Genomic DNA, 56,741 nt, shown 5'->3' with positions numbered 1-56,741 from the left:
TGCCGAGCTGCCACCGTTCGTGACCACGGTCGGGCTGTTCGTCAACGCCTCCCGCTGCGAGCTGAACGAGATCCTCGAAGTGGTTCCACTGGACCTGCTACAGTTCCACGGCGACGAAACCCCGCTGGACTGCGAGGGCTACCACCGCCCCTGGATCAAGGCCCTGCGTGTGCGCCCGGGCGATGACCTGGAGGCGGCCTGCCAGCTGTATGCAGGTGCCCGCGGCATACTGCTGGATACCTACGTGGCGGGCGTGCCTGGGGGAACCGGTGAGGCGTTCGACTGGTCACTGGTGCCGGCACACCTGAGCAAACCGATCATTCTGGCGGGTGGGCTTTCGGCCGATAACGTCGGCCAGGCCATTGCCCAGGTACGGCCTTATGCGGTGGATGTGAGCGGTGGCGTCGAGCAGGCCAAGGGCATCAAGGATGCGGCGAAGATCGAAGCGTTCATGCGGGCGGTGAAACAGGCGTGATGGCAGATGTGACGGCTGGCTGCGCGCCATCGTCCATAGCTTTCGCAGCCCTGCGGGGTGGCCGCCTGCACCGGTGGCGGCAGTACAACACATTAGCGGTGGAGCGATGCGCTGGAAGCCCCGGCGGCCGGTCCATCATGGTTTTATAAAAGATTTTGAGCTCAAGGGCAGGGCAGGGCCGGCGACACCGGCCCCCGCCTGCCAATACTGGAGAAAGAAAGCATGAGCAACTGGTTAGTCGACAAACTGATCCCTTCGATCATGCGTTCCGAGGTGAAGAAGAGCTCGGTGCCTGAAGGCCTGTGGCACAAGTGCCCGGCTTGCGAGGCCGTGCTGTATCGTCCGGAGCTGGAAAAGACCCTGGATGTCTGCCCCAAGTGCAACCACCACATGCGCATCGGCGCACGTGCGCGTATCGACATCTTCCTTGACGCCGAAGGCCGTGCCGAACTGGGCGCCGAGCTGGAGCCGGTCGACCGCCTGAAGTTCCGCGACGGCAAGAAGTACAAGGACCGCCTGGTCGGCGCGCAGAAGCAGACCGGCGAAAAAGACGCCCTGATTTCCATGAGCGGCACCCTGATGGGCATGCCGATCGTGGTCAGCGCCTTCGAGTTCTCGTTCATGGGCGGCTCCATGGGCGCCATCGTCGGCGAGCGCTTCGTGCGCGCGGCCAACTACGCCCTGGAAAACCGCTGCCCGATGGTCTGCTTCTCCGCCTCGGGCGGTGCGCGCATGCAGGAAGCGCTGATCTCGCTGATGCAGATGGCCAAGACCTCGGCCGTGCTGGCGCGCCTGCGTGAAGAAGGCATTCCGTTCATCTCGGTGCTCACCGACCCTGTGTACGGTGGCGTTTCCGCCAGCCTGGCGATGCTCGGCGACGTGATCGTCGGTGAGCCGAAAGCCCTGATCGGCTTCGCCGGCCCACGCGTGATCGAGCAGACCGTCCGCGAGAAGCTGCCAGAAGGCTTCCAGCGCAGCGAGTTCCTGCTGGAGCACGGTGCTATCGACCTGATCATCTCCCGTGGCGATCTGCGCCCACGTCTGGCCCGCCTGCTGGCGCAGATGACCGGCCAGGAAACGCCGGAGCAAGCACGTGAGGCGGCAGCTGTCGCGTGATGAAACAACGATCCCTGGGCGAATGGCTCGCCTACCTCGAGCAGTTGCACCCCTCGGCCATCGACATGGGCCTGGAGCGGTCGCAGAAGGTGCTTGCCCGGCTGGCGCTGGGCAAGCTGGCGCCACGCGTGGTGACGGTAACCGGCACCAATGGCAAGGGGTCGACCTGCGCCTTCGTGGCCTCGCTGCTACGTGCCCAGGGGCTCAAGGTCGGCGTGTACAGCTCGCCGCACCTGTTGCGTTACAACGAGCGGGTGCTGATCGATGGCCAGGAGGCCAGCGATGAGCGCCTGTGCGAAGCCTTCACCGCCGTCGAGGCGGCGCGGGGCGAGATTTCCCTGACCTACTTCGAGATGGGTACGCTGGCCGCGTTCTGGTTGTTCTACCAGTCGCAGCTGGATGCCGTGGTGCTGGAAGTGGGCCTTGGTGGCCGTCTGGACACCGTGAACGTGGTGGATGCCGACCTGGCCCTGGTGACCAGCATCGGCGTCGACCATGTCGATTACCTGGGCGATACCCGTGAGTTGGTGGCGTTCGAGAAGGCCGGCATCTTCCGTCAGGGCAAGCCGGCCCTGTGCGGCGACCTGGATCCGCCACAGCCGTTGCTGGACAAGGCCGCCGAACTGGCTGCGCCGCTGTTCCTGCGTGGTCGTGATTTCGACCTGGCCATTACCGATGGCGCCTGGAGCTGGCGGGGTACTGCGGCAGATGGCGCGCAGGTAGCGCTGCGTGACTTGCCATTGCTCGACCTGCCCATGGAGAACGCCGCGCTGGCCCTGCAGGCTTACCTGCTGATGGGCCTGCCCTGGGATGCCGCGCAGGTGCGCCAGGCGCTGCTGGCTACCCGTATCACCGGCCGGCTCGATCGTCGTGTGTTGCACTGGCAGGGCAAGCCGGTAGAGCTGCTGCTGGACGTGGGGCACAACCCCCATGCAGCGGAGTATCTGGCCCGTCGCTTGGCGGCGCGCCCGCTCAAGGGGCGCCGTCTGGCAGTGTTTGGCCTGCTTGCCGACAAGGATCTGGACGGCGTTGTCGCGCCGCTGAAGGGCCTGGTCGATGACTGGGCCGTAACGCCGCTGGATACGCCACGTAGCCGCCCGGCTGCGGAGTTGGCAACGGCCTTGACGAACCTCGGCGCCGCGGTGAAGTCTTATGCCAGCGTCGGCGCAGCCCTTGAAGGGCAATGCGCGCAGGCGACGGCGGATGACCAGGTCCTGCTGTTCGGTTCGTTTTTCTGTGTTGCCCAGGCGCTGGAATGGCTGGAGCGGCACGCCCAGGAGGGTGGAATAGATGGCAGTGCTGGATAAAGGGATGAAACAGCGCATGGTCGGTGCGCTGGTGCTGGTGGCGCTGGCGGTGATTTTCCTGCCCATGCTGTTCACTCGCGAGGACGAGATGCGCCAGGTGCACGTCGAAGCCCCGCAGGCGCCGGCCATGCCCAGCCTGCCGGAAGTGAAAGTGGAGCCGGTTGCCGTACCGGAGCCGCAGGCCATTCCGGAAGAGCCGCAGCAAGCACCCGTGGTGGTTGACGAGTCCACGGCGCCGGCCAGTACCCCAAGCCAGCCGATCACCCCATCTCCGCAGACCCAGGCGCAGGTGCAGCCGGCCAAGCCGCAGGCGCCTGCACCCGCTCCAGCACCCAAGGTCGAGGCCAAGGTTGCTGCCACGCCAGCGCCGGCTGCGCCGTCGAAGATCGACGTCAATGGCCTGCCGGTCAGCTGGTCGATCCAGTTGGCCAGCCTGTCCAACCGGGCCGGTGCCGAGAAGCTGCAGCAAACCTTGCGTAGCCAGGGCTACAACGCCTATATCCGTTCGGCAGGCGGGATGAACCGGGTGTATGTAGGGCCATTGATCGAGCGGGCCGAGGCCGAGCGCGTGCGCGACGCGGTAAACCGCCAGAACAGCCTCAAGGGCTTTGTGGTGCGATTCCAGCCCGAGCGCAGCTAATTCAGGCTTGCGGCTTCTGCGCGATTGTGGGGGCGGGCGCGTCGAGGCGTCGAACCGCCGCGAAGAATCCAACGCGGTGCATGGCACCGGCTGCGCCGGTGTTCGCGGGCAAGCCCGCTCCCACAGGGATCGCGTCAGCTTTTAGATTTTGAGCAAGACAGTTGCCCTCACACCCAGATGGGGCTAATCGTCTGACATTCCGCTTACTCCCAGCCCGCCGCTCTGGTAAAATGCGCCGCCTCAAACGTCTGCAGGCAGCACCGTGGCATTTACCTTGGTTGATTGGGCGATCATCGCGATCATCGCCGTCTCCACACTGATCAGTCTCAAGCGCGGCTTCGTCAAGGAAGCCTTGTCCTTGCTCATCTGGATCATTGCCGGTGCGGTTGCCTGGATGTTCGGCGGTTCGCTCTCGGTGTATCTTGAAAGCTATATCCAGACGCCATCGATGCGCGTCATCGCGGGCTGCGCCATTCTTTTCGTCGCCACCTTGCTGGTGGGGGCCATGGTCAATTTCCTGGTCGGTGAGCTGATCCGGGTGACCGGGCTGTCCGGCACCGATCGTTTCCTGGGCATGGCCTTTGGTGCCGCGCGCGGGGCCTTGCTGGTAGTGGTGGCCATAGGCCTGATCAGCCTGGGGCCGGTTCAACAAGACACCTGGTGGCAGGAATCACGCCTGATACCACAATTTCTCCTGGTCGCCGACTGGTCGAAAAACCTGATTCTGGGTTTCACCGGCCAGTGGTCGCCCGGTGGGCTGATCAGCGCTCCGGCTGATCTGCCGTTCAAGGAACAGTTGCTCGGGCCGGCAAAGCCCTGAGCGCTATTCACTCAAGTTTCGTCAAAGTAGGGGTTGCGTCGCATGTGTGGCATCGTCGGTATCGTCGGTAAGTCGAACGTCAATCAGGCGCTGTATGACGCGCTTACGGTCCTCCAGCACCGCGGCCAGGACGCTGCCGGTATCGTGACCAGCCATGACGGCCGGTTGTTCCTGCGCAAGGATAATGGCCTGGTGCGCGACGTGTTCCAGCAGCGCCACATGCAGCGCCTGGTAGGCAGCATCGGCATCGGCCACGTGCGCTACCCGACTGCGGGCAGCTCGACCTCGGCCGAGGCCCAGCCGTTCTACGTCAACTCGCCATACGGCATCACCCTGGCGCACAACGGCAACCTGACCAACGTCGAGCAGCTGGCCAAAGAGATCTACGAGTCTGACCTGCGCCACGTCAACACCAACTCCGACTCGGAGGTGCTGCTGAACGTGTTCGCCCATGAGCTGGCGGTGCGTGGCAAGCTGCAGCCCACTGAAGAAGACGTGTTTGCTGCCGTTTCCCACGTACACAGCCGTTGTGTCGGCGGTTACGCCGTGGTGGCAATGATCACCGGCTACGGCATTGTCGGTTTCCGCGACCCCCATGGCATCCGCCCGGTGGTGTTCGGCCAGCGTCACACCGACGAAGGCGTGGAATACATGATCGCGTCGGAAAGCGTGGCGCTGGACGTACTCGGCTTCACCCTGATCCGCGACCTGGCACCGGGCGAAGCGGTGTACATCACCGAAGGCGGCCAGTTGTTCACCAAGCAGTGCGCCGAAGCGCCGAACCTGCAACCGTGCATCTTCGAGCACGTGTACCTGGCCCGCCCGGACTCCATCATCGACGGTATTTCGGTGTACAAGGCCCGTCTGCGCATGGGTGAGAAACTGGCCGACAAGATCATGCGTGAGCGCCCTGAGCATGATATCGACGTGGTCATCCCGATTCCGGACACCAGCCGCACGGCTGCGCTGGAGCTGGCCAACCGCCTGGGCGTCAAGTTCCGCGAAGGTTTCGTCAAGAACCGTTACATCGGCCGTACCTTCATCATGCCCGGCCAGGCTGCGCGCAAGAAGTCGGTACGCCAGAAACTCAACGCCATCGAGCTGGAGTTCCGCGGCAAGAACGTGATGCTGGTGGACGACTCGATCGTGCGCGGCACTACCTGCAAGCAGATCATCCAGATGGCCCGCGAAGCCGGTGCGAAGAATGTCTACTTCTGCTCCGCAGCCCCTGCGGTGCGCTACCCCAACGTCTACGGCATCGACATGCCGAGTGTTCACGAGCTGATCGCCCACAACCGTACCACCGAACAAGTGGCCGAGTTGATTGGCGCCGACTGGCTGGTCTACCAGGACCTGCCTGACCTGATCGATTCGGTCGGTGGCGGCAAGATCAAGATCGATCACTTCGATTGCGCGGTATTCAACGGTGAGTACGTCACCGGCGATATCGACGCGGCCTACCTCGATCGCATCGAGCAGGCCCGTAATGACCTGGCCAAGGTCAAGAACCAGGCCGTCAGCGCGATCATCGACCTCTACAACAACTGATTCAGGGAGCGACGGCATGACGGATCAATGGGATGCCGGGCGACTGGACAGCGACCTCGAGGGTGTCGGTTTCGACACCCTGGCGGTGCGCGCCGGTCAACACCGTACACCCGAGGGCGAGCACAGCGAAGCGCTGTTCCTGACCTCCAGCTACGTGTTCCGCACGGCGGCCGATGCCGCTGCGCGCTTTGCCGGTGAAACGCCGGGCAACGTCTACTCGCGCTACACCAACCCGTCGGTACGTGCCTTCGAGGAGCGCCTGGCGGCAATGGAAGGCGCCGAGCAGGCCGTGGGTACGTCCACCGGCATGGCGGCGATCCTGGCCGTGGTGATGTCGCTGTGCAGCGCCGGTGACCATGTGCTGGTGTCGCAGAGCGTATTCGGCTCAACCATCAGCCTGTTCGAGAAGTATTTCAAGCGCTTTGGCGTGCAGGTGGACTACGTGCCACTGGTCGACCTCGGCGGCTGGGAAAAGGCCATCAAGGCCAACACCAAGCTGCTGATCGTCGAATCGCCGTCCAACCCGCTGGCCGAGTTGGTCGACATCACCGCGCTCAGCGAAATCGCCCATGCCCATGGCGCCATGCTGGTGGTGGACAACTGCTTCAGCACCCCGGCGCTGCAGCAGCCGCTGAAGCTGGGCGCCGACATCGTGTTCCACTCGGCCACCAAGTTCATCGACGGCCAGGGCCGTTGCATGGGTGGTGTGGTTGCCGGCCGTGCCGAACAGATGAAAGAAGTGGTGGGCTTCCTGCGTACCGCAGGCCCGACGCTCAGCCCGTTCAACGCCTGGATCTTCACCAAGGGCTTGGAAACCTTGCGCCTGCGCATGCGTGCGCACTGCGAAAGCGCCCAAGCCCTGGCTGAATGGCTGGAGCAGCAGGACGGCGTGGAAAAGGTGCATTACGCAGGCCTCCCTAGCCACCCGCAGCACGAACTGGCCAAGCGCCAGATGAGTGGTTTTGGCGCGGTGGTCAGCTTTGAGGTCAAGGGCGGCAAAGCGGGTGCCTGGCGCTTCATCGACGCCACCCGGGTGATTTCCATTACCACCAACCTGGGTGACAGCAAAACCACCATCGCCCACCCGGCTACCACCTCCCACGGCCGTCTGTCGCCGCAGGAGCGTGAAGCCGCCGGCATCCGCGACAGCCTGATCCGCGTTGCCGTGGGCCTGGAAGACGTGGCTGACCTGCAGGCAGACCTGGCACGCGGGCTGGCTGCATTGTGATCGAGATCAGCCGCGGTACGCCCGGCCTCAATGGCCGGGTCGCCCTGGTAACCGGTGCTGCGCGCGGCATCGGCCTGGGGATTGCCGCCTGGCTGATCTGCGAAGGCTGGCAGGTGGTGCTGAGTGATCTTGATCGCCAGCGTGGTGCCAAGGTGGCCAAGGCCCTGGGTGACAATGCCTGGTTCATCACCATGGATGTTGCCGACGAGGCCCAGGTCAGTGCAGGGGTGTCTGAGGTGCTGGGGCAGTTTGGCCGGCTGGACGCGCTGGTGTGCAATGCGGCGATTGCCAACCCGCACAACCAGACGCTGGAAAGCCTGAGCCTGGCGCAATGGAACCGGGTACTGGCGGTCAACCTCAATGGCCCGATGTTGCTGGCCAAGCATTGTGCGCCGTACCTGCGTGCGCACAACGGGGCGATCGTCAACCTCACTTCGACCCGGGCGCGGCAGTCCGAGCCCGATACCGAGGCCTATGCGGCGAGCAAGGGTGGCCTGGTGGCCTTGACCCATGCCCTGGCCATGAGCCTGGGGCCGGAGATTCGCGTCAATGCGGTGAGCCCGGGCTGGATCGATGCCCGTGACCCGTCGCAACGCCGTGCCGAGCCGCTGACCGAGGCCGACCATGCCCAGCACCCGACGGGCAGGGTAGGGACGGTGGAGGATGTGGCGGCCATGGTGGCTTGGCTGCTGTCACGCCAGGCGGCGTTCGTTACCGGCCAGGAATTCGTGGTTGATGGCGGCATGACCCGCAAGATGATCTACACCTGAGCATTTTGTATTGCCTGTGCTGGCCCTTTCGCGGGCAAGCCCGCTCCCACAGGTACTGCATGGTTCTCAAGACTTGCAAAGTATCTGTGGGAGCGGGCTTGCCCGCGAAGAGGCCGGCACAGGCACCACAGAACTTTCGCCTTTTTTGAAAAAAATTCAATGGGGCTATTGACTTAGCTTCGCCACCTGCGTAAATTTCGCGGCCTCAGCGAAGCAAACGCAACAAGCAACATCGCGAGGGTGATTAGCTCAGCCGGGAGAGCATCTGCCTTACAAGCAGAGGGTCGGCGGTTCGATCCCGTCATCACCCACCACTTCCTGAGATGTTCCTGTAGCATCGGGTTTCGCAAGAAGCCGATAGCCAGAGAGGAACGCACTGCGCAGCGGTAGTTCAGTCGGTTAGAATACCGGCCTGTCACGCCGGGGGTCGCGGGTTCGAGTCCCGTCCGCTGCGCCATTTTTCAGTAACAGATGGGTGCCTTGCACCGGTCTGAGCCACAAGGTAAAGCACCTTGGGCTGATCCCAGTTTCAATCGGGCGCAAGCCTGAACGATACGCAGCGGTAGTTCAGTCGGTTAGAATACCGGCCTGTCACGCCGGGGGTCGCGGGTTCGAGTCCCGTCCGCTGCGCCATCTTCGCCTCAAGGCCCCTAGAACACCTTGAAGCAAACACAAGAGAAGCGATCACGTCATCGCTTTTTTTGTGCCTGCCCTCAGGCGAATTCGCCGGAAGGGTAGACCCAGGTTTCAATCGGGCGCAAGCCTGAATGATACGCAGCGGTAGTTCAGTCGGTTAGAATACCGGCCTGTCACGCCGGGGGTCGCGGGTTCGAGTCCCGTCCGCTGCGCCATCTTCGCCTCAAGGCCCCTTGAACGCCTTGAAGTACAAAAAAAGCGACCTTCGGGTCGCTTTTTTTGTTTCTACGGCTGAAGATTCCCGGCCTTTACCCAGATTTACACCAACCTGACAGGTTCTTCACCGACCAGTGGTTCCTGTGCCTGCCTGCTGTGTTGCACAATAGGCACCTTCTCGACTTACCCGGAATTCGCAATGACCAGATCTTCCGTCTTTGGTGCGCTCGGGCTGGCCCTGGTGCTGGCGGGCGTGACCGGTTGTTCTTCGAAAAAAACCGCCGTGTACGAACACGAGAACTTCGATGACTCGGGCACCTTCTCACGCAGCTTCCCGGTGAGCGATGCCGGCTCTTGCGAAGCGGCCCGGCGTGCCTTGCTCAGCCAGGGCTACATCATCACCAGCAGCGGTGCCAACCAGGTGGTGGGCAACAAGAGCTTCCAGCAGAACAGCGAGAACCACCTGCAGATCAGCTTCAACGTCACCTGCGCGCCGGATGTGAGCGACGAGCAGCGTTCGACCATGTTTGCCAACGCCCTGCAGGACCGGTATGCGCTGAAAAAGTCCAACACCTCCGCCAGCCTGGGCGTGGGGGTGCTGGGTTCGGTGTCCATGCCGATTGGTTCCAGTGACGACTCGATGGTCAAGGTAGCCAGTGAAACGGTAACAGCGGCGCAGTTCTATGACCGCTATTTCGCCCTTGTGGAAAGTTACCTGCCCAAGCCGAAAAAGGTGGCCAAGGCCAAGGTCGAGGCGCCCAAGGTGGAAAAACCGGCAGTTGACCTTGGGCTGCCGGAGCAGGCTGCGGCGAACCCGGTGGCGCCGGCGCCGGCGGTTGAAACTGCGCCTGCACCTGCGGCCGCTGCCCCGGTCAGTGAGGCGGCAGCGGCGCCGGTGGTGAATGACAGCCAGGGCTCGCAGCCGGTGGCGCCACCGGTGGAGGCCGCGCCGATCCAGGTGCAGCAGGATGCGCAGCCGGCCGAGGCTGCTTCCCCCGCTCTTTGATGATCGCCGGTACTGGCCTCTTCGCGGGCTTGCCCGCTCCCACAGGTAATGCTGCAGACCCTGTGGGAGCGGGCAAGCCCGCGAAGAGGCCGGCATCGGCTGAACACATCCCTTGTAACAGACGCCCGGCAATAACTTCCTGAACACCTGCTACGTTTACCACTCATAAGCTTGTCATCATTCCTTCATGCCACCTGCTTAGCTTGAAGGCGACACCTACGAAGACAAAATGAGAAAGAGGACACAGGGCATGGACGAATATCAGGAAGAACTACTCGAAACCCAGGCTTACGAGCTGGACACCCCGGAACCGGCTGACGACGCTACCGAGCTCTAACCCGCCCGCCGCTGGCTGCGGCGGAACTCCCCCGGCGTAAGGCCCGTCCAGCGCTTGAACGCGCGCTGGAAGGCCTCTGCCGATGCAAACCCCAATAGATAGGCAATCTCGCCAAAGGCCAGCTCCGTATCGCGGATATAGGTCTCGGCCAGGTCGCGCCGTGTTTCGTTGAGCAAGTCGCGAAAGCGCGTGCCTTCCTCGGCCAGCTTGCGGCGCAGTGTCCAGGTGGGCAATTGCAGGTGCAATGCCACTTCTTCCAGGTCCGGTTCCTGGCCGCCATTGAGCAGCGGGCCCAGCAGGTGAGTGATGCGCTCACCCAGGCTGCGCACCCGTGTACGTTGCAGCATCTCGGCTTCGCACAGTTGCAACAGATGCTGCCAGGTGCTCGGGCAATGCCTGGGGTTGGCCAGCTGCAGTGTTGCGCGGCCTAGCCTCAGCTGATTGCCCTCGGCCGAAAATTGTACAGGCGTGCTGCACAATGCTTGATACCGCGCAGCATAGGCAGGGGCGGAAAATTCGATGTCCAGGCGCTCGGCCTGTACCGCTGTACCCGCCAGATCAGCAAGCTGTGCCAACCATCCGGCGAGCAGTGAGTCGACCACGAAACGGTTGTAAGCGTTGTAGGGGCTGATCGAATAGAAGCGCAACCAGGCGCCCTGGGCATCTTCTTCAAAGCTGGATTGGCCACGGTAGTTGGCCGCGTACAGTGGCTCAAAACGCAGCAGGGTGCGCGCCGCCTCGCCCAAGGTCGGCGCCTGGGCCGCGGTGACCCCGGCCAGGCCGGCATGCGCCAGGCGGCTCAGGCGGCCCATATTCAGGCCCAGTGCGGCTTCACCGCTCAGCTCGATGGCTGCGTGGCCCAAGTGCATGTAGCGGGGAATCGACAAGCGTGCGCCAGCTTCGGCAAGGCGTGGCGCATCAAGGCCATAGCGGCTCAGCAGGGTCTCGGGGTCGTGCCCCAGTTCGCGCAGCGCCTCGGTCAGCGGCTGGACAAAACCAACCGAAAGGTCGCCAAGGCGTACGCGGGGGCGGGCCATGGGCCTACAGCCACAGGTTCAGCAGGCGGGCGCCATGGCTGGGAGTCCCCACCAGCAATTCGCCCGACTGACGGGCAAAGCCCTGGCCGTCGCCGGCCTGTTCCCAAAACTGGCCGCGCATGAAAACGCTCATGCTGCTGACGCTGGCCCCGGCCGCCTCGGTCAGGCGTTGCCATGCGCTCTGTTCGCTGACTTCGCCACGTTGCAGGGCAAGCCCGGCGCTGGCGTCTTGATGGCGATTACCACGCCAAGGTGCATCCCAACTGCCCTTGCCGCTGAGGAACACCGGGTTGGCAATCAGCTGTACGGCTTGTTGTGCCAATTGTTGGTGGTTTTCCGGGTACCAGCTGTCACTGCCCACCAACACGCCCAGGCGCCCGGCAGGGGTTTGTACCACTTGCAGCGGTTGCTGGCGGCCATCGTGGACATAGCGGCGGTTTTCACTGTCGGGGAATTGCTGGCGCTGGGGTTGGCCCAGCAGTGAGCCATCACCGGCAAACACCAGGCTACTGTTGAACAGCGGGCCACTGCCGACGTGCAGCACGCCCTGTTTCACGTAGGGCGCAGGCAGCACGATGGAGCCGGCTACCAGGGTTACGCCGAATTCCTTGGCCAGGCTGCCGAACAGCTGCTGATAGTCTGCGGCCATTTGCTCGGCCTTCATGCGCAGGTGAGCATCGGCGCGCCAGTCATCGCCGTCGGCGCCGAGCATGGCCAGGCCGTAGCGCAGCGGGTTGCTCAGCTCCAGCCATTGCAGGGCCTCGCGGCTTTGCGTCACCTGATACAGTTCGTTTTTCTCACCGCGCGCCCATAGCCAGGTACCGATGTGCTCTGGCAGCACCACCACCGTGCGCGGGCTTACCAGCCCTTGTGCGCGAGCCTGTTCGAGGTAAGCGGCGAGCTTGCGGTGCAGGCGTTGCAGGTTCTGGTAGTCACCCGGGTATAGCAGCGGCTCGACACCCAGCAGGTTGCCGTGTTCGCCTGGCACGCCATGGTTCAGTGCCAGTTCGATGCGCAGGTCGGACAGGTAGTGGCCTTCCGGGCGTTGTTGGGTCCAGAAGCCATAACCACTCAGGGCGGCAAGGAAGACCAGCGCCAGGGCGCCAGCAAGCAGTTTTCGCATTGGCCGTGTCTATTCAGTTGAAACTGTGACAAGGGTACGAGCAAACCGGCGCCCAGCGGAAGGTCAATTGTGCGATTTGGTTGTACCGGGGCCGCAACCGGCCCCGGCAGCGGCCTCAGAACTTGCCGCTCAGGCTGACCAGGAAGCTGCGCGGCTCACCATACAGGTTGCCATAGCCGGTCGAAGACACGGTGCTGTAGTAGGTTTTGTCGAACAGGTTGTTGGCGTTCAGGGCCAGCGTCCAGTGCTTGTCCAGATCGTACGCGGCACGCGCCGAGTAGATGGCGTAGCCGCTTTCCACGAAGGAGTAGTCCAGTGATTCGCTACCGCCCAACGGTACCACGGTGCCCGACTCGCTGTGCTCGCTCTGGGCAATCACCCCGGCGCCAAGGCTCAGTGCCGGCAGGCGCTGGAAGCGGTAGTCGGTCCACAGCTTGAACAGGTGGCGCGGGGTATGGGTGCTGAAGCGGGCATCGCCTTCACGTTTGTTCTCGTTGGCGTTGTAGGTATAGCCCAGCGCCACTTGCAGCCCCGGCAGCACCTCACCGTTGAGTTCAAGTTCGAAGCCCTGGCTCAACTGGTAACCATTACCGACGTAGCAGCAGGACGTTACCGCACCCCACTGGCGCGGGTAGTTCGGGTCGGTCTGGCCTTCGCCCTTCTTTTCTATACGGTACAGGGCGAAGCTGGCCAGCAGCCTGCCGTCAGCCAGCTCTTGCTTGATGCCCACCTCGTAGTTGGTACCCGTCAACGGCTCCAGGGCCTTGCTGCCTGGCGGCGGGCCTTGCAGCTTGGTGGCCTGCGACTTGTAGATTTCGGCGTGGCTGGCATACAGGCTGGTGGTTTCGCTGAGGTCGTAGACAATGCCGTAGTACGGCACGAACTGGCGGTCCTCATCGATGGAGTTGAGCTTCTGGCCATTGGCACCGACATACTCGGTGTCTTCCATGAGCGTGTAGCGGCCACCGATGATCAGCGACAGGTCGTCCACCGGGCGGATGCGCAGCGAGGTGTAAGCGCCTGCCTTGCGCACATCGGTGCTGGTGTCTGGGAAGTTCTGTGCCGTGGGGAAGCGGTCCGGCAGGGTTGGCGAGAAGATCAGGTCGTCGTAAAGGAAGTTCCAGTAGCTGCCGCCACGGCTCTTGAGCTTGCTGCCGTCCACCCCCACGGTCAGGTCGTGCATGTGGCCGAACGCGTCGAACGAGCCTTGCAGGTTCAGGTCCAGGGTGGTGTTGGTGGTTTTGAAATCATGCTGGTTGTTCCACCACGAGCCACCGGTGCCAGTGGCGGGGTCGATGGGGTTTTCCAGCTCCACCACATTCTGCGCGTTGCGGTTGATGTTGTGGCGCACGTTGGCCACGGCTTTCCAGTTGTCGCTCAGTTGCTGGTCCAGGCGAGCGAACACCGTGGTGTTCTCGATATCGTTCCAGCTCCAGGGCGTGGTCAGGTTGGTGCTGCGTGACAGGCCCAGATCGCTGCCATCGGAGAAGCGGCCCAGGGTGTTGCGCACGCCATTGAGGTCGTCACGCTGGTGGCTGGCACCGAAGAACAGCAGGGTATCGTCGCTGGCATCGAACTCGAACGACACATAATTGAGGTTGCGTTTCTTGTGGTCGTAGTCGACAAAGTTATGTTTGTCTTCCAGTACGCCTACATAGCGCCCGCGCAGGCGCCCGTCCATTGCCAAAGGGCCGGTTACATCGAATTCGCCGCGGTAGTTGTCCCAGCTGCCGGCCGAGGTCAGGGTTTTTACCTGCGGCTGCGCCAGCGGGCGCTTGTAGCTGAAGTTGATTACGCCGCCCGGTTCACCTGCGCCATACAAACCGTCGGCACCGCGCAACAAGCCGACGCTGTCGAACTGGGCAAGGTCTTCGTAGCGGCTGCTGTCGAGCATGCTCGATGTGGCGCCACCTTCGTAGCGCACATCGTTGATTTCGAAGCCACGGGACACATAGGTGTTCTTGGCCCATGCCTCCTTGCGGGTAACACCAGTCATCTGGTTCATCACCTGGTCCATGTTGCGCAGCTGCTGATCCTGCAAGCGCTGATCGGTGATGACGGTGACTGATTGCGGAATCTCGCGCAGTTTCTGCGGCCCCTTGCCGCCCATGGTGGTGGTGCCCGGCGCATAGCTGCCGGTGTTTTCCGTGCTGGCGCCCAGCCATTGGCTTTCGATATTGGTGGCGCTGAGTTCCAGCGTGGGTAAGGTTTTCTTGCCGCCTTCCTTGGCAGTCTCCTCTGTCGTGGGTTCCAGCGTTTCGGCGCGTACCACGCCGGTGGTCATTGCCGCGGCGACGCCGAGGCACAGGTGCAGCGACAGGGGGGACAGCCGGGTAAGGCGGGTTTTGAGCATGAAAGCAGCATCCAAATGGTATTTATTGTCGGATGCGAATTATTTACAAATAACTTACGTTTTCAATACTTGTCCTGACACATTTTGACGCTCCATTACAAAAAAGTCCGCTCTGCGTGTTTTTTATGATCATTAACTTGTCAGTTTTGATCATTGAGCCAATTCAAACGGCTGTTTAATGTCGCAGGTAGACAAACGACGGGGCCCGGTGAGGCACCCGCATCCCGTGACCACGCCAAATGGGGACCTTTCCATGGCCGCCGACCGCTACCCGCACCTGCTCGCCCCGCTGGACCTGGGCTTTACCACCTTGCGCAATCGTACCCTGATGGGCTCGATGCACACTGGCCTTGAGGAGCGCCCCGGTGGTTTCGAGCGCATGGCTGCCTACTTTGCCGAGCGCGCCCGAGGTGGCGTCGGCCTGATGGTCACCGGCGGCATTGCGCCCAACGATGAAGGCGGGGTGTATTCCGGTGCGGCCAAGCTCAGCACCGAGGAAGAGGCTGACAAGCATCGCATCGTCACCGAAGCGGTACATGCCGCAGGTGGCAAGATCTGCCTGCAGATCCTGCATGCCGGGCGCTATGCCTATAGCCCGCGCCAGGTGGCGCCAAGCGCGATCCAGGCGCCGATCAACCCGTTCAAGCCCAGGGAGCTGGACGAAGCGGGCATCGAGAAGCAGATCGCCGACTTCGTCAATTGCGCGGTGCTGGCCCAGCGTGCCGGTTATGACGGCGTCGAGATCATGGGTTCGGAAGGCTACTTCATCAACCAGTTCCTCGCCGCCCACACCAACCACCGCACCGACCGCTGGGGCGGCAGCTATGAAAACCGCATGCGCCTTGCGGTGGAAATCGTCAGCCGGGTGCGTGGCGCGGTAGGGCCGAACTTCATCATCATCTTCCGCTTGTCGATGCTCGACCTGGTGGAGGGGGGCAGCACCTGGGACGAAATCGAACTGCTGGCCAAGGCCATCGAGCAGGCCGGCGCGACCTTGATCAACACCGGTATTGGCTGGCACGAAGCGCGAATCCCGACCATCGCCACCAAGGTGCCGCGTGCGGCATTCAGCAAGGTGACTGCCAAGCTGCGTGGCGTGGTGAGCATCCCGTTGATCACCACCAACCGCATCAACACCCCGGAAGTGGCTGAGGCGGTGCTGGCGGAGGGTGATGCCGACATGGTCTCGATGGCCCGCCCGTTCCTGGCCGACCCGGACTTCGTCAACAAGGCGGCGGCCGGCCGTGCCGATGAGATCAACACGTGCATCGGTTGCAACCAGGCCTGCCTGGACCACACGTTTGGCGGCAAGCTGACCAGCTGCCTGGTCAACCCGCGTGCCTGCCACGAAACCGAACTCAACTACCTGCCCGTGCGGGCAGTGAAGCGCATTGCCGTGGTGGGTGCCGGCCCGGCTGGCCTGGCAGCGGCCACCGTGGCAGCCGAGCGCGGCCATTTGGTCACCCTGTTCGACGCTGCCAGCGAAATTGGCGGGCAGTTCAACGTCGCCAAGCGGGTGCCGGGCAAGGAAGAGTTCTACGAAACCCTGCGCTACTTCCGCAACAAGGTGAAAAATACCGGCGTGGACCTGCGCCTGAATACCCGTGTCGATGTGCAGGCGCTGGTGAGTGGCGGCTACGACGACATTATCCTGGCTACCGGCATCGCCCCACGTACCCCGGCCATTCCTGGTGTCGAACATGCCAAGGTGCTCAGCTACCTGGATGTGTTGCTCGAACGCAAACCCGTGGGCAAGGCGGTCGCGGTCATAGGTGCGGGGGGGATCGGCTTCGATGTGTCCGAGTACCTTGTGCACCATGGCGTGGCCACCAGCCAGGACCGTGAGGCGTTCTGGAAGGAGTGGGGCATCGATACCCGCCTGGAAGCCCGTGGTGGTGTAGCCGGGGTCAAGGCCGAGCCCCATGCACCGGCGCGGCAGGTGTACCTGTTGCAGCGCAAGGCGTCCAAAGTAGGTGATGGCCTGGGCAAGACCACCGGCTGGATTCACCGCACCGGGCTTAAGAACAAGCGGGTGCAGATGCTGAACAGTGTCGAGTACCTGGGGATCGACGATGCCGGCCTGCACATTCGTGTGGCGGATGGCGAGCCGCAGGTGTTGCCGGTGGACAATGTGGTGATCTGCGCAGGGCAGGACCCGCTGCGCGAATTGCAGGACGGGCTGGTGGCGGCAGGGCAGTCGGTGCACCTGATTGGTGGTGCGGATGTGGCGGCCGAGCTGGATGCCAAGCGGGCGATCAACCAGGGCTCAAGGTTGGCGGCTGAGCTCTGAGATTGCCGGGGCTGCTTTGCAGCCCTTCGCGGGCTTGCCCGCTCCCACAGGGATAGCGCACTCCTGAAGTCAGCGCCAAACCTGTGGGAGCGGGCAAGCCCGCGAAGGGCCGCACAGCGGCCCCAGGATTTCGCTGGTAAACTCGCACGATGTTTTTCGACCTCCCACAAGCCCCCCTGCAACCCCTGAACCTGCCCTGGCTGCAACAAGCCCAGGTCCAGGCCGCCATCCTGCGCCTGGACCTGATCGACCCCCTGATCAGCGGCAACAAATGGTTCAAGCTCCGCCACCACCTGCAACAAGCCAGCGCCAGCAACGCCCCGGGCCTGATCAGCCTGGGCGGTAACCATTCCAACCACCTGCACGCCCTGGCCGCCGCCGGCAAGCGCTTCGGTTTCGCCACTGCTGGCCTGCTGCGCGGCCACGCCCAGCACACACCCACTGTGCGTGACCTGCAGGCGCTGGGCATGGAACTGCACTGGCTGGGCTATGGCGGCTATCGCGCACGCAACGAAGCCGGCTTCTGGGAACCATGGCAGGTCCGCTACCCCGGCTGGCATTGCATCCCCGAAGGCGGCGGCGGGCTGGCCGGTGCACAGGGCTGTACCTTGATCATGGCGCAGGCGCGCTCACAAATCGCGGCGCTGGGCTGGCCTGGTTATGACGCCTGGTGGCTGGCTGCCGGAACGGGTACAACCCTGGCCGGCCTGGTACTGGCGGAGGCCGGCGCACATGCCGTGCATGGCGCACTGGCCGTGCCCAGGGATCATGGCGTACCTCAAACGGTGGCAGCACTGGCCGGCGCACACGGCTACCAGCTTCATGACGCCTGCCGCGGCGGTTTTGGCAAGTTCGACGATCAGCTGCTGGCCTTCATCGCCGAATGCGAGCAGCACAGCGGTGTGCCACTCGAAGCCCTCTACACCGGCAAGGCCCTGCTGGCCCTGCGCGACCAGGTCGAGGCCGGGCTGTTCGCGCCCGGCACCCGCCTGATCGTCGTGCATACCGGTGGCCTGCAGGGCCAACGCGGTTACTTGTAGGGCAGCATGCGTAGCAGCGTGTTGTCGCGCTGTACGTAATGGTGGTACAGCCCGGCCAGCGCGTGCAGGCCGATCAGCCAGTAGCCCCAGCTGCCGATACGCTCATGCCAGCCTTTGATGAACTTGGCCTGGTCCGGGTCCGGGCCGATCAGGTGTGGTAACTCCAGGCCGAAGAACGGTACCGGTTTGTCGGCGGCGCTGAGGATCAGCCAGCCGGCCAGCGGCATGCCGATCATCAGCAGGTACAGCGCCAGGTGCATCAGGTGCGCAAGGCCGGTCTGCCAGGCCGGTGGCTTGGGCACGATGGGCGGGGTCGGGCGGCTCAGGCGCATGGCCAGGCGCAACCAGACCAGCACGAACACGCTGAGCCCGAGCATGAAGTGCAGGTCTTTCATCAGGTTGCGTTCGACGCTGTCCTTGGGGAACAGGCCGCGCAGTTCGATAAGCGCATAGACAGCGGCCAGCAGCACCAGCATCAGCCAGTGCAGGGCGATGGACAGGCGCGCGTAATGGGTCGCGGGGGTGGATGAAACCATGATCGGTCCTCGTCATCAGGTCGGAATGGCGCTCTTGATGGCGCTCAGGTACCACTGTAGTGGTTACCAGGAACAGATCGTTGCGCTGGGTCTGTGAAAATTGTGTTGCCGGCACTGGCCTCTTCGCGGGCACGCCCGCTCCCACAGGTACTGCACAGTCTTTGAAATCTGTGCGGTAACTGTGGGAGCGGGCGTGCCCGCGAAGAGGCCAGAACAGGCGACATCAATTATCGGGCAGATACGGCCAGTCATCAGCCACCAGAAACACCCGCTCTACTTCCTGCCAGGCGCCATCAACATCAGGCTCCAGCCTCACCAGCAACTGCGCCGGCGCCTGCCGCTCCAGCACATGCAACCAGGCCGCAAACTGCTCCACCGCCCAGCATTCACCGGCCTCGACCCGTGCCGGTGCCAGCCAGGCATGCCGCTGCAGCGGCTGCCAATGCTCACCCTCGGTCATGGCCCAGTCCTGCCGCCGTACCCAGCGCCCGCGCAAGTGCTGCGGATTGGCGCCCGCGGGAGGTTGGGCATGCCCGGGCCAGGGATAGAACAGATATCCCCCCAGCCACACATGGGCCTGTAGCTCAGCAATCCCCAGCTGGTTCAGCAGCTCGCGGCTATGCGCCCCGCTCGACATGGGCAACTGGTGCCCCGCCAGATGCGCAAGCTTGGTCCCCAGCCGGTCATGGCAACCAGGCCCAAGCCAGGCGTGCGGGTCGTGCCCGGCGCCTGGCGGCCCCAGGTACAACTTGATTGCCAGTTCCAGGTGGTGCACGCCGTCACGGTCACGCAGCACCACGTCCAGCTCGCCCAGCGTGCGCACAGCGTCCCGAATCGCCAGGTTGGCTGCCAGCAGCTCTATGCCTGGCGCCTGGCCCAGGGCGAATTGCCACAGGCGTTCGTAGTAATGCCCCAGCCGCCGGCTGCCCAGCTTTGCCAACCAGTCCTGCAAGGCGCGGTCATCCTTATCCAGCGCCCGCAACCACTGCTCAAGGCGCTGCGGCTGCTCTGCCCACAGGCTGCCTGCCAGCGGGTGGCGCTGGGGGCAGGGCGGGGCGCTGAGCAAGGGCGGCGACAGCAGGGCCCAGGCCAGGTCGCGTACCGCAGGGCGGCGCAGTTGCCGGGGCAGGTCATGTAGATGCATGAATGGCGTCATGCAGCGAGCATAGCCGGTTTGCCGCTACCCGGTGGTTTCGCCCATAATCGGCCCATCGTCACCCGCCGCAGAGCCTCGCAGGAGCCCCATGGAGCAATTTCGCAATATCGGTATCATCGGTCGCCTTGGCAGCTCGCAGGTGCTCGACACCATTCGCCGACTGAAAAAATTCCTCCTCGACCGCCACCTGCACGTGATCCTCGAGGACACCATCGCCGAAGTGCTACCCGGCCACGGCCTGCAAACCTCCACCCGCAAGCTGCTGGGTGAGGTCTGCGACCTGGTCATCGTGGTGGGCGGCGACGGTAGCCTGCTGGGCGCCGCCCGTGCGCTGGCCCGCCACAACATACCGGTGCTGGGCATCAACCGTGGCAACCTGGGCTTTCTTACCGACATCCGTCCCGATGAGCTGGAAGAGAAAGTCGCCGAGGTGCTCGACGGCCACTACCTGGTGGAAAACCGCTTCCTGCTGCAGGCCGAGGTGCGCCGCCACCACGAAGCCATTGGCCAGGGCGATGCGCTGAATGACGTGGTGCTGCACCCGGGCAAGTCCACGCGCATGATCGAGTTCGAAATCTACATCGACGGCCAGTTCGTCTGCAGCCAGAAGGCCGACGGCCTGATCGTCGCCACCCCCACCGGTTCCACCGCCTATGCGCTGTCGGCCGGTGGTCCGATCATGCACCCCAAGCTCGATGCCATCGTCATCGTGCCGATGTACCCGCACACCCTGTCGGGCCGGCCGATCGTGGTCGACGGCAACAGCGAGCTGAAGATCGTGGTGTCCAAGGACTTGCAGATCTACCCGCAGGTGTCTTGTGACGGCCAGAACCACTTCACCTGCGCCCCCGGCGACACCATCACGGTCAGCAAGAAGCCGCAGAAACTGCGCCTGATCCACCCGCTGGACCACAATTACTACGAGGTTTGCCGCACCAAGCTGGGTTGGGGCAGCCGCCTGGGGAGCAGGGACGACTGATGTTCGATCCGGCGCGAAGTTTCGACATCATCGGTGACGTGCACGGCTGTGCGCTGACCCTTGAACGCCTGCTCGACGCCCTCGGTTACCAGCGCGTGGCCGGCGTGTGGCGCCACCCGCGGCGCATGGCGCTGTTCCTGGGCGATATCGTCGACCGCGGGCCACGCATTCGCGAGGCGCTGCATATCGTCCACGACATGGTCGAGGCCGGCCAGGCGTTGTGCATCATGGGCAACCACGAGTACAACGCCCTGGGCTGGGTGACCCCGGCACTGCCCGGCAGCGGCAAAGCCTATGTGCGCGAGCACACGCCACGCCATGCCCGGCTGATCGACGAAACCCTGACCCAGTTCGCCCAGCACCCCGGCGACTGGCACGACTTCGTCAACTGGTTCTACCAGATGCCGCTGTTCGTCGACGCCGGGCGCTTCCGCCTGGTGCATGCCTGCTGGGACCCGCGCCTGATCGGGCCATTGCGCCAGCAGTACCCCGACGGGCGTATCGACCAACACTTCATCCAGGCCTCGGCGGTGAGCAACAGTTTCGCCGCCACGGTCTGCAACCGCTTGCTGCGCGGCACCGACATGCGCCTGCCGGACGGCCTGACCCTGACCGGCGGCGACGGCCTGACCCGCGCCTTCTTCCGCACCAAGTTCTGGGAAGAAGACCCGCAAACCTACGGCGACATCGTGTTCCAGCCCGATGCCTTGCCAGAAGAGGTGGCCAGCACCCCGCTCAGCCACAGCCAGAAGAATGCCTTGCTGCGCTACGACGAAAACGAGCCCTTGCTGTTCGTTGGCCATTACTGGCGCAGCGGCCGCCCGGCGCCGATCCGCGCCAACCTGGCCTGCCTGGACTACAGCGCCGTGCTTTACGGCAAGCTGGTGGCCTATCGGCTGGATGATGAAACCCGCATCGACCCGCACAAGTTCGTCTGGGTTGACGTCGACCGCCCACAGGCCAACCAATGAACATTATCGAAGTGATGCGCCTGCCGCTGTCGGTCGACCTCAGCGGCTTCGTCCACCTGTTGCAGCGCCTGCAAGTGCCGCACCGGGTGAGCGAAGAGGGCGATGCCCAGGTGCTCTGGGCCCCCGACACCCTCGCCGAAGACGTGATGCAACTCTACCAGCGCTACCCTGACGGCAACGCCGACCTCGAACTTACGCAGGACCCTGTGGGAGCGGGCTTGCCCGCGAATAGCCCCACACAACCCTCCCTGGTAGAGCAAGCCAAAGCCTGCAAAATCACCGCCCTGACCCTGCTGGCATGCTTCATCGTCGCCGGCCTCACCAGCCTGGGCGACAACTTCACCACCATCAGCTGGTTCACCTTCCTCGACTTCCGCGTGCAGGGCGACTACCTGTACTTCACCCCGCTGGCGCAAACCCTGGACGCAGGCCAGTGGTGGCGCCTGGTATCGCCCATGCTGCTGCATTTCGGCGTGCTGCACCTGGCCATGAACAGCCTGTGGTACTGGGAACTGGGCAAACGCATCGAACTGCGCCAGGGCCCGTGGATGCTGCTGGGCCTGACCCTGCTGTTCAGCCTGGTGTCCAACCTGGCCCAGCACTACACCAGCGGGCCGAGCCTGTTCGGCGGCCTGTCTGGCGTGCTGTACGGCCTGCTCGGGCATGTGTGGCTGTTCCAGTGGCTGGCACCCAACCGTTACTTCAACCTGCCCAAGGGCGTGCTGGTCATGATGCTGATCTGGCTGGTGGTGTGCCTGACCGGTGTGGTCGGCACCCTCGGCCTTGGCCAGATTGCCAACGCCGCCCACGTGGGCGGGCTGCTCATCGGATGCCTGACCGGGCTCTTGGGCGGGGCGCTGGCCCGGCGTAAACTGTCAGCTTGAATCAGGAGACACTATGTCCACTTTCGCGCAAATGATTGAAAACATCACCCCGGAAATCTACGAAAGCCTGAAACTGGCCGTGGAAATCGGCAAATGGTCGGATGGCCGCAAGCTCACTGCCGAGCAGAAAGAGCTGTCGTTGCAGGCGGTTATCGCCTGGGAGATGAAAAACCTGCCTGAAGACCAGCGCACCGGTTACATGGGCCCGCAGGAATGCGCATCGAAGTCTGCGCCGATCGCCAACATTCTGTTCAAGTCGGACTCGGTACATTGATCGAACTCGCTCGTGGCTCGTTGAGCAAGATGGCGGTAAGCCTGCAGGCACCGGTGGTGCAGTACAGCTTTCGCCTGGATGACACGCAGGTGTCGGTCAACCCGTTGATCGGCCAGCGCCTGCGCCTGGAATACCTCGGCGCCATTCACTGCAGCCATTGCGGCAAGCGCACCAAGACCAGCTTCAGCCAGGGTTATTGCTACCCGTGCATGACCAAGCTGGCCCAGTGCGATGTGTGCATCATGGCCCCGGAAAAATGCCACTACGACGCCGGCACTTGCCGCGAACCGTCCTGGGGCGAACAGTTCTGCATGACCGACCACGTGGTCTACCTGGCCAATTCGTCGGGGATCAAGGTCGGCATCACCCGCGCCACCCAGTTGCCCACCCGCTGGCTCGACCAGGGTGCCAGCCAGGCTTTGCCGATCATGCGCGTAGCCACCCGCCAGCAATCCGGCCTGGTCGAAGACGTGCTGCGCAGCCAGGTGCCAGACCGCACCAACTGGCGCGCGCTGCTCAAGGGCGACGCCGAGGCGCTCGACCTGCCGGCCATTCGTGACCAGATTTTCGACGCCTGCGCCGACGGCCTGCGCGAGCTGCAAGGGCGCTTTGGCCTGCAGGCGATCCAGCCACTGCCGGACGCCGAAGTGGTGCAGATGCGTTACCCGGTCGAGGCCTACCCGACAAAGATCGTCAGCTTCAACCTCGACAAGAACCCGGTAGTGGAAGGCACGCTGCTGGGCATCAAGGGCCAGTACCTGATCTTCGACACCGGTGTGATCAATATTCGCAAGTACACGGCCTACCAGTTGGCCGTGCTCCAGTAAAAAGGACCAGCACATGCGTACCGAACAACCGCAAGTGATCTACCTCAAGGATTACCAGGCGCCCGAATACCTGATCGACGAGACGCACCTGACCTTCGAGCTGTTCGAGGACCACACCCTGGTTCACGCGCAACTGGTCATGCGCCGCAACCCGGCACGCGGTGCCGGGCTGCCGCCTCTGGTGCTCGATGGCCAGCAGCTGGAGCTGCTGCGCGCTTCGCTGGACGACCAGGAACTGCACGCGGGCGACTATCAGCTGGACGTCGACAGCCTGACCGTGCACCCCAAGGCCGAGCGTTTCACCCTCGACACCAGCGTGAAGATCCACCCCGAGAGCAACACCGCGCTGGAAGGCCTGTACAAGTCGGGCAAGATGTTCTGCACCCAGTGCGAGGCCGAGGGCTTCCGCAAGATCACCTATTACCTCGACCGCCCGGACGTGATGAGCACCTTCACCACCACGGTGATCGCCGAGCAGCATCGCTACCCGATTCTGTTGTCCAACGGTAACCCGATCGGCAGCGGGCCGGCCGAAGATGGTCGCCACTGGGCCACCTGGGAAGACCCGTTCATGAAGCCGGCCTACCTGTTCGCGCTGGTGGCCGGTGACCTGTGGTGCGTCGAGGACAACTTCGTGCGCCAGTCCGGCCGGGACGTGACCCTGCGTATCTACGTCGAGCCCGAGAACATCGACAAGTGCGACCACGCCATGGTCAGCCTGAAGAAGTCCATGCGCTGGGATGAAGAAGTCTATGGCCGTGAGTACGACCTGGACATCTTCATGATTGTTGCGGTCAACGACTTCAACATGGGCGCCATGGAAAACAAGGGCCTGAACATCTTCAACTCCAGCTGTGTGCTGGCCCGTGCCGAAACCGCCACCGATGCCGCGCACCAGCGCGTCGAAGGCGTGGTCGCCCACGAGTACTTCCACAACTGGTCGGGCAACCGCGTCACCTGCCGTGACTGGTTCCAGCTGTCGCTCAAGGAAGGCTTCACGGTGTTCCGCGATGCCGAGTTCAGCGCCGACATGAACTCGCGCACGGTCAAGCGTATCGAAGACGTCGCCTACCTGCGCACCCACCAGTTCGCCGAAGACGCTGGCCCCATGGCCCACCCGGTGCGCCCCGACAGCTTCATCGAAATTTCCAACTTCTACACCCTGACCGTGTACGAGAAGGGCGCCGAAGTGGTGCGCATGGTCCGTACTCTGCTGGGTAACGAAGGCTTCCGCAAAGGCAGCGACTTGTACTTTGAACGCCACGATGGCCAGGCGGTGACCACCGACGACTTCATCAAGGCCATGGAAGACGCCAACGGCGTCGACTTCACCCAGTTCAAGCGCTGGTACAGCCAGGCCGGTACCCCGCGCCTGGAGGTCAGCGAAGCCTATGACGCGGCTGCGCAGACCTACAGCCTCACCTTCCGCCAGAGCTGCCCGCAAACCCCGGACAAGGCCGAAAAACTGCCGTTCGTGATCCCGGTCGAGCTGGGCCTGCTGGATGCCGCTGGCAACGACCTGCCGCTGCAACTGGCCGGCGAAGCCGCTGCCCAGGGTAGCAGCCGCGTGCTGTCGGTGACCGAAGCCGAGCAAACCTTCACCTTCCAGGGCATCGCGGCCAAGCCGTTGCCATCGCTGTTGCGTGGCTTCAGCGCCCCGGTGAAGCTGAGCTTCCCGTACGACCGCGACCAGCTGATGTTCCTGATGCAGCACGACAGCGACGGCTTCAACCGCTGGGAGGCGGGCCAGCAACTGTCGGTGCAGGTGTTGCAGGAACTGATCGGCCAACACCAGCGCGGCGAAGCGCTCAAGCTCGACCAGCGCCTGATCATCGCCCTGGGCACCGTGCTGGGCAATGAAGCGCTGGACCCGGCCATGGTGGCCGAAATGCTCTCGCTGCCGGGTGAAGCCTACCTCACCGAAATCAGCCAGGTGGCCGACGTGGACGCCATCCACGCTGCCCGTGAGTTCGCCCGCCAGCAGATCGCCGATCAGCTGTTCGATGCCCTGTGGGCGCGTTACCAGGCCAACCGTGACGTGTCGCGCCGCACAGCCTACGTGGCCTCTGCCGAGCACTTTGCCCGCCGTAGCCTGCAAAACATTGCCCTGTCGTACCTGATGCAGAGCGGCAAACCGCAGGTGCTGGAAGCGACCCTGGAGCAGTTCGAGCAGTGCGACAACATGACCGAGCGCCTGACCGCGCTGGCGGTGCTGGTCAACTCGCCGTTCGAAGCCGAGCGGGCCAAGGCGCTGGCAACCTTTGCCGAGCACTTCAAGGACAACCCGCTGGTCATGGACCAGTGGTTCAGCGTGCAGGCGGCCAGCGCGTTGCCAGGCGGGCTGGCGCGGGTCAAGGCGCTGATGCAGCACCCGGCCTTCACCCTGAAGAACCCGAACAAGGTGCGGGCACTGATTGGTGCGTTTGCCGGGCAGAACCTGGTCAACTTCCATGCGGCGGATGGCTCGGGGTATCGCTTCCTGGCGGACCTGGTGATCAAGCTGAATGCGCTGAACCCGCAGATCGCATCGCGTCAATTGGCACCGCTGACCCGCTGGCGCAAGTATGACGCTGCGCGCCAGGGTCTGATGAAGGGCGAGCTGGAGCGGATTCTGGCTTCGGGTGAGCTGTCCAGTGATGTGTATGAAGTGGTGAGCAAGAGCCTGGCGTAAGCCTGTTAGAAACTGGGGCTGCTGTGCAGCCCTTCGCGGGCATGCCCGCTCCCACAGGGATATCACAGGCCTTGAAAGCAGTGATCATCCTGTGGGAGCGGCCTTGTGTCGCGATGGGCCGCACAGCGGCCCCGGCTTTTTCAAGCCGACAACAAAACATAACACCCCGCCCGTTGTAATCCCGCCAACCTCCCCGCTACGATCCCCTCAAGCTATTGCAGGCCTCTAGATCAGGCTTTTCGCAGTACCTGCAATGCATTGACCCACCAAAAAGAACACAACAGGGGGCAGTCATGAGGGAACAGCTACAGGTGCCAGCCAGGCGTGGTGCCTGGCCATGGGCGGCCAGCGCAGTGCTGGCGCTGGCTTTGGGGGTGTGGGCCGACAGTGCTCAGGCCGCCGCCGCCGACGAATATTCCACCGAATCGGCCAAGGCCAGCCAAAGCCTGCTGATCGGCGCCACCCATGCCGGCAAACGCCTGGTGGTGGTGGGCGATCGTGGCCATATCCTGTTCTCCGACGACCAGGGCAACACCTGGACTCAGGCCCGCGTGCCCACCCGGCAACTACTCACCGCCGTGTTCTTCATGGACGACAAGCGCGGCTGGGCGGTCGGCCACGATGCGCAGATCCTTACCAGTAGCGACGGCGGCGCCACCTGGGCCAAGCAGTTCGAAGACCTCGCCCGCGAAGCACCCTTGCTCGATATCGCCTTCCTCGATGCCCAGCACGGCTTTGCCGTGGGGGCCTACGGTGCCTTGCTGGAAACCACCGACGGCGGCCAGCACTGGCAGGACGTGGCCGAGCGCCTGGACAACCCCGACCAGCTTCACCTGAACGGCATCGCCCGGGTGCGCGATGCCGGCCTGTTCATCGTGGGCGAGCAGGGCGGCATGTTCCGCTCCGCTGACAACGGCCAGACCTGGGCCAAGGTTGAGGGCCCGTACGAAGGCTCGCTGTTCGGCGTGATCGGCACCGCCCAGCCGCACACCCTGCTGGCCTACGGCCTGCGCGGCAACCTGTTCCGCTCCACCGATTTTGGTGACAGCTGGCAGCCCATCGCACTCAAGGCCGCGCGCGGCAACCTCGAATTCGGCCTGGCAAGCGCTACGCTTCTCGATGATGGCACCTTGGTGCTGGTCGGCAACGGTGGCAGCGTGCTGCGCAGTGCCGATGGTGGCCAGACCTTCAGCGTGTACAACCGTGCCGACCGCATCGCCCTGGCGGGCGTCAGCGGCCTGGCCAACGGCGGCCTGCTGCTGGTGGGGCAGGGTGGCGTGCACCTGGCGGATGCCCAAGGCGCCGAGGGGGCAAGCCGATGACCAGCAGGGAGAGCATTACCATGCACCCGCATCACCAGGACAAGGCCACGCTGCTCGAACGCCTGATCTTCAACAACCGCCCCGTGGTCATCGCCCTGTGCGTGCTGGTGAGCATTTTCCTGTTCTGGCAGGCCACGCAGATCCGCCCGTCCACCAGCTTCGAGAAAATGATCCCGCTGCAGCACCCGTTCATCGAGCAGATGATGGAGCACCGCAACGACCTGGCCAACCTGGGCAACACCGTGCGCATCTCGGTGGAAGCGGTGAACGGCGACATCTTCGACAAGGACTACATGGAAACCCTGCGCCAGGTTCATGACGAGGTGTTCTACATCCCCGGCGTCGACCGTGCCGGGCTCAAGTCACTGTGGAGCCCCAGCGTGCGCTGGAGCGAAGTCACCGAAGAGGGTTTTTCCGGTGGTGAGGTGATCCCCAACACCTACAACGGTTCGCAGGACAGCCTCGACACCCTGCGTGACAACGTGCTCAAGTCTGGCCAGGTGGGGCGGCTGGTAGGCAACAACTTCAAGTCCAGCATCGTCGACGTACCGCTGCTGGAGAGCTACCCCGACCCGCAAGACCCGGGCAAACAGGTGAAGCTCGACTACCAGCAGTTTTCGCACCTGCTGGAAGAAAAGATCCGTGACAAGTTCCAGGCGCAGAACCCCAACGTGAAGGTGCATATCGTCGGCTTCGCCAAGAAAGTCGGCGACCTGATCGACGGCCTGGTGATGGTGGCAATGTTCTTCGGTGTCGCCCTGGCGATCACCTGGGTGCTGCTGTACTGGTTCACCTGGTGCATCCGCAGCACCATCGCCGTGCTCATCACCACCCTGGTGGCGGTGGTCTGGCAGCTGGGGCTGATGCATGCGGTGGGCTTTGGCCTGGACCCTTATTCGATGCTGGTGCCGTTCCTGATCTTCGCCATCGGCATTTCCCACGGGGTGCAGAAGATCAACGGCATCGCCTTGCAGTCCAGTGACGCCGACAATGCCCTCACGGCAGCCCGACGCACGTTCCGCCAGCTGTTCCTGCCGGGGATGATCGCCATTCTCGCCGACGCGGTGGGCTTCATCACCCTGCTGATCATCGATATCGGGGTAATTCGCGAGTTGGCCATCGGCGCGTCCATCGGCGTGGCGGTGATCGTGTTCACCAACCTGATCCTGTTGCCGGTGGCTATCTCCTACGTTGGCATCAGCAAGAAGGCCATCGAGCGCAGCAAGAAGGACGCGACCCGCGAACACCCGTTCTGGCGCCTGCTGTCGAATTTCGCCAGTGCCAAGGTGGCGCCGGTGTCCGTGGCCCTGGCGCTGGTCGCCTTTGCCGGTGGCCTGTGGTACAGCCAGAACCTGAAAATCGGCGACCTCGACCAGGGCGCACCGGAGCTGCGCCCCGACTCGCGCTACAACCAGGACAACAACTTCATCATCAGCAACTACTCCACCAGCTCCGACGTGCTGGTGATCATGGTCAAGACCCCGCCGGAGCAGTGTTCGATCCACTCGACCATGGCCCCGGTCGACGAGCTGATGTGGACCATGCAGAACACCCCGGGCGTGCAGTCGGCGATTTCCCTGGTGACCGTGTCCAAGCAAGTGATCAAGGGCATGAACGAGGGCAGCCTGAAATGGGAAACCCTGTCGCGCAACCCGGACATCCTCAACAACTCCATCGCCCGTGCCGACGGCCTGTACAACGGCGATTGCTCGCTGGCGCCGGTGCTGGTGTTCCTCAACGACCACAAGGCCGAAACCCTTGAACGGGTTACCGCCGTGGCCAAGGCGTTTGCCGACAGCCACAACAAGGAAGGCCTGCAGTTCCTGCTGGCGGCGGGTAACGCCGGGATCGAGGCGGCGACCAACGAAGTGATCAAGTCGGCCGAGCTGACCATCCTGATCCTGGTGTACATATGCGTGGCGGTGATGTGCCTGATCACCTTCCGCTCGTTTGCCGCCACGCTGTGCATCGTGCTGCCGCTGGTACTGACCTCGGTGCTGGGCAACGCGCTGATGGCCTATATGGGCATCGGGGTGAAGGTGGCGACCTTGCCGGTGGTGGCGCTGGGTGTGGGCATTGGCGTGGATTACGGCATCTACATCTACAGCCGGCTGGAGAGCTTCCTGCGTGCCGGGTTGCCGTTGCAGGAGGCCTATTACCAGACCTTGCGCTCGACCGGTAAAGCGGTGCTGTTCACCGGCTTGTGCCTGGCCATTGGCGTTTGTACCTGGATCTTCTCGGCGATCAAGTTCCAGGCCGACATGGGGTTGATGCTGACTTTCATGCTGCTGTGGAACATGTTTGGCGCATTGTGGCTGCTGCCGGCGCTGGCGCGGTTCCTGATCAAGCCTGAGAAGATGGTGGGCAAGGAAGGGGGCTCGATTTTCGCCCATTGAATTGCAGGGGGCCGCTTTGCGGCCCATCGCAGGCAAGCCAGCTCCCACAGGTACAGCGCAAGCCTTCAGGTTTGTGTGGTCCCTGTGGGAGCTGGCTTGCCTGCGATGGGCTGCAAAGCAGCCCCAGGGTTATAATGCCGCCACATCCCTTACAGGTACCCCCATGTCCCCCCTCGCCACCGCCCTGCAAACCTGCGACATGCTCCTGATCGACGGCCTGCACGCCTTCGACTTCACCGCCGATGAATCCGGCCTCACCGTCGAATGCATGGACGGCCGTCAGCTGCGCCGCTGGTCCTTCACCCCCGAGCAAGTCGCCGCCGCCACCGCCAGTGGTGACGAGTGGCAACTCGACGATGCCGACGGCGAGCATCGGCTAGTCTGTATGAGTGCCTTTCGCGCCCCGGATGAAGACCACGATGAACCGGACCTGGACGAGCCTGCTGACCGCTAGCCTGATGAGCCTGACAATGCATGCCCACGCCGCTACCTTGCTGGTGGGCAGCTACACCGATGGCGCCAGCCAGGGTATCTACCGCTACCAGTTCGACGACAAGCGCGGCCATATCGACCCCACCCCGCAGCAAGTGGTGAAGAGCGTCAGCCCGTCGTGGCTGGTGCTGTCAGCCGACCAGCGCCTGCTGTTCGCGGTCAATGAAACCCCGGGCGGCCACGCCAGCAGTTTCACGGTCAGCGCCAAGGGCGAGATCAAGCCGCTCAATCAAGTGGCCAGCAAAGGCGACGAGCCGACCCACGCCAGCCTTAGCCGCGACCAGCGTTTCCTGTTCGTGGCCAACTATGCGGTCAAGCCCGATCCGGGCGGCAGCCTGGTGGTGATCCCGGTGGCAAGGGACGGCAAGCTCAAGCAAGTCGTGCAGCAACTGCAACACAAGCCAAGTGGCGTGAACCCTGAGCGCCAGGCCGGCCCCCATGTGCATTCGCTGGTGTTGTCGCCCAACGGCCAGCATCTCTATGCCAGCGATCTGGGTGCCGACAAAGTGTTCATCTACCGATACGACGGTGCGAGCCCGGACCAGCCATTGAGCCCGGCCATTCCGGCCTCGGTGGACTTGCCACCCGGCAGTGGCCCCCGCCACCTGCTGTTCGACGCCAAGGGCAGGCATGCCTACCTGACGCTGGAAATGAGCGGAGAAGTGGCGATGTTCGAGGTCAAGGACGATGCCCTGCTGGAGCGCCAGCGCCTGCCATTGACCGAACAGCAGGATGCGGCAGCCAAGGCTGCGGGCGGCCTGCACCTGTCGGCGGACGGGCGTTTCCTGTACGTGAGCAATCGTGGCACGGCCAATGAAATCGTGGTGTTTGGCGTGGGCAAGGACGACGGCCAGCTGACTTTCCTGCAGCGCCGTTCGGTGGAGGGTGATCACCCACGGGAGTTTACCCTAGACCCGAGCGGCAACTACCTGCTGGTGGCCAACCAGAAGAGCAACCAGATCGTGGTCATGCGCCGCGATCCGCGCAGCGGCAAGCTGCTGGAGACGGTGCAGACACTGCCACAGGATGCCCCTTCGGACCTCAAGTTCATCGAGTGATATCGATCGGCGTGATAATCGATACTGGTGCAATGAATTTTTGCCTTCGGCGTCGGCGGCGTAAGTTTGACCCAAGGCCCAAACGGGCCACCGTCAAACCACCGCCGTCGAGGTCAACCCAGATGAACTTCAATCTCTTCCCGGTCATTGCCGCATCCGCCATTTCAGCTTCGGTCGTACTGCCGGCCCATGCCCATGCCGACAGCATCGGCAAGGCCGCCGCTACCCACAGCTACACCGAGCAGTACCTGCGCCAGAGTGCCAACTTCCATGCGGCCCTCAGCGGCAAGCAAAACCACTGATCTGGCTTGTGTGAGGTCCCTGTGGGAGCGGGCATGCCCGCGAACACCGGCAGAGCCGGTGCCATCCACCGCGGTGCCTGCTTCGCGGGCATGCCCGCTCCCACAGGGACCCATGTGCAGCCCGATCTTTAATCAGCGGACCATGATTGCCCTGAACAGCTCCGAAGCCAACCACCCCTCCAGCCAGCTCCGCACCCGCGGATAAGCCGCCTCGGCGAACCACTGCGGTTCGACCCCGGCAAACTGGCGCATCAGGGGCAACAATGCGGCATCGGCAAGGCTCGGGTGATCGGCCAGCAGGTAAGTCCGGCCGTCAAGCAAACCTTCGAGCTCCGCCAGCCAGGCCTCAGCCTGCTGACGGTAATGCTCGCGGGTATGCGTCGGGTAACGTTCGGCATATTTGTACAGGTTCACCTGCGCCTTGAAGGTGCTGTCATTGCGCGCAATCAACGCTTCAGCCTGCTGCGCCGCCGCTGGGTTCGCCAGCAGTAGCCAGTCCTGCGGGTCGTTTTGTGCCAGTGCCCAGCGCATGATGTCCAGGCTCTCTTCCAGTACCCCGGCACCGGTATCCAGCACCGGTACCGTGCCCTTGGGCGACAACGCCAGCAGTTCTGCCGGCTTGTTCTTCATCGCCACCTCGCAAATTTCCACCGCGCACCCGGCATAGCGCAGGGCCAGGCGTGCACGCATGGCCCAGGGGCAGCGGCGGAACGAGTAAAGGATCACCCGCACACCTCCACGTCGCTCAGGCCATTGCCCTGGCGGCGTACCTGGATCTGTACCGGGATGCGCTCGTGCATTTCCTGCACGTGGGAGATCACCGCCACCTTGCGGCCTTGAGCCTGCAAGCCGTCGAGCGCGTCCATCGCCAATTGCAGCGATTCCGGGTCGAGGCTGCCGAAGCCTTCGTCGATGAACAACGATTCGATGCGCAGGGTGCTGGAGGCCATCGATGCCAGGCCCAGGGCCAGGGCCAGCGACACCAGGAAGGTTTCCCCGCCGGACAGCGAATGCACCGAGCGCAGTTCGTCACCCATCTCGGTGTCCAGTACCAGCAGGCCCAGCGCGCTACCGCCGCGCTTGAGGCGGTAGCGGCGGGCCAGCTGGCGCAGCTGGGCGTTAGCGTGGTGCAGCAGCAGGTCAAGGTTGTAGCCCTGGGCGATCTTGCGGAACACATCGCCTGAGGCCGAACCGATCAGGGCATTCAGGCGCGCCCAGCGTTGCCACTGCTGGTGGGCCTGTTCGATCTCAGCCGCCAGTGCCTGATGAGCCTGCTGGCGACGCTGGTCGTCGGCCTGCTGCGCACGCAGTTCGGCACAGTGCTGCTCATGGCCGGCCAGGCGCTCACGCAGCTCAGCCAAGGCTTGCTCCAGGGCTTCGGCTGAAGCCTCCACGGTCATTTGTGCGGCATGTTGCTGCAGGCGTTGTTCGCGCTCGCGCAGCAGCACGCGGCCCTGTTCGATGGCTTTTTCGGCGCTCTGCAGGTGCTGGCGCAGTTCATTGACTTGCACATCGCCCATCGCCAGCAGGCGATCCAGGCCGGCGTCGTCCAGTTCGGGGTGCTCGCTGCGCCACTGGGCGATCTGCCCCTGCAACTGCTGGCACTCGGCGTCCAGTGCCTGCTGCTGCTGGGTGTTGGCCTTGAGCTCACCCGCCAGTTGCACGCCCTGGGTGCGCAGGTCTTGCAAGCGCTGGGCAGTGTCGGCATCGAGGGCACGGGCTTGTTCCAGCGCGGCGTCCATATGCTGTTGCCAGGCTTCGGCACTGTGGTGCTCGCCGAGCAGTTCGGCGAGCGAAGCCTGGGCCTGCTGGCGCTGCTCATCAAGGGCGGCGAGTTTTTGCAGCAACTGCTGCAGGGTTTGCACGCGAACCTGGTGCTGGTCGCGCAATTTGTCCAGCTGGGCCTGGCGCGCTTGCTGTTCTTCCAGTTCGTCCTTGCGCCGCTCCAGCTGTTGCAAGCGCTGGGCGATCTGTTGGTCCAGGGCGAGGAAAGCATTGGCCGGGTCGTCGTTCAGGGCCTTGACGGCTTCCTCGGGCAATACGCCAGCCAGGTCGTTCAGGCCTTGTTGCAGTTGTTGCTCGTCATTGGCCAGGGCCTGGTGTTGTTGCTCCAGGTGGCGTTGGGCCTGTTGCTGGGCTTCGTGTGCGGCTTGCAGTTGCTGGTTCAGGCGGGCTGCATCTTTTTGCAGGGCTAGCAGGGCGCCCTGGCGCTTCTCGTCCTGGCCGATTTCTTCGTCCAGGCGCCGCAGCTGGCTGTCGAGCCACCCACTGCGGGCCTTGTCGTCCTGCGGGGCGAGGGCGGGCCACAGGCTGTGTGCCTGCACCTCGGCCACCAGCGGTTGCAGCTGTTCACCCAGTTGCACCTGTTGCTGCTGGTAATCCTTGAGCTGGGCGTTGACCACACCCAACTGGGTACGCAGTTCCACCAGCTTGCTGTTGAGGGCTTCGACTTGCGTCTGCGCGGCGTCTTCTTCGGCCTGATCATGCCGGCCCAGGCTTTGCAGCAGCGCTTCGGGCTGATGAAACGGATGCTCGGCGCTGCCGCACACCGGGCAGGGCTCGCCGTCACGAAGCTGGCCGCGCAATTCCTCGACGCTGGTGTTGCGCGCCAGGCGCTGGCGCTCCAGCAGTTGGCGGGTCAGGTTCAGCGCCTGCTCGGCGGTTTCCAGTTCGGCCTTGGCGGCGGTACCCTCGGTAATCAATTGCTGGCGCTGTTGCATGGCCTGCTGTTGCCGCTCGCGTACGGCATCCAGTTGCTGGCGCAACTCCATTTCCCGGCCATGCAGGCGCGACAGTTGTTCGAGGGCGCGTTGCTGCTTGCGGTTGTCCTGCAGCATGGCGCCCAGCAGCTCGACCTGTTCGCTCAGGGCTTGCGGTTCGGCCTTGGCTTCGCGGAACAACAGGTCGTAGGCGTCGCGTTCGGCCTGCAAGTGCGCATTGGCCTGGCTGGCCTGGGCTTGCAGGCCGGGCAGTTCTTCACGGCCCTTGGCCAGGCGACCGCCCACCAGCATCACCTGCTTGAGCTGCGGCAGGTAGGCATGCCAGGCATCGGCCAGGCCCGCCAGGTGCTGGCTGTCGGCGAGGGCGGTGTCGATCTGCGCCAGTTGTTGCTGGCTGCGCTGCTGATTGTCTTCCAGCTGTTGCAGCTGTTGCTGGCCTTCGGCGACTTGCTGCTCTGCCTGTTCGCTGCTGCTGCGCTGCGCAGCCAGTTCCTGGTCCAGGCGGGCCAGGTTGTCCTGGGCGGCAAAGGCCTGGCGCAGGCGCGGGGCGCTTTCGCCGTGCCGGGCCTGGCGCTCGGCAAGCGCCTGGCGCGCGGTATCCAGCGCGTGTTCAAGCTGTTGGGTACGCACTTGCAGCTCGGCTTGCTGCTGCTGTTGCTCAATGATCTTCGCGGCTACTGGCGCCAGTTGCGCGGTCAGTGCCTGCTGGCGGTGGAACTGGTGGCGCTGCGGGGCCAGACGCTCCAGGCGAACGAGGTCCAGGCGGGGCTCGGCCAGTTGCTGCCAGGCCTGCTCGGCGGCTTGCAGTGCGTTGCCGGCTTCGGCGTGCTGGGCCTGCAACTGGTGTTGCTCATTCAGCCAGTTGCGTTGCTGTTCCAGTTGGCGCTCGCCGGCCTGGTCGGTCTTGAACTGCTGTTGCGCCTGCTCCAGGCGCTGGTCGAGTTCGGCGCGGGCTTCGTCGGCCATCGGCAGCAGGTGGCTGGCGCGGTCCTTCAGGGCATTGTGGGCCTCGGCGGCTTCACGGGCCTTGCTGAACGCGCGCTGGCCCAGGCGGGTGTAGATGGCGGTGTTGGTGAGCTTTTCCAGCAGCTCGCTGCGGTCTTTGTCATCGGCCTTGAGGAATGCGCCGAATTCGCTTTGGGCCAGCATCACGGCCCGGGTGAATTGTTCGAAGTTCAGGCCCAGGCGGCTTTCGACCAGTGGCTTGAATTCGTTCTTGGCGCTGGCCAGTACTTGCTCGCTGTCGAGGTCGTAGAAACTCTGGCGGCTAAGTTGCAGTTTGCCGTTGGCCTTGTCGCGGGCGCGGTTGGCTTCCCAGCGGGCACGGTAGCGGCGGCCGTCGATGCCGACGAAGTCCACTTCGGCAAAGCCGCTGCCGGTGCCACGGCGCAACAGGTTACGCGGGTCGGAGGTGGGGATGTCGCCATCGGCATCCGGCACCTTGGCCTCGCGGCCGATGTCATTGAGCCGCGGCACGGTGCCGAACAGCGCCAGGCACAGGGCGTCGAGCAGGGTGCTCTTGCCGGCACCGGTAGGCCCGGTGATGGCGAACAGGCCGGCGCTGGCCAGCGGTTCTGCGGTGAAGTCGATGTCGACCGGGCCGGCCAGCGATGCCAGGTTCTTCAGGCGGATGGCGAGAATCTTCATGGCTGTTCCTCTTCCTGCTGCACGTCCTGCAACAGCAGGGCAAAGTCGGCCAGCGCCTGCTCGTCGACAGCGCTGCCGTAGGCCTGCTCCCAGGCACGGCTGAACAGGTCTTGCGGGGTCATCCGGGCCAGTTCGACAAAGGCCAGGTCATCGTCTTCGGCGCTGTTGCGGCCGGCGTACTCGGCGCTGATGCGGATCAGCCGTACGGCCTTGCCCTCGATTGCGCTTTCGATCTGCTGGCGCAGGTCGGGCTGCGGCTCGTCCAGTACCACCCGCACCTCCAGCCAGGGCTGGCGGTTGGGGTCTTCGAGCAGGTCGATCACTGGCAGGTCAGCCAGTTGCTGCAACAATTCGCCCAGCGGTGCCGGGCCAACCCGTTGCAGGGCCACGGCGCGCGGTACCGGGCGCGGTTCGACACTGACCAGGCCGCTGCCGTCCAGCTCCACTTCCAGCACCTGGTGCGGGTAGTTGATTTCGGCAAACGACAGCGGGATCGGTGAGCCGCTGTAGCGGATGCGTTCTTCGCGGTTGACCTTCTGCGGTTTGTGCAGGTGGCCGAGGGCAACGTAGCTGATGGCTTTGTCGAACAGCTTGGCCGGCAGGGCCTCGGCGTTGCCGATGATCAGGCTGCGCTCGGAGTCTTCCGACACCGCGCCACCGGCCATGTGCGCATGGCTGATGGCGATCAGCGCCTGGTCTTTCTTGCGCTTCTTCTGCGCCGCGGCGATCAGTTGCTGGTGCACCTGGGCGATGCCTTGCAGGTAGTCGTCACCCAGCTGCGGGCCGGTGACCTCGGCCGGGCGCAGGAAGGGTAGGGCCAGGCACCAGGCGGCGACCTTGCCACGGCCGTTGGTAAGCGGGATCAGCAGGCGTTCGGCATCCAGCTGGCCATCGTCCAGCCAGTGCACACGGCCCAGCGCATGGGTACGCAGGCGGCGCATCAAGGCAGCAGGCAGCTCAATGCGGGAACCGGAGTCGTGGTTACCGGCGATCATCACGATGTCCAGCTTGGGCTGCTGCTCGTGGGCCTGGACGATGAAGTCGTAGAGGCGTTCCTGGGCTTTGACCGGCGGGTTGACCGTGTCGAAGATATCGCCCGCGATCAGCAGCGCGTCGGGCTGGCGCAGGCGCAGCTGGCCGAGCAACCAGTCGAGGAAGCAGGCGTGTTCGAAGTCGCGTTCCTGGCCGTGCAGGCTTTGGCCCAGGTGCCAGTCGGAGGTATGAAACAGACGCATGGATGACCTGTTGGTGTCGAGTCGGGCAAGCGAGGGCTTGGCTTTGGGGATGGGCGTTGCGCGAGGGCGGTATGGTAACCCAAGCATGGGGTCGGGGGGCAGGGCGGGGGATTGGGTGAGGGCTGCCAGGGTTTTGTCATCCCATTTTCAGCGCCTGTGAGATCGAGCGCCGCCCGCGCGGCGCTTCGCGGGGCAAGCCCGCTCCCACATTTGTTTCGGGCCAGTCACTCCTGTAAGGACACCGCTGTCTGCCTTGTTTGTTCGCTTCGATATCGGCTGCGCCGCTGCTGTTTATCAACCTCCAGCCATGCACCCAAGGGCGAGCGCGACAAAGGCACAGGAATAATTGGCCCGAAACAGATGTGGGAGCGGGCTTGCCCCGCGAAGCGCCGCGCGGGCGGCGCTCGATCTCACAGGCGCTGCAGATGTGCCGCCGAACACCTGTCAGCCCTGACGCAATCTCGTGTCAGGCACCGGCTGCGCCGGTGTTCGCGGGCTCGCCCGCTCCCACAGGTACCGTGCAAAGCTCACGGTATGCGCGATCAATGTGGGAGCGGGCATGCCCGCGAAGAGGCCCAGGCAGGCAGCCGATCACTTGGGATAAAGCGGCGGCAACCCGCCATTCTCCCCAGCCGGTAGCAACACCTGCTCCGCCGGCGGTATGGTGCCAATCGCGCGCCACAATTCCTCACCCTGCCAATACTGCCCGCTCTCGCTGTACAACGCCCCGTTCAACCCATCCAGCGCATCCGACAGCGGCACGAACCGCGCCGCCATTTCGGCCAGGGTTTCTGGCTGCTGCCGGGCCCAGGCGTCCAGCGCCTGGCGCGTTGCCTGGGGGTCGTTGGCCTGGCAGGCGCGCTTGAGGTCGTCCAGCAAGGTACGCGGGCTAGGCCCGTTCTGTGCGGCGCGTAGCACAGCCGGTTGCGAGCGGGCTCGCCACCACAGGACGAAGCCCAGCACGGTTGTGAGGGCGAACACCAGGGTGGCCAACTGCCAGGGCCACAGCAGGGTGCTGGCGCTGCTGTTGTCACCGGCCGGGGTATCGGCGCTCAGCGCCGGGTTGTCCTGCACGTTCAATGTGCGCGCCGGCAGGCTGGTGTGTTCCAGATGGTCTTCGCGGGTATTCCACCAGGCCACCTCCAGCGCTGGCAGGGCCAGTGTGCCGCTGTGGGTCGGCACCAGCGCCTCGCGTTCTTCGCGGTTGGCGGTCATGCCGCGGTCGCCGATTTCGTTGCGCAGCAGCGGCTGGTCAGGGTAACGGCGCAGGCCGATGATCTCGGTGGCCGGCAGCGGCGGCAGCTGGGTGCTGGACAAGCCTTCGGCGCGCAAGGTGATGTTGCGCGTCAGCGAGTCGCCAATCTGCACCTGCTGGCTGCCTGGGTCGGGGTTCCAGTGCTCTTCGAGGGTCAGGCTGCGGGCGGGCAGCCACGGCACTCCTGCGGGCCAGGCTGCGGGAATCGGCCGCACGGTGAGGCGCAAGGGCAGCGAGCTGACCTGCACTTGGCGGCCGGTGCGGGCCGTACCGGCCGCCTGCGGGGCTTCGTCATTGCTGGCTGCAGCGGTGGCAGTGAAGGTCAGTGGCGGAATTTCCAGAGTGCCACTTTGCTGGGCATATACGGCATAGCGGGTTTCGATCACGCCATGGCGTACGCCGTTGATTTCCTTTTCATAGGTGCGCGATTCGCCCAGCGGTTCGACCTTGGCATTCTCCAGTTGCAGCGGGCTGAGGTTGCTGTCGTCGTACAGCGCCACTGAGTGGTAGATGCGCAGGGTCAGCACGGCCTGCGCCTGGACGTAGACGTCGCTGCTGTCGAGGGTCGCTTCGATGAACACCTGCGAGGCGCTGTCCTGGCGGCTGGCATCGGCCTGCAGCACTTGCAGCTCGATGGCCTGGCTGTGCGACTGGCCCAGTTGCAGCTCGGGAATGCGCAGGCTGCCGCTGCGCCGTGGCAGCAGGGTGATGATCCAGCGGGTGCTGGCGCGGGTTTCGCCGTCGAGGGTGTGCAGGCTGTTGAGCTGGCGTGTGCCGCGCACTTCGAAGTCGCCTTCCAGGGCACGCAGGTCCGGCTTGCCGAACTGGGTCACGTCCTGGCTTTCCAGGGTCAGCTCCAGGCTTTCGCCGGCTTCCAGGCGGGTACGGTCGACGCTGGCTTGCAGCAGCGGTTCGGCCTGGGCCAGCACGGCCCACAGCAGGGTGAGAAGCAAGACGCCGAAGCGACTCATCGTGGGGTTTCCTGATGCAATTGCTGTTCATACCAGAATTTGCGCCGCAGCAGCTCCGCCGGGTTGTCGGGGATCTCCCGCAGCCATTGTTCCAGGGCCTGGCGTTGTTCGGCATCGAGATTGGTCGATACCGGCCGCTGCGGCGGCTGGATCACGCTGTCATCGGCGCCCGCCTGGTTCCCGGGCGCTGCCTGGCTGTTGTTGCTGCCTTCGCCGGGTTGTTCGGCGCTGGCCTGTTCTTCGTTGCCGGGTGTGCCCTGGGCCTGGCTGCTGGCCGAGCTGCTGTTGCCCTCGGTTTCGCTGCCAGGTGTACCTTGGGCATCGCTGCTGGCCGGTTGCTCTTCGGCTTTGGCCTCACGCTGTTGCAGCAGTTGCTGCACCAGCGCCTGGTTGTCCAGCGCCGCTTGCAGGTCGGGCTGGCGCTCCAGGGCTTGCTCGTAGGCGTCCAGGGCGGCCTCCAGTTCGCCGCTGCGGGCCAGGGCATTGCCTCGATTGTAGTGGGCTGTGGCCGTGTCGCCTTGGGAAAACGCCTCGGCGGCACCGGCATAGTCGCCCGCCTGGTACAGGGCCATGCCACGCCACTGTGGGTCCTGGAAGTGGCGTGCGGCGCTGGCCGGGCGGTTCTGTTCCAGCAGGCGCTGGCCTTGCTGGTCGGGGCGCAGCCACAGGTCGTTGAACTCGAAGGCTTGGCTGGGTTGTGGCTGGGCCAGCAGCAGCGGCAGGCAGAACAGCCAGCCACGCCGCCCCGCGCAGGCAGCCAGCAGCAACAGCGGGATCAGCAGCCAGTAACCCTGGTCGGCCCAGCTGTCCAGTTGCAGGGTCTGGCCATCATTGCGCGCAGTGCGCGGGTTATCGAACAGGCCCAGGCCGCGCAGGTCGAGGTCGTCGACGCGGGCATGCCGGTAGCGCCCGCCGGTGCTGCTGATAAAGCCCTTGAGGCCGACGCTGTCCAGGCGCGGCAGCAGGATGCCGCCATGCTCATCCTTGAGGTATTCGCCATTGGCCTGGCGCACCGGGGCGCCTTCGCGGCTGCCGATGCCCAGCATCAACAGGCTGGGGCCCTGGCGGCCGAGGGCCTGGCTGATGCCCTGGCGCTCCGGGGCACTGAGCGATGAGCCGATCAGCAGCAAACGGCCTTGGCCCAGACCGCTCTGGGCCAGCAGCGCCAGGCCTTTTTGCACGGCCAGGTCGGCGCGTTGGCCGGCTTGCGGCATGATCGACGGGTCGATGGCCTCCAGCAGGTTGCGGGTGGTGGCCAGGTCATCGGACAGCGGCACCAGCGTGTGCGCCGAGCCGGCATACACCACCAGTGCCGTCTGGCTGTCGCGGCGGTGTTCCAGCAGGTCGAGGATTTTGCGCCGGGCCTGTTCCAGGCGGTTCGGCGGGCTGTCTTCGGCCAGCATCTGCGGGGTCAGCTCCAGCAGGATCACCAGTGGGTCGGCCGGGCGTTGGCGGTTTTCTTCAACGCGCTGCCAGCTGGGCCCGAGCAGGGCCAGGATGACCAGCGCCCAGGCCAGCCCCAGCGCCACCCATGGCAGCTTGCTGGTGCTACCGCTGCCGCCGCCCAGCAATACGCCATGGAAGGCCGGCGGCAGAATCATCTGCCAGCGCCCGGCGCGCTTGCGCCGATGCCACAGCTTGTACAGCAGCCAGCCGAGCAGGGGCACGGCCAGCAGCCAGAGCGGGCGTAGCCATTGGGGCCACAGTTCGATCATCGCCGCCTCCTCAGGCGCAAGCGCTTCAGGCGTTGGCGCCATTCCGGGTGCGGCTGCAGGAAACGCGGTTTGCGCAGCAGGCGTTGCAGCAGGTTGTCGGGCCATTGCACTGCCACCACCAGCAGCACACTGAGCAGCAGCGCCAGGGCCAATGGCCAGGCGTACAGGGCCTGGGCCGTGCGTGCCCGGGTGGGTTGCTGGGCGACTGGCTCGAGCTGGTCGAGGGTGTCGCCGATGGCGTCCAGTTCGGCGCCGTCGTGGGCACGGAAATAGGCACCGTGGCTAATGTCGGCGATTTCCTTCAGCGAGGCTTCGTCCAGGTCCAGGCTCGGGTTGAGCCCGAGCAGGCCGGGGGTGCCACTGGCCTCCGGGTTGGCGCCGATGCCGATGGTATAGATGCGCACACCTTCCTGGGCTGCCAGGCGGGCGGCGGTCAGCGGGTGGATTTGCCCGCCGTTGTTGGCACCGTCAGTAATCAGTACCAGCACCCGGCTTTGTGCTGGCCGCTGGCGCAGGCGCTTGACCGCCAGGCCAATGGCATCGCCGATGGCGGTGTTTTTACCGGCGATGCCGATTTGTGCTTCGTCGAGGAAGGTGCGCACGGTGCGTCGGTCGAAGGTGAGCGGAGCTTGCAGATAGGCCTGGCTGCCGAACAGGATCAGGCCCACGCGGTCGCCTTCACGGTCTTGCAGGAAGTCACCCATCAGCGCCTTGACCAGGTCGAGGCGGCTGATGTCTTCGTTGTTCCACTGCATGTCGGGGAAATCCATCGACCCGGACACGTCCACCGCCACCAGCAGGTCCCGGCCGCTGGCGGCCACCGGCACCGGTTCGCCCAGCCATTGCGGGCGAGCGGCGGCGCACAGCAGCAACAGCCAGATGACCACGAACGGCGCCTGCTGGCGCCAGGTGGGCAGGTTGAGCCGTGCGCGGCGCCCGGCCAGGCTTTCCAGTTCGTTGAGGAAGCCTACCTTGAGCACCGGCTCGCCACTGTCGGCGGCCGGCAGTAGCAGGCGCGCCAGCCATGGCAGCGGCAACAGCGTGAAAACCCACGGCCAGGCCAGTTCAAACATGCTTGCGGATCCAGGTTTCGACGGCTTGGCTGAGCCCGACAATGGCTTTGTCGTCGAGCTTGCACTCGGGTTTGTAGGCACCTTCGACCAGCACCATCCAGCGGGTGAGGCCGGCGGCGGGGCAGCGGTTGTCGAGAAACGCCAGCCACTGACGGCCGTTCAGGGTGTGGCTGTTGGCGCCCGGATAGTGGCTGCGGCACAGCCGCTTGAGCAGTGCGTTTATCTGCTGCAGCCAGGCACCCGCCGGGGCGCCGTCGTAGGGGCGTGGCAGCAGGGCCAGTTCCGCCAGGGCGGCCACGCGCACCGGGTCGAGCGGTTGCTCGGCACGCACGATGCGGCGTTTGCCCGGGCGCCAGCGGCGCAGGCGCCACAGGCCCCAGCCCAGCAGTGGCAACAAGGCCAGCAACAGCCACCAGCCGGGCGCAGGTGGCCACAGGCCGACAGGCGCCGGTTCGATCAGCGGATGCAGCTGGTCGAGCGGGTTCATGACGCGTTCCTTGGGCGCTGGGCGTTCAGGTATTCGCGCAGTTGTTCGATCATGTCGCTTTGCGTGCTCAGCGGCATCAGCACGACGCGCAGTTTCTGTGCCATCAGCTCCCAGCGCTCGATGCGCGCCTCGGCCTGCTGGCGGTAGGCCTGGCGCAGGTTGGCGTCCAGCGTATCGAGCTCCAGCTGGGCGCTGCGCTGGGCAAAGCGCAGCAGCCCGGCGGCGGGCAGGGCGTGGTCGAGCGGGTCGGACACCGGCAACAGCAACAGGTCGCAGTGGCGCGAGAGCATGGCCAGGTGCTGTTCGCACTGCGCGGTCAGCGAGCGCTCGTCACAGATGACGATGGCCAGGCTGCCCGGGCGCAGCACCTCCCGCGCCCGGCGCAGCGCCAGGCCAAGGCTGTCGGCCTGGGGCACGGCTTCGGTGTGCAGCGACTGGTTGACCTTGGCCAGGCGGTTGAGCAGTTGCAGCAGGCTTTGCTTGCTGCGCCGGGGCTTGATTTCGTGCGGGTCGTTGTCGCCGAACACCAGCCCGCCGATGCGGTCGTTGTGGCCCAGCGCAGCCCAGCCGAACAGGGCCGCGGCCTGGGCCGCCAGCACCGACTTGAACATCAGCCCGGAACCGAAAAACAGCCGCTGGCTTTGCTCGACAAGAATGAAGATGGGCCTTTCGCGCTCTTCGTGGAACAGCTTGGTGTGTGGTTCCTGGGTGCGTGCAGTGACCCGCCAGTCGATGTTGCGCACATCGTCGCCGGCCTGGTACACCCGCACCTGGTCGAAGTCCACCCCACGCCCACGCAGCTTGGAGTGGTGCAGGCCCACCAGCGGGCTGCGCTGGCCGGGCTTGGAGAACAGCTGGATTTCGCGCACGCGGTGGCGCATGTCGATCAGCTCGGCGAGGCCGATGCGGATGCCTGGTTCGGCCAGCTGAGTGGTGGGCATGGGGTCAGGCAACGGCGACGACGTCGAGGATGCGCTGGACCACGCGGTCCTGGTCGATCCCCGCCGCCTCGGCCTCGAACGAGAGGATGATGCGATGGCGCAGCACGTCGAACAGCACCGCCTGGATGTCTTCGGGGCTGACAAAGTCGCGCCCGGCCAGCCAGGCGTGTGCGCGTGCGCAACGGTCCAGCGAAATGGAACCCCGCGGGCTGGCGCCGTAGGCGATCCAGTCGGCCAGTTCGGCGTCGAATTTTGCCGGGGTGCGGGTGGCCATGACCAGCTGCACCAGGTATTCCTCCACCGCGTCGGCCATGTACAGGCCAAGGATTTCCTTGCGTGCGGCAAAAATCGCTTGCTGGCTGACCCGGCGTTCGGGCTTGGTCTCGCCGCCCAGGGCTTCGCCACGGGCCTGTGCCAGGATGCGCCGCTCCACCGCGGCGTCGGGGAAGCCGATTTTCACGTGCATCAGGAAGCGGTCGAGCTGCGCTTCGGGCAGCGGGTAGGTGCCCTCCTGCTCGATGGGGTTCTGCGTGGCCATGACCAAAAACAGCGGCGACAGGTCGTAGGTGCTGCGGCCCACGCTGACCTGGCGCTCGGCCATGGCTTCAAGCAGTGCCGACTGTACCTTGGCCGGGGCACGGTTGATTTCGTCGGCCAGCACCAGGTTATGGAAGATCGGCCCCTGCTGGAACACGAAGCTGCCGGTTTCCGGGCGGTAGATTTCGGTGCCGGTGATGTCGGCCGGGAGCAGGTCGGGGGTGAACTGAATGCGATGGAACTGCGCCTCGATGCCTTCGGCGAGCTCTTTGATGGCTTTGGTCTTGGCCAGGCCCGGGGCACCTTCGACCAGCATGTGGCCGTCGGCCAGCAGCACGATCAACAGCCGCTCGACCAGTTTTTCCTGGCCTAGGATCTGGGAAGAAAGAAAGGTGCGCAGCGCGATCAGCGCTTCACGGTGTTCCATCGGCGACGGTTCCTGGTAGGGGGCCACAGGCGGGCTGGAGTCAGCTGCCCTGGCAAGGGCTGATACTTTAATCCATCCGGAGGGGTGGCGACTAATGGCGGCAGGGAAATTTATCCGTGCCGTGGGCCATGCCGATACAGAAATATCCTGCAAAAGGCTGGCCATAGGCTGATGTTCTGTTGCGCCGGTCTGGCGCCTGCTTGTGCTTTTGACGCAAGCAGGAGCGCAATGATGATCTTGAAATTCGGCGTGTTTTTCGATGGCACCGGTAACAACCAGCACAATGTGATGCCGACGCAGGCCAACGGTGGCAAGGGCGGCAGCTATACCAACGCATTGAGCAATGTGGCGCTGTTGCACGCGCTTTATCCGGCAGAGGGGGCCAGCGCCGACGGCTGCTTGGCGTTTCTCAGCCGCTATGTCGAGGGGGTGGGTACACTGGCCGGCGCGGAGGATCATGCGTATGCCTCGGCGACCGGGCGGGGGCGCACTGGCGTCGAAGCGCGAGTCACCGAGGCATTGGCGGATATCGCCGGGCAGTTGCAGGAGTGGCAGCACACCCATCCGCAGGCAACACTCGAGGGGGTCGAGTTCGACCTGTTCGGCTTCAGCCGCGGTGCGGCGGCGGTGCGGCACCTGGCAAATCTGCTGCACGCTGACGGGGGCAGGGTGCTGGCCGTTACATGCGGCATCACGATCAACTTCATAGGCCTGTTCGACACCGTGGCGGCGATCATTGCGCCGTTACAGGGTGACTTTGACCCTGCCGACGCTCGCCATGGCGGTCTACGCCTGGGCCTTGGGGCGGGCATGGCGCGCAAGGTGGCGCAATTGGTTGCGGGGGATGAGCAGCGGCACAACTTCCCGCTGGTGTGCAGCGGGCACGACATCGTGTTGCCGGGTGTGCATTCGAACATCGGCGGTGGTTACCCGGACTTCACCCAGGAGCAGGTGCTGTTGTGCAAGCCTCAGTCGCAACGTGTGCCATCGACCATGCGCGCCGACCAGACGTGCGTGCATGCCAAGGTGAGTGAACTGCTGGATGCAGAATTTGGCGGCCAGGGCGCGAGGGTGATTACCTGGGAGGAACCGATTTCCGGCGGGCGTCCGGGCGAGACGCAGAAGCAGGTGTATGCGGCGGTGTACCGGGAGCGGGAGGTGGCGGGTCAGCTTTCACGGGTTTACCTGAGTGTCATGCGGGCGCTGGCGGTGCGTGCTGGGGTACCGTTTGGGCCGTTGGGCGGGCAGGCGGAGCACCGGGTGCCTGATGAGCTGGTGGGTATCAGCCGCAAGCTGCATGATTTTGCCTTGGGTGCCAGTGACGAGGTGGGGTTGACCGAGCAGGAGCAAGGCTTGCTGCGTGCTAGGTACGTGCATACGTCGGCGAACTGGAATGCGGTGAAGGGGTTGCGCAACAGTGTGCTGGATGTGCTGTTTGTCAATCGGCCGGGGATAGAGGGGCGAGTGGTGCATGCGAACCCGGTATAGCGTTATGGGGGCTGCCTGGTGCCTGTCTTGGGGTTTGCAGCGCCTGTGAGATCGAGCGCCGCCCGCGCGGCGCTTCGCGGCACAAGGCCGCTCCCACATTTGTTGCAACGTGGCCATGCCTGTGGGAGAGGCGTTGTCAGCCTTGGCGCATGTCTTGAGACGGGTGGGCGGCAGCAGCGCCAGTCGGGAAATCGAGTCGGCCCGACAAGGCTGACAACCATGGCCTGACAGGTTCGGCACGTTGCAACAAATGTGGGAGCGGCCTTGTGCCGCGAAGCGCCGCGCGGGCGGCGCTCGATCTCACAGGCGCTGCATACCTTGCGACAAGCACCTGTCAGCCCCGATACGTTTCCATCAGCTTGTCGCGGAACACATACAGCTTCTGGTTCATGTCATCCCAATCGTTGGCACGCAGTGCGTCAGGCGTTTGAACGAAGCGCCGGTCGGTGAGGGTGGCCAGTTCGGCTTCGGATGCTGCAATCAGTAGTTCGACTACCTCCCTGGTAAACTCCATGTGGCACTGGAAGCCATAAACCAGCGGAGTGTACTCGACGATCTGCCGTGGGCAGCCTTCGCTCGTGGCCAGGACCTTGGCGTCGGCCGTCAGGCCCGGCATGTCGTTGTGCCAATGGCCGACTTGCAGCACCTCGCCAAAGTGGCTGACCTTCTCATTGGCTTTGCCTTCGGGCGTGAGGCTGATGGGGAATTTGCCAATCTCTTTTTCCGGGCTGTGAGCAAACCTGGCACCTAGCGCCTCGCCGATCAACTGGGAGCCCAGGCACACCCCGACGACCGCTTTGCCAGCCGTGATGGCTTGCCGGATCAGCCGGCATTCGCTGGCCGCGTCAAAGTGTGGGCATTGCGCGACGGTGGTGGCAGGGTCTTGCGGCCCGCCTAGCACGACCAACAAGTCGAAATGGCTGGCATCTGCAGGCAGGGGATGACCGGCATAGACACGAGAAAAACCGGCCTCGTGGCCTCGCGTCTTGACCCAGGTTTCGTACGCACCAGGCGCTTCGAATGATTCGTGGACGATGAAGTGGACTTTCATTCTGGTTCTCTATGCAGAGGGTGCAGCAGGCACAACCCGGCAGCGAGGTGCTACCGGGTAAGTGTCGAAGTGGTCAGTTGGTCGCGCCTAGTGCTTTCAGCAAGCCTTTAAGGTAGTTGCTGCCTTGCTCATCCAGCGGCTGCAGTGGCAGGCGCGGCGCGCCGACGTCCTGGCCGAGCATTTTCAGGCCGGCCTTGATGGTGGTGGGCAGACCGCGGCGGGTGATGTATTCCAGCAGCTCGAATTGGCGATAGAACAGCGCGCGGGCTTCGGCCAGGTCGCCCTGCTGCACCGCATCCCACAACGCCAGGTTGAGTGCCGGGATCAGGTTGGGTGCGGCGGTGCACCAGCCGGTGGCGCCGGCTACCAGGGCTTCCAGGGTCAGCGGGTTGCAACCGTTATAGAAGGCCACTTGGCCATCGGTAGCCTTGAACAGGCGGTGCATGCGCTGAATGTCGCCAGTGCTTTCCTTGACCATGGTCACATTGGGCACTTCGTCGAGAATGCGCAGGATCAGCTCCACCGACAGGTCAGTGCCACTGGTGCCCGGGTTGTTGTAGAGCATGATCGGGATGTCGATGGCCGCGCCGACGGCCTTGTAATGGGCAACCACTTCCGCTTCGGTGAGCTTCCAGTAGGAAACGGGCAACACCATCACCGCCGTCGCGCCACAGGCTTGCGCCAGACGGGCGCGCTGCACGGTACGTGCAGTGGTCAGGTCGGAAACGCTGACCACGCTGGGCACGCGGCCGGCAATGCGCGCCTGGCTGAAGCGCGCTGCGGCTTCCCATTCGCTGTCGGACAGGTAGGCCCCTTCGCCAGTGCTGCCCAGCGGGGCGATGGCGTGCACGCCGTCTGCGATCAGGCTGTCGATGGACGTGCCCAGGGCTTCCAGGTCAAGCGTGCCCTCAGCCGTGAAAGGAGTAATGGTGTAGCCGATAACGCCGCGAATTACAGGTGTAGACATGACCAGGCACCTCTGCCGTTATTGAGGAAAGAATACAGCGCCAATCAGCCCAGGCAGTCGCCATGGGCACGCAAGGCACGGCGCGCGTAGTAGCTGAACGCGGCACCATGACGTTTGGGGGTGGAGATCCAGTCGTGGGCTTCTTTGCCCAGCGCTTCGGGGATGGGGCGGATGTCACCGGCGCCCATGGCCAGCAGTTGCATCTTTGCCGCGCGCTCGAACAGCAGGGCGAGCACGCAGGCTTCTTCGATCGAGCCACCGGCAATCAGCAGGCCGTGGTGGGAAAGCAGGATGGCGCGCTTGTCGCCGATCGCCTTCGAGATGATTTCGCCTTCTTCATTGCCTACCGGCACGCCTGGCCACTCCTTGAGGAACGCGCAGTCGTCGAACAGCGGGCACAGGTCCATGTGCGAGATCGCCAGCGGCACCTCCAGCATCGACAGGGCGGCGCTGTGTAGCGGGTGGGTGTGAATGATGCAGTTGACGTCGGGGCGGGCGCGGTACAGCCAGCTGTGGAAACGGTTGGCCGGGTTGGCCATGCCGCGGCCTTGCAGCACGGTGAGGTCTTCGTCCACGACCAGCAGGTTGGAGGCGGCGATCTCGTCGAAGCCCAGGCCCAGTTGTTGGGTGTAGTAGGTGCCGGGCTCCTGCGCACGTGCGGTGATCTGCCCAGCCAGGCCAGAGTCGTGGCCGCCGTCGAACAGGATGCGGCAGGTGAGGGCGAGTTTTTGACGTGCGCTGTAGGTGTTGTCGGCCAGTGCCGTGAGCATCTGTTGCTGGGCGAGTTTGACCAACTGGTCCTTGGGGGTGTGCATGGTGGTCGTCATGGGCGGTACCTGTGTGAGAAAGGGCGGGCACTGGCTGATCGTCGTAGGGGCGTTGCCAGGACACATGGCGATATTAATGACACATTGTGTCATACGCAAGCATTGTGTCATCCACAAAAAGGGCCGCTTTGCGCCGCATCGCCGGCAAGCCAGCTCCCACAGGCGTGCGCAAAACTTGAGGTTGTCGCGTTACATGTGGGAGCTGGCTTGCCGGCGATGCGGCGCAAAGCGCCCCCGGTGGTGTTGAAGACGGTATGAAGGGGTTAGAAGCTGCCGCGCAGGGTCAGCTGGAGCGGCCTTGTGTGGCCAAGGATGGGCAGAATCAGCAACGTGCTCGTTATGCTGATGATCTTGTAGTCGAAGGAGGGCGACAGGTTTCTAGCATCGACGACAGGTCGATGCAAAGAGAGGAAGACCCGCGAGAACGGGTCTGACCTGAAATGTTTCTATCTCCCGTTCGATAGTTCAAGAAGGGTATAGGCAACAATCATCCAGATACAACCCAGTAGTGTTAGCCAGGTTGCAAGCGCCAACTTGATTTTTAGCGACGCAGGAAAGCGCTTCAATTCATCAGGATCTAACCTGCCTCTGCGCAATGCCAAGCCTGGAAATGTGATTAGCCCAGCGATCGTGCACATCAGCATCCATCGCCACTTGAACCTTCGCCCCACCCACGCTTGCTTGATGGACTCAAGGTAAGGGTTACTCTTAATCGCGGAGCACGCCAAATCGTAATCTTTCCTGAGTACGAGAAAGGCAAGAATCGCGGGGCCAGGGAGTCCAATTACAAATGGCCCTGTTACCAATATTATCTTCGCCAAGACCGGCCAGTCGTTGATGTCAATCATTCGTAAACTCGTACAAAAAATCACCGTACCGGTCATGGCCACCCATGGGCATCGGAAAATAAGAAGACTCGCAAGTGCGGGTCTAATCACTCACTAAATTAATGACTCCCGATCACATAGGCGACCGCTAGCCACGCTGAGCCTATTAATATGAGCCAACTGGAAATAACCAATTTACGCCTCAGTCTTGAAGGAAAATCCTTTAATTCATCAGCATCGACAACGCCTATTCTTGAATGAAAATGAGGAAAGGCCAGTAGGCCGCAAATCGCACAGACCACCATCCATCGTGCACGGTAGCTAGTGGTTCCCAAAAACCGCTTCGTCTGCTCTAAATAGGCATTGCTTCGTATAGCGCTATTGACAACCTCAAACTCGCTAGACCATGCGGCATAACCGGTAACTGCCAGGCCGATAGCACTCAAAGAAAATGGCGCGGCTAGAAACAACAACTGGATTGTCAGTGGCCAGCTATTGATATCAATCAGCGATGGACTCATAGATCTTATCTCCCAGCATCTCCCCAGCAGCCGCGCCAGCCAAGCCGCCAGCGATGGAGCCGGCTCCGACAAGAGCAATACTCCATACTGGAGCCGTAATGCCTGCGGCTTCAATAGAAGGCGGTAATAGAAAATGGCTAACCGCAAAAAAGTTTCAAGTGGAAAACGTACGGCTGAAAACCGAAAATCCGTACTTTCGGGTCTGCGCCATTCTCATTTTATAATAAAAATGTAACCAGTCAGGGTCCAAAGCAGCGCAATCGAAATCAGCCAGAGCGCAATGACCATTTTTCGCCTCAAGCATGATGGAAATCTTTTAATTTCTTTTTCATCAAGCCAGCCCATATGTAGATAAAATCGAGGAAACGTGACTATGGCGCTCACCGCGCTCATCAGCAGGCAGCGAGACCGCAGGCTCCCACCTCCCCAGACGGACTTCATCTGCTCCAGATAGGGATTGCTTGTGATGGCTGACAAGGCAACTTCAAAATCGCGGGACATTGCGATTTTAAAATTAATAGCCAGACCCGTGAAGCCAGTGACAAACGGGACAATCAGGAATGCTAGCTTAAGAAGAGGCGACCAACTCTCGAAGTCAATCATCTGTCACCTCATACAGCAATTCCCCAGCTTTCTCTCCGAAAGCGCCAACGCCAATAGAACCAGCCGCAGAGCCAGCGCCAACCATCACAATCCCACATGCCGGAAGGCCAATCCCAGCCGTACCGAGCGAGAAAACACCGCACAGCGCGGTTGCACCAGCACCTCCTGCCCAGGCCCCAAGCATGCCTCCCCCCAGTCCACCTGCGAAGCTACCCGTTTCAGTGAAACGAACCTTCTTACAATCACCTGTTTCGCCAGCCCGACAAACTTCCTGAACTTTTAGATATGAGGAGGTCCCACCCAGTCCTATTGCAGCGTACCCTCCATACTCAAGGTACTTGCTGAGCCGCGCTACCTTATCCAGATGCGTCGCATACCCCGGAATCTGCCCCGGTCCGCCCGCTTTCGACCAGTGGTGCACCAGGCTCTTCGTCGAGATGCTCAAGCTCTTCCTCAAGCGCTCATAGTTCCCAAGATTCAACTGTTTGTTCAACAGTGCTGTTTTCAGCTGCCCATCCAGCTGCTGCAGAAGCCGCCGCCGTTCGGCAAAGAAGCCCGGGCTGTTCAAGTGGCCATGACGCATGAACTCCCGTTGGTGCAGTTGCTCGATACTGTTCAACGTATGACTGACCTGCTTCAAACCTTGATCCAGCATGTCCTTGCCCACACCCATGGAAAGGCTGGCGTCGCTGAGCAAGCCGGCGATTTCGGCCTGGTGCTCCATCATGAAATCCGCTTCGGCGAAATCGAGCACTTCCAGCGCGCGGCGTGCGTGTTGCGCCGCGGCCATCAACTGGCCTTCCTCGCGGGTACAGGCATCACCGTTGTCAGGATCACCAATAACGAAGATTTCCCCTGCTTTGAAGCCCTGTTCAAACGTCGGGTTGAGCCGCTGCAATCGGGAAATTGGCAACGTGGCGTCGTGCTCGGCCAGTTGCAGCAGCACCTGTGGGAACGACATGCGTCGAGGAATCACGTAAAAGCCAGGTTCCAGTGTGCCGGGCAATCCGCCAATTACAGGCTGGGAGAAGCGTGTGGGGTTGGCGCTGGTTGCCGGCTCGGCCAAGTGGCTATTGGCATGCCCTGCAATGGCATACAGGGTCGGCGGTGCTTGATACAACGGCGCGACCACCCGGTTGCTGCCCGGGGAACAGCCACAGATAACCAGCGCACCGTCCATGGCCACCCGCTGGCCATCGGAAATGAAGTGGTCCACGCCTTCGGCGACAGTGCCCACCTGCCCACAAAGGGGACATGCCGTGGTGTGGTCGCCTTCACGAAGCACCATTCGCCCTTCATTCAGATACCCGTGCCCCGTTGCAATGCAGACAGCACCCGTCGTGGTGACATCGCCATCTACTGCCTGGCCTTTTCCCTCTAGGCTGACGCGCATATACAAATTCCCTGTGCATGGTTGAGGTTAAAAACCTAACATCTGCCAAGGGGCCTTAAGTGCGCACTGAAGAAATTCAGATGATTCTTACAAGTTGTTTGAACTTTACGTTGTGCCTGCGGTTGATCGCGACGCGGGTGATAGGATGGTGCGCTGATTTATCGATACGGTGACGCAATGGCGCTTGGACCACACATGCGGCTCGCAAGGCAAGCCGACCTTGCTGCGCTCTTTGATCTTGATGCAATCACGCAGTGCGAAGAAAGCCGACGGGAGTTCATTACCCGCGCGGTAGCTTGCGGCCAGTGCTGGGTGGCAACGGATGCTGAAGATACCGCACTGCTGCTGGGCTATGGCGTGTTGGATAAATCATTTTTCGGGCAGGACTTCATCCCGCTCATCGTCGTACGGGATTCGGCCCGTCGCCGTGGTGTAGGCATAGCCATTCTTCGTGGGTTGGAATCCCAGGCCCTGGGGGCCAAGCTGTTTACCTCGACCAACGCGTCGAACCTGTCGATGCAGGCGCTGCTTGAGAAGTGTGGCTTTATTGGCAGTGGTCAGGTTGAAAACCTGGATGAACGCGACCCAGAGCTGGTTTTTGTGAAGCTCAGAGCCTGATGCCTGCACCGGCAATGCCGCGCGGCGGGTTCTTCGCGGGCGCGCCCGCTCCCACAGGTACAACGCAGGCTTCAGGCCATGCAGCACCTGTGGGAGCAGCCGGGTTGCTCAAGAACTAAAAGCTGACGCGATCCCTGTGGGAGCGGGCTTGCCCGCGAACACCGGCAACGCCGGTGCCATTGCAAAGCGCGTCCAGCCTGGCTGTCGCATGCCCTTGTGGATACTGCCGGAACGCATGCGAGATGACGCTGATCAGTTGCACATCCCTGACCGGGTCCAACCCCGGAAAACGCTTGCCATCAAGGTCAACGTCACAGGTCAGCACGGCCTCGACACTACCGTCGTTGTCCTGATACACCTGCCTGATCGCCCGGGCTTCCAGCGCCTTGTCGTCTTCGCTGCGCAAGGCATGGTGAATGGCCAGTGCCGCGCCAAACGCCAGCGCCGGGGTTTCGATACCATGCTTGCGGGCAAGGTCGATGCTGCTGAAGATGCGTTCGTTGCGCTGAAGCTTGCGCAACGGGTCGCGCCCCACCCGGGCACAGGGGTCTTTGAACGAGGTTTTGCAGCGTTCCAGGAAGGTGTCGGCAAAACGGCTGACCACCTCCGCCATCTGTGGGTACTCCGCCACCAGTGCGGGCCCGACTTCCTGGCGAATCAGGCGTTCGGCCAGTTCGCTCACCCGTGCATCGCCCATACCCTGGCCTACCGAGTCATGGCCCAACAGGCTGGCGTACCAGGCGACGATGGCATGCGGGCCGTTCCACAGGCGGTTCTTGATGATCTGGATCTGGGTGATGTCACGCACCGTTTTCACCTGGCGCAGGCGTTCGAGCAGGTCACTGCCGTGCTCTACATACAGCGGCATGTCGGGCTCGCTGTTGAACAGGATCAGGTGCAACTGGCTCATCGCGCTGCTGGGCTGGGCGAACGGCCTGAAACGCCCGATCAGTCGCTCGTATTCAGGCACTGGCCTTGATGCCTTTTTGGCGATGGCTGGCTCGTCTTCCAGGCTGTTCTGGAACATCTGCGACTTGATGCGCAGTTGCCGCACCAATGCGTCGTTGCTGAGCTTGGAGACAATGCGGCTGACGACGGTTTCGGCGAAACGGGTCTTTTCCAGCACTTGCTGCCCAATGGCTGGCGGGCACAGCAATACCAGCTCCGCTTGCACATGGCGGCGCACGAACGCGGCGCCGCCCACCTTGTTCAGCACGATCAGCAAGGTCAGCTCACGGCCACGTCGTTCGAAGCGTTGCAGTAGCCCCTTGGCAATCACCTTCGCCTGGTTGCGGATGGCCTGTTCCGGGAGGCTCAGGCCGATGATTTCGGCCGCGGTGTACATGCCGATGACTGCGTCGTCATCGTCCAGGTCGATCATGCGCACGTTGTCGATGGTCTGGTCGAACGATGTAGCACCGTAGCGCACGCTGTAACGGCCGAAGGCATTGACGCTTTCGCGAAGCATGCGCGAGCGGGTCGCGGCGATGATTTCACATGGCCGGGTGTAGCCATCCCAGTGGGAGAAAACCTGCGTCAGGTAGCCACCCCCGATGGCGCCGAAACCATGAATGCCCACGCGGAACTGGTTCATGGAGGCCGGGAAGCTTTCGTTCAGTTCGGGCATGCCAAGGTCGGGCACGCACTCGCTCAAATCCGCCAGGAATTCAGTCATGCTGCGGTAGGCCTTGAGCGCGCCTGCCTTGATCTCGGCAGCAGGTGGCTTGATGTCTTCGATCAGGATCGCCTGGCCTTCGGCACGCATGGCCGACAGCATGCCGTTCTCCGAATCCTCGACCATGAAGCATTGGCCCGGCTCGCAATTGAGCGCGCGGGCGGCTTTCAGGAAAATCTCGGGGTGGGGTTTGCCCTGGCTGACTTCATCGCCGCAGACGGTGATGTCGAAGTACTTCAGCACGTTGGCGTTGATCAGGTATTCCTCGGCAATGGCACGGCGGCTGGACGTGGCCACCGCCATGGTCAAGCCTGACTTGCGCAAGCGCTCCAGCACTTCCAGCAGGCCGGCCTTGACCGGTACACCGTGATTGCGCACATGCTCCAGCTCAAGTTCATCCGCACGTTTGCGGATTTCGGCGTAGGGGAAATCTTCACCGTTGTGCGCCTTGGCCAAGGCTTCTGCCTTGGTCGCGCTCAGGCCCAGCGAGCCGATCAGTGTGTGCTCGCCCAGCGCTTTGCCGAAGATTTCCAGCGAAGCTTGTTTCAGCGTCTTGAAGCGCAAGCGCTCGGTGTCGAAGAGGGTGCCATCCATATCGAAGATGGCGCTGAGAATCTGTTTACCTTGAAAGAAAAGCATTGCGTGTTGCCCCTGTGGGTGCGTCAGACATCTCGCCTGTAGCAAGCGAGTACGGCGTGTGAACTGCAGCGTCGGCAGTCAGGTCGGGGGCACGCGTTTGGCAGGTACACGCTCAGGCGTGACACAGAAGTAGGGCGGGGCGGAGCGGGGAGTGCAGAGGAGGTTTGCAACCTTTGAGGCAAGGCGGGCGGCTCGTTTGGCCTTGAGGTCACGCCCACTGGCTGCAGTCGGTTTTGCAGGCAGTGGGCGCAAATAGCGATGGATACGTGTGATTCCAAGCATAAGGTGCTTTGCTTCCTTTTTCGTCATGGGTGATCCTTTTTCAGCCTTGCACGTATGCGCCGCGACATGCAAGGCTTGGCCTCCCGCTCGTATCCCGCAACAAGGTGAACCGCAATGACCAAAGCTACCGACCAGGCTTTTTACGACCGCGCCGACGCGCACATCGAACTGGCCAACCAGCAGATCGAAAAGTTCGAGGACCTGGGCAAGGTAAGCGCTTCGCTGACCTTTGGTGCGGCACGTTTCAGCGCCTGGATGAGCGCCCGCAGTTTCAAGAGCGGCGCCGAGCTGGGCGCAGCGAGGGAAGAGATTCTGAAGTACTTCTGCGAGCAGTACCGGATGATGCTCGAGGACAACCTCGACGAGCATATCGAGCATTTTGACCAGTACATGCTGGGCAAGAACGAATAAGACCGCAGGCGCTGCATACCTCGTGGCCAACACCTGTCAGCCCTGACGCAATTCCTATGGGAGCGGGTTTACCCGCGAAGAAGCCACCGTAGTGGATGGCACCGGCTTTGCCGGTGTTCGCGGGCATGCCCGCTCCCACAGATAATGCACCTTTTTCCTACCTACGATATCGCCATCTGGTGATGGCGCAGGCGGACGACATGTCCGCCCCTGAACTACCTGTTGCGCCCCGATTCAACGGCGCAGCAGGCGCGAAATCACCAGTGTCACGGCGGCGGTGATGGCCAGTGCGGCGATAGGTTTTTCCTTGACGAACGAAGACACCGTGTCCAGGGCATCACCGTAGGTCTTGGTCACCTGGCCTGCAGCCTGACGCGCATCGCCTTCGGCTTCCAGCGCCGGGTCTTCGACCAGCCGGCCCACAGCGCTCTGCGCTTTGCCTGCAAGGTTCTCTGCAACGCCTTCGATCTGTTCGCGTTTCATGATGGCTTAGTTCCTTCCTGTGAGTGGCTTGGGTTAACAGCACAGGGTTAGGGCGTTGGCAGGCCACAATCGTTCCAAAAAGCTTGCCTGCCCCTCTGGGGGCAACTGTCTTGCTCAATTTCTAAAAGCTGGCGCGAA

47 protein-coding genes and 4 tRNA genes (1 of these 51 only partly in view) are annotated in these 56,741 nt (G+C 63.4%); 29 read left to right on the top strand and 22 right to left on the bottom strand.

Going from position 1 to position 56,741, the window contains the following annotated elements; translation table 11 throughout:
- The 13 genes from ACIQUI_RS18690 to ACIQUI_RS18630 form a co-directional block, all read left to right on the top strand.
- Positions 1-475, top strand: the 3' portion of a protein-coding gene (locus ACIQUI_RS18690) for a phosphoribosylanthranilate isomerase (RefSeq protein ID WP_403201357.1). The gene continues 146 nt to the left of window position 1, outside the view; only the last 475 of its 621 coding nucleotides appear in the window; the start codon falls outside the window, past its left edge; it ends in the stop codon at positions 473-475.
- A gap of 222 nt (positions 476-697) precedes the next feature.
- A complete protein-coding gene (accD, locus tag ACIQUI_RS18685; protein ID WP_391134733.1) occupies positions 698-1,591 on the top strand; it encodes an acetyl-CoA carboxylase, carboxyltransferase subunit beta in 894 nt (297 codons plus the stop codon).
- The gene (gene folC, locus ACIQUI_RS18680; protein ID WP_403201355.1) at positions 1,591-2,898 is read left to right on the top strand and encodes a bifunctional tetrahydrofolate synthase/dihydrofolate synthase; all 1,308 of its coding nucleotides are present in this window, start codon (positions 1,591-1,593) and stop codon (positions 2,896-2,898) included. The genes accD and folC overlap by 1 nt, the downstream gene beginning before the upstream one ends.
- A complete protein-coding gene (locus tag ACIQUI_RS18675) occupies positions 2,882-3,538 on the top strand; it encodes an SPOR domain-containing protein (RefSeq protein WP_403201352.1) in 657 nt (218 codons plus the stop codon). The genes folC and ACIQUI_RS18675 overlap by 17 nt, the downstream gene beginning before the upstream one ends.
- A 262-nt stretch (positions 3,539-3,800) precedes the next feature.
- The gene (locus ACIQUI_RS18670; RefSeq protein ID WP_201207519.1) at positions 3,801-4,358 is read left to right on the top strand and encodes a CvpA family protein; all 558 of its coding nucleotides are present in this window, start codon (positions 3,801-3,803) and stop codon (positions 4,356-4,358) included.
- Positions 4,359-4,400: 42 nt separating this feature from the next.
- Positions 4,401-5,906, top strand: coding sequence for an amidophosphoribosyltransferase (gene purF / locus ACIQUI_RS18665; RefSeq protein WP_391134723.1), 1,506 nt, complete (start codon positions 4,401-4,403; stop codon positions 5,904-5,906).
- Between the two features lie 16 nt (positions 5,907-5,922).
- Complete coding sequence (locus ACIQUI_RS18660; RefSeq protein ID WP_391134720.1) at positions 5,923-7,134, top strand: O-succinylhomoserine sulfhydrylase; 1,212 nt, start codon at positions 5,923-5,925, stop codon at positions 7,132-7,134.
- Complete coding sequence (locus tag ACIQUI_RS18655) at positions 7,131-7,904, top strand: SDR family oxidoreductase (RefSeq protein ID WP_403201348.1); 774 nt, start codon at positions 7,131-7,133, stop codon at positions 7,902-7,904. The genes ACIQUI_RS18660 and ACIQUI_RS18655 overlap by 4 nt, the downstream gene beginning before the upstream one ends.
- 238 nt (positions 7,905-8,142) lie before the next feature.
- Positions 8,143-8,218 (top strand) — tRNA-Val (locus ACIQUI_RS18650).
- 66 nt (positions 8,219-8,284) lie between these two features.
- A tRNA-Asp gene (locus ACIQUI_RS18645) sits at positions 8,285-8,361 on the top strand.
- Between the two features lie 99 nt (positions 8,362-8,460).
- A tRNA-Asp gene (locus ACIQUI_RS18640) sits at positions 8,461-8,537 on the top strand.
- A gap of 141 nt (positions 8,538-8,678) precedes the next feature.
- Positions 8,679-8,755 (top strand) — tRNA-Asp (locus tag ACIQUI_RS18635).
- 200 nt (positions 8,756-8,955) lie between these two features.
- Positions 8,956-9,762, top strand: a complete 807-nt coding sequence (locus ACIQUI_RS18630; RefSeq protein WP_403201346.1) for a DUF2242 domain-containing protein — start codon at positions 8,956-8,958, stop codon at positions 9,760-9,762.
- 333 nt (positions 9,763-10,095) lie between these two features.
- On the opposite strand, the gene ACIQUI_RS18625 is transcribed toward ACIQUI_RS18630, so the two are convergent.
- From ACIQUI_RS18625 to ACIQUI_RS18615, 3 genes are all read right to left on the bottom strand, one after another.
- Positions 10,096-11,136, bottom strand: a complete 1,041-nt coding sequence (locus ACIQUI_RS18625; RefSeq protein WP_403201343.1) for an AraC family transcriptional regulator — start codon at positions 11,134-11,136, stop codon at positions 10,096-10,098.
- 4 nt (positions 11,137-11,140) lie between these two features.
- Positions 11,141-12,259 carry a nitrilase-related carbon-nitrogen hydrolase gene (locus ACIQUI_RS18620; RefSeq protein WP_403201340.1) on the bottom strand — a complete coding sequence of 373 codons (1,119 nt, stop codon included), beginning with the start codon at positions 12,257-12,259 and terminating at the stop codon, positions 11,141-11,143.
- A gap of 115 nt (positions 12,260-12,374) precedes the next feature.
- Positions 12,375-14,612 (bottom strand): TonB-dependent siderophore receptor, encoded by a 2,238-nt coding sequence (locus ACIQUI_RS18615; protein WP_403201338.1) that lies wholly within the window; start codon positions 14,610-14,612, stop codon positions 12,375-12,377.
- 253 nt (positions 14,613-14,865) lie between these two features.
- On the opposite strand from ACIQUI_RS18615, the gene ACIQUI_RS18610 reads away from it, so the two are divergent.
- Positions 14,866-16,902: an FAD-dependent oxidoreductase gene (locus ACIQUI_RS18610; protein WP_403201336.1), complete on the top strand. Its 2,037-nt coding sequence runs from the start codon at positions 14,866-14,868 to the stop codon at positions 16,900-16,902.
- A 149-nt stretch (positions 16,903-17,051) separates the two neighbouring features.
- Positions 17,052-17,942, top strand: coding sequence for a 1-aminocyclopropane-1-carboxylate deaminase/D-cysteine desulfhydrase (locus ACIQUI_RS18605; protein ID WP_403201333.1), 891 nt, complete (start codon positions 17,052-17,054; stop codon positions 17,940-17,942).
- Here the strand turns inward: ACIQUI_RS18605 and ACIQUI_RS18600 are convergent.
- Positions 17,933-18,478: a cytochrome b gene (locus ACIQUI_RS18600; protein ID WP_403201330.1), complete on the bottom strand. Its 546-nt coding sequence runs from the start codon at positions 18,476-18,478 to the stop codon at positions 17,933-17,935. The two genes, ACIQUI_RS18605 and ACIQUI_RS18600, sit on opposite strands and share 10 nt — an antisense overlap.
- A gap of 223 nt (positions 18,479-18,701) precedes the next feature.
- On the bottom strand, positions 18,702-19,634 hold the full coding sequence (locus ACIQUI_RS18595; protein ID WP_403201327.1) for a DUF1853 family protein: 933 nt from the start codon (positions 19,632-19,634) through the stop codon (positions 18,702-18,704).
- 88 nt (positions 19,635-19,722) lie between these two features.
- Between ACIQUI_RS18595 and ACIQUI_RS18590 the strand changes: the two genes are divergently transcribed.
- From ACIQUI_RS18590 to ACIQUI_RS18540, 11 genes are all read left to right on the top strand, one after another.
- Positions 19,723-20,613, top strand: coding sequence for an NAD(+) kinase (locus ACIQUI_RS18590; protein ID WP_016485536.1), 891 nt, complete (start codon positions 19,723-19,725; stop codon positions 20,611-20,613).
- Positions 20,613-21,584 (top strand): metallophosphoesterase, encoded by a 972-nt coding sequence (locus ACIQUI_RS18585; protein ID WP_403201324.1) that lies wholly within the window; start codon positions 20,613-20,615, stop codon positions 21,582-21,584. Before ACIQUI_RS18590 ends, ACIQUI_RS18585 begins: the two co-directional genes overlap by 1 nt.
- Entirely contained in the window at positions 21,581-22,468 is an 888-nt protein-coding gene (locus ACIQUI_RS18580; RefSeq protein ID WP_403201320.1) for a rhomboid family intramembrane serine protease, read from the top strand. The genes ACIQUI_RS18585 and ACIQUI_RS18580 overlap by 4 nt, the downstream gene beginning before the upstream one ends.
- A 13-nt stretch (positions 22,469-22,481) precedes the next feature.
- Positions 22,482-22,742, top strand: coding sequence for a YeaC family protein (locus tag ACIQUI_RS18575; RefSeq protein ID WP_003260154.1), 261 nt, complete (start codon positions 22,482-22,484; stop codon positions 22,740-22,742).
- On the top strand, positions 22,739-23,569 hold the full coding sequence (locus tag ACIQUI_RS18570) for a DUF2797 domain-containing protein (protein ID WP_403201317.1): 831 nt from the start codon (positions 22,739-22,741) through the stop codon (positions 23,567-23,569). Before ACIQUI_RS18575 ends, ACIQUI_RS18570 begins: the two co-directional genes overlap by 4 nt.
- 13 nt (positions 23,570-23,582) lie before the next feature.
- Positions 23,583-26,240, top strand: coding sequence for an aminopeptidase N (pepN, locus tag ACIQUI_RS18565; protein WP_403201314.1), 2,658 nt, complete (start codon positions 23,583-23,585; stop codon positions 26,238-26,240).
- Positions 26,241-26,533: 293 nt separating this feature from the next.
- Entirely contained in the window at positions 26,534-27,562 is a 1,029-nt protein-coding gene (locus ACIQUI_RS18560; RefSeq protein WP_403201312.1) for a WD40/YVTN/BNR-like repeat-containing protein, read from the top strand.
- A 20-nt stretch (positions 27,563-27,582) separates the two neighbouring features.
- A complete protein-coding gene (locus ACIQUI_RS18555) occupies positions 27,583-29,958 on the top strand; it encodes an RND family transporter (RefSeq protein ID WP_403201309.1) in 2,376 nt (791 codons plus the stop codon).
- Between the two features lie 163 nt (positions 29,959-30,121).
- Entirely contained in the window at positions 30,122-30,412 is a 291-nt protein-coding gene (locus tag ACIQUI_RS18550; RefSeq protein WP_403201306.1) for a DUF5629 family protein, read from the top strand.
- Positions 30,378-31,508, top strand: a complete 1,131-nt coding sequence (locus ACIQUI_RS18545; RefSeq protein ID WP_403201303.1) for a lactonase family protein — start codon at positions 30,378-30,380, stop codon at positions 31,506-31,508. The genes ACIQUI_RS18550 and ACIQUI_RS18545 overlap by 35 nt, the downstream gene beginning before the upstream one ends.
- Positions 31,509-31,630: 122 nt before the next feature.
- Complete coding sequence (locus ACIQUI_RS18540) at positions 31,631-31,810, top strand: hypothetical protein (protein ID WP_403201300.1); 180 nt, start codon at positions 31,631-31,633, stop codon at positions 31,808-31,810.
- A gap of 132 nt (positions 31,811-31,942) precedes the next feature.
- Here ACIQUI_RS18540 and ACIQUI_RS18535 read toward each other — a convergent pair whose 3' ends face one another.
- The 9 genes from ACIQUI_RS18535 to ACIQUI_RS18495 all read right to left on the bottom strand — a co-directional run bounded on the left by ACIQUI_RS18535 (position 31,943) and on the right by ACIQUI_RS18495 (position 44,818).
- Positions 31,943-32,536 carry a glutathione S-transferase gene (locus tag ACIQUI_RS18535; protein ID WP_403201297.1) on the bottom strand — a complete coding sequence of 198 codons (594 nt, stop codon included), beginning with the start codon at positions 32,534-32,536 and terminating at the stop codon, positions 31,943-31,945.
- Complete coding sequence (locus tag ACIQUI_RS18530) at positions 32,533-36,177, bottom strand: AAA family ATPase (protein WP_403201294.1); 3,645 nt, start codon at positions 36,175-36,177, stop codon at positions 32,533-32,535. Before ACIQUI_RS18530 ends, ACIQUI_RS18535 begins: the two co-directional genes overlap by 4 nt.
- Entirely contained in the window at positions 36,174-37,412 is a 1,239-nt protein-coding gene (locus tag ACIQUI_RS18525; RefSeq protein ID WP_403201291.1) for an exonuclease SbcCD subunit D C-terminal domain-containing protein, read from the bottom strand. Before ACIQUI_RS18525 ends, ACIQUI_RS18530 begins: the two co-directional genes overlap by 4 nt.
- A 591-nt stretch (positions 37,413-38,003) precedes the next feature.
- Entirely contained in the window at positions 38,004-39,638 is a 1,635-nt protein-coding gene (locus ACIQUI_RS18520; RefSeq protein WP_403201290.1) for a BatD family protein, read from the bottom strand.
- Positions 39,635-41,353 carry a tetratricopeptide repeat protein gene (locus ACIQUI_RS18515; RefSeq protein ID WP_403201287.1) on the bottom strand — a complete coding sequence of 573 codons (1,719 nt, stop codon included), beginning with the start codon at positions 41,351-41,353 and terminating at the stop codon, positions 39,635-39,637. Before ACIQUI_RS18515 ends, ACIQUI_RS18520 begins: the two co-directional genes overlap by 4 nt.
- Positions 41,350-42,426 (bottom strand): vWA domain-containing protein, encoded by a 1,077-nt coding sequence (locus tag ACIQUI_RS18510; RefSeq protein WP_403201284.1) that lies wholly within the window; start codon positions 42,424-42,426, stop codon positions 41,350-41,352. The genes ACIQUI_RS18515 and ACIQUI_RS18510 overlap by 4 nt, the downstream gene beginning before the upstream one ends.
- The gene (locus tag ACIQUI_RS18505) at positions 42,419-42,913 is read right to left on the bottom strand and encodes a DUF4381 family protein (protein WP_391134641.1); all 495 of its coding nucleotides are present in this window, start codon (positions 42,911-42,913) and stop codon (positions 42,419-42,421) included. The genes ACIQUI_RS18510 and ACIQUI_RS18505 overlap by 8 nt, the downstream gene beginning before the upstream one ends.
- Complete coding sequence (locus ACIQUI_RS18500) at positions 42,910-43,854, bottom strand: DUF58 domain-containing protein (protein ID WP_403201282.1); 945 nt, start codon at positions 43,852-43,854, stop codon at positions 42,910-42,912. The genes ACIQUI_RS18505 and ACIQUI_RS18500 overlap by 4 nt, the downstream gene beginning before the upstream one ends.
- A 4-nt stretch (positions 43,855-43,858) precedes the next feature.
- Positions 43,859-44,818 (bottom strand): MoxR family ATPase, encoded by a 960-nt coding sequence (locus tag ACIQUI_RS18495; protein WP_016714824.1) that lies wholly within the window; start codon positions 44,816-44,818, stop codon positions 43,859-43,861.
- A gap of 231 nt (positions 44,819-45,049) precedes the next feature.
- Here ACIQUI_RS18495 and ACIQUI_RS18490 point away from each other — a divergent pair, with 231 nt between their 5' ends.
- Positions 45,050-46,306 carry a phospholipase effector Tle1 domain-containing protein gene (locus ACIQUI_RS18490; protein WP_403201280.1) on the top strand — a complete coding sequence of 419 codons (1,257 nt, stop codon included), beginning with the start codon at positions 45,050-45,052 and terminating at the stop codon, positions 46,304-46,306.
- Between the two features lie 334 nt (positions 46,307-46,640).
- Here the strand turns inward: ACIQUI_RS18490 and ACIQUI_RS18485 are convergent, their stop codons facing one another.
- The 6 genes from ACIQUI_RS18485 to ACIQUI_RS18460 form a co-directional block, all read right to left on the bottom strand.
- Positions 46,641-47,357: a type 1 glutamine amidotransferase gene (locus ACIQUI_RS18485; protein WP_403201277.1), complete on the bottom strand. Its 717-nt coding sequence runs from the start codon at positions 47,355-47,357 to the stop codon at positions 46,641-46,643.
- 73 nt (positions 47,358-47,430) lie between these two features.
- Positions 47,431-48,324 (bottom strand): dihydrodipicolinate synthase family protein, encoded by an 894-nt coding sequence (locus ACIQUI_RS18480; RefSeq protein WP_403201275.1) that lies wholly within the window; start codon positions 48,322-48,324, stop codon positions 47,431-47,433.
- Positions 48,325-48,368: 44 nt separating this feature from the next.
- Positions 48,369-49,151 (bottom strand): aldolase, encoded by a 783-nt coding sequence (locus ACIQUI_RS18475; RefSeq protein WP_403201273.1) that lies wholly within the window; start codon positions 49,149-49,151, stop codon positions 48,369-48,371.
- A gap of 946 nt (positions 49,152-50,097) precedes the next feature.
- On the bottom strand, positions 50,098-50,499 hold the full coding sequence (locus ACIQUI_RS18470) for a hypothetical protein (protein WP_403201271.1): 402 nt from the start codon (positions 50,497-50,499) through the stop codon (positions 50,098-50,100).
- A 213-nt stretch (positions 50,500-50,712) separates the two neighbouring features.
- Positions 50,713-51,102, bottom strand: coding sequence for a hypothetical protein (locus ACIQUI_RS18465; protein WP_403201269.1), 390 nt, complete (start codon positions 51,100-51,102; stop codon positions 50,713-50,715).
- The gene (locus tag ACIQUI_RS18460; RefSeq protein WP_403201266.1) at positions 51,095-52,495 is read right to left on the bottom strand and encodes a PAAR domain-containing protein; all 1,401 of its coding nucleotides are present in this window, start codon (positions 52,493-52,495) and stop codon (positions 51,095-51,097) included. Before ACIQUI_RS18460 ends, ACIQUI_RS18465 begins: the two co-directional genes overlap by 8 nt.
- Before the next feature lie 177 nt (positions 52,496-52,672).
- On the opposite strand from ACIQUI_RS18460, the gene ACIQUI_RS18455 reads away from it, so the two are divergent.
- On the top strand, positions 52,673-53,113 hold the full coding sequence (locus ACIQUI_RS18455) for a GNAT family N-acetyltransferase (RefSeq protein WP_403201264.1): 441 nt from the start codon (positions 52,673-52,675) through the stop codon (positions 53,111-53,113).
- 115 nt (positions 53,114-53,228) lie between these two features.
- Here ACIQUI_RS18455 and mtlD read toward each other — a convergent pair whose 3' ends face one another.
- Positions 53,229-55,427, bottom strand: a complete 2,199-nt coding sequence (gene mtlD, locus ACIQUI_RS18450; RefSeq protein ID WP_403201261.1) for a bifunctional mannitol-1-phosphate dehydrogenase/phosphatase — start codon at positions 55,425-55,427, stop codon at positions 53,229-53,231.
- Between the two features lie 396 nt (positions 55,428-55,823).
- Between mtlD and ACIQUI_RS18445 the strand changes: the two genes are divergently transcribed.
- Positions 55,824-56,120 (top strand): DUF3144 domain-containing protein, encoded by a 297-nt coding sequence (locus ACIQUI_RS18445; RefSeq protein ID WP_403201258.1) that lies wholly within the window; start codon positions 55,824-55,826, stop codon positions 56,118-56,120.
- A gap of 234 nt (positions 56,121-56,354) precedes the next feature.
- Here the strand turns inward: ACIQUI_RS18445 and ACIQUI_RS18440 are convergent, their stop codons facing one another.
- Positions 56,355-56,603: a CsbD family protein gene (locus ACIQUI_RS18440; protein WP_043202493.1), complete on the bottom strand. Its 249-nt coding sequence runs from the start codon at positions 56,601-56,603 to the stop codon at positions 56,355-56,357.
- Positions 56,604-56,741 lie beyond the last annotated feature (138 nt).

Source organism: Pseudomonas sp. NPDC090592 (genome assembly GCF_044769185.1).
In the GTDB taxonomy this organism is placed as follows: Bacteria; Pseudomonadota; Gammaproteobacteria; order Pseudomonadales; family Pseudomonadaceae; genus Aquipseudomonas.
This window is presented reverse-complemented; position numbering and strand designations above follow the sequence as displayed.

What these genes read in the sequence shown, in the direction of transcription:
- accD (WP_391134733.1), top strand. Translation starts at nt 698, where the DNA reads ATGAGCAACTGGTTAGTCGACAAACTGATCCCTTCGATCATGCGTTCC.
- folC (WP_403201355.1), top strand. Translation starts at nt 1,591, where the DNA reads ATGAAACAACGATCCCTGGGCGAATGGCTCGCCTACCTCGAGCAGTTG.
- ACIQUI_RS18675 (WP_403201352.1), top strand. Translation starts at nt 2,882, where the DNA reads ATGGCAGTGCTGGATAAAGGGATGAAACAGCGCATGGTCGGTGCGCTG.
- purF (WP_391134723.1), top strand. Translation starts at nt 4,401, where the DNA reads ATGTGTGGCATCGTCGGTATCGTCGGTAAGTCGAACGTCAATCAGGCG.
- ACIQUI_RS18660 (WP_391134720.1), top strand. Translation starts at nt 5,923, where the DNA reads ATGACGGATCAATGGGATGCCGGGCGACTGGACAGCGACCTCGAGGGT.
- ACIQUI_RS18630 (WP_403201346.1), top strand. Translation starts at nt 8,956, where the DNA reads ATGACCAGATCTTCCGTCTTTGGTGCGCTCGGGCTGGCCCTGGTGCTG.
- ACIQUI_RS18625 (WP_403201343.1), bottom strand. Translation starts at nt 11,136, where the DNA reads ATGGCCCGCCCCCGCGTACGCCTTGGCGACCTTTCGGTTGGTTTTGTC.
- ACIQUI_RS18620 (WP_403201340.1), bottom strand. Translation starts at nt 12,259, where the DNA reads ATGCGAAAACTGCTTGCTGGCGCCCTGGCGCTGGTCTTCCTTGCCGCC.
- ACIQUI_RS18615 (WP_403201338.1), bottom strand. Translation starts at nt 14,612, where the DNA reads ATGCTCAAAACCCGCCTTACCCGGCTGTCCCCCCTGTCGCTGCACCTG.
- ACIQUI_RS18610 (WP_403201336.1), top strand. Translation starts at nt 14,866, where the DNA reads ATGGCCGCCGACCGCTACCCGCACCTGCTCGCCCCGCTGGACCTGGGC.
- ACIQUI_RS18605 (WP_403201333.1), top strand. Translation starts at nt 17,052, where the DNA reads ATGTTTTTCGACCTCCCACAAGCCCCCCTGCAACCCCTGAACCTGCCC.
- ACIQUI_RS18600 (WP_403201330.1), bottom strand. Translation starts at nt 18,478, where the DNA reads ATGGTTTCATCCACCCCCGCGACCCATTACGCGCGCCTGTCCATCGCC.
- ACIQUI_RS18595 (WP_403201327.1), bottom strand. Translation starts at nt 19,634, where the DNA reads ATGACGCCATTCATGCATCTACATGACCTGCCCCGGCAACTGCGCCGC.
- ACIQUI_RS18590 (WP_016485536.1), top strand. Translation starts at nt 19,723, where the DNA reads ATGGAGCAATTTCGCAATATCGGTATCATCGGTCGCCTTGGCAGCTCG.
- ACIQUI_RS18585 (WP_403201324.1), top strand. Translation starts at nt 20,613, where the DNA reads ATGTTCGATCCGGCGCGAAGTTTCGACATCATCGGTGACGTGCACGGC.
- ACIQUI_RS18580 (WP_403201320.1), top strand. Translation starts at nt 21,581, where the DNA reads ATGAACATTATCGAAGTGATGCGCCTGCCGCTGTCGGTCGACCTCAGC.
- ACIQUI_RS18575 (WP_003260154.1), top strand. Translation starts at nt 22,482, where the DNA reads ATGTCCACTTTCGCGCAAATGATTGAAAACATCACCCCGGAAATCTAC.
- pepN (WP_403201314.1), top strand. Translation starts at nt 23,583, where the DNA reads ATGCGTACCGAACAACCGCAAGTGATCTACCTCAAGGATTACCAGGCG.
- ACIQUI_RS18560 (WP_403201312.1), top strand. Translation starts at nt 26,534, where the DNA reads ATGAGGGAACAGCTACAGGTGCCAGCCAGGCGTGGTGCCTGGCCATGG.
- ACIQUI_RS18555 (WP_403201309.1), top strand. Translation starts at nt 27,583, where the DNA reads ATGCACCCGCATCACCAGGACAAGGCCACGCTGCTCGAACGCCTGATC.
- ACIQUI_RS18550 (WP_403201306.1), top strand. Translation starts at nt 30,122, where the DNA reads ATGTCCCCCCTCGCCACCGCCCTGCAAACCTGCGACATGCTCCTGATC.
- ACIQUI_RS18545 (WP_403201303.1), top strand. Translation starts at nt 30,378, where the DNA reads ATGAACCGGACCTGGACGAGCCTGCTGACCGCTAGCCTGATGAGCCTG.
- ACIQUI_RS18540 (WP_403201300.1), top strand. Translation starts at nt 31,631, where the DNA reads ATGAACTTCAATCTCTTCCCGGTCATTGCCGCATCCGCCATTTCAGCT.
- ACIQUI_RS18530 (WP_403201294.1), bottom strand. Translation starts at nt 36,177, where the DNA reads ATGAAGATTCTCGCCATCCGCCTGAAGAACCTGGCATCGCTGGCCGGC.
- ACIQUI_RS18525 (WP_403201291.1), bottom strand. Translation starts at nt 37,412, where the DNA reads ATGCGTCTGTTTCATACCTCCGACTGGCACCTGGGCCAAAGCCTGCAC.
- ACIQUI_RS18520 (WP_403201290.1), bottom strand. Translation starts at nt 39,638, where the DNA reads ATGAGTCGCTTCGGCGTCTTGCTTCTCACCCTGCTGTGGGCCGTGCTG.
- ACIQUI_RS18515 (WP_403201287.1), bottom strand. Translation starts at nt 41,353, where the DNA reads ATGATCGAACTGTGGCCCCAATGGCTACGCCCGCTCTGGCTGCTGGCC.
- ACIQUI_RS18510 (WP_403201284.1), bottom strand. Translation starts at nt 42,426, where the DNA reads ATGTTTGAACTGGCCTGGCCGTGGGTTTTCACGCTGTTGCCGCTGCCA.
- ACIQUI_RS18505 (WP_391134641.1), bottom strand. Translation starts at nt 42,913, where the DNA reads ATGAACCCGCTCGACCAGCTGCATCCGCTGATCGAACCGGCGCCTGTC.
- ACIQUI_RS18500 (WP_403201282.1), bottom strand. Translation starts at nt 43,854, where the DNA reads ATGCCCACCACTCAGCTGGCCGAACCAGGCATCCGCATCGGCCTCGCC.
- ACIQUI_RS18495 (WP_016714824.1), bottom strand. Translation starts at nt 44,818, where the DNA reads ATGGAACACCGTGAAGCGCTGATCGCGCTGCGCACCTTTCTTTCTTCC.
- ACIQUI_RS18490 (WP_403201280.1), top strand. Translation starts at nt 45,050, where the DNA reads ATGATCTTGAAATTCGGCGTGTTTTTCGATGGCACCGGTAACAACCAG.
- ACIQUI_RS18485 (WP_403201277.1), bottom strand. Translation starts at nt 47,357, where the DNA reads ATGAAAGTCCACTTCATCGTCCACGAATCATTCGAAGCGCCTGGTGCG.
- ACIQUI_RS18480 (WP_403201275.1), bottom strand. Translation starts at nt 48,324, where the DNA reads ATGTCTACACCTGTAATTCGCGGCGTTATCGGCTACACCATTACTCCT.
- ACIQUI_RS18475 (WP_403201273.1), bottom strand. Translation starts at nt 49,151, where the DNA reads ATGACGACCACCATGCACACCCCCAAGGACCAGTTGGTCAAACTCGCC.
- ACIQUI_RS18470 (WP_403201271.1), bottom strand. Translation starts at nt 50,499, where the DNA reads ATGAGTCCATCGCTGATTGATATCAATAGCTGGCCACTGACAATCCAG.
- ACIQUI_RS18465 (WP_403201269.1), bottom strand. Translation starts at nt 51,102, where the DNA reads ATGATTGACTTCGAGAGTTGGTCGCCTCTTCTTAAGCTAGCATTCCTG.
- ACIQUI_RS18460 (WP_403201266.1), bottom strand. Translation starts at nt 52,495, where the DNA reads ATGCGCGTCAGCCTAGAGGGAAAAGGCCAGGCAGTAGATGGCGATGTC.
- ACIQUI_RS18455 (WP_403201264.1), top strand. Translation starts at nt 52,673, where the DNA reads ATGGCGCTTGGACCACACATGCGGCTCGCAAGGCAAGCCGACCTTGCT.
- mtlD (WP_403201261.1), bottom strand. Translation starts at nt 55,427, where the DNA reads ATGCTTTTCTTTCAAGGTAAACAGATTCTCAGCGCCATCTTCGATATG.
- ACIQUI_RS18445 (WP_403201258.1), top strand. Translation starts at nt 55,824, where the DNA reads ATGACCAAAGCTACCGACCAGGCTTTTTACGACCGCGCCGACGCGCAC.
- ACIQUI_RS18440 (WP_043202493.1), bottom strand. Translation starts at nt 56,603, where the DNA reads ATGAAACGCGAACAGATCGAAGGCGTTGCAGAGAACCTTGCAGGCAAA.